The following is a 46609-nucleotide window of genomic DNA, read 5'->3' as shown; positions in this document are numbered from 1 at the left end:
ACCGCCGCCAAGCAAGGGCTTCGCCCTTGATCGCGGGACAAGCCCGCTCCCACAGGGTGTGGTTGGCGCTGCACCAGTGGGAGCCGGCTTGCCCACAACCATAGAATCTCCTACAGGCGCGCAAGCCTTGCGTATACCTGGGCTCTAGTTCGCGATTTCCGGGTCGCGCTTGCGCTTGTTGCCCATGCGCACGCCGATGTCCATGAGGAACTGGAAGAAGCCTTCCTGATCCTCCAGCACATTGCTCCAGAACGGCGAGTGATACAGCGCCACGGCGCCATGCACCAACGCCCAGGCGGCGCAATAGTGGAAGTAAGGCGGCACATCCTCGAGCTTGCCCTCGCTGATGCGGCCCTTGATCAACAGGGTGAGGCGATCGAAGTTGGAGGCGCGGATACGGTGCAGCTCCTCGACCATTTCCGGCACCTGGTTGCCCTTGACGACCTTTTCTTCCAGGCGGTCGAACAACCGGTAGCGCTGCGGGTCGCGCATGCGGAACTCGAAATAGGCGCGCGACAGGGCTTCCTTGTCGCGGTCGACGTCGTCCGAGTGCAACAGGGCGTTCAGGTCGCGTTCGTAGTCGAGCATCAGGCGCAGGTAAATCTCCGCCTTGGACTTGAAGTGCTTGTAGATCGTGCCTTTGCCGATACCCACGGCGTCGGCGATCATCTCGACGGTGACGGTGTCTTCACCTTGGTCGAGGAACAGCTTGAGCGCGGTATCGAGGATCTCTTGTTCGCGGCGGCGAAACTCACGGACCTTACGAGGTTCTTTCTGCATAGGAAGGACTGGATGGACAATCGAAGCGGTTTATTATGCCTAACTTGCAGGAAAATGCACGGATCATCCTCGCTTCTATGTATCACGATACGTGTAGAAGGCTTTCCAGGCGGGTAGAAAAACTGCCATTGACCCTGCGCACCATGCAGGGAAGACCCTATGGTTTCCAGGTGTATTCCAAATCTGTTTAAAAAACGACCAGTTGTCGCTGGCACTGTGCCAAACCTGACCGATACTTGGAGTGTTGGCGCGGCGCATCCCCCCAAGTGGCGCGTCAATAAAGGTGCCCAGGGACCGCGGTACCTTTGTTTTACTCCTAATGGTCTTAACCCGGATTCCCCCCCCAGAACCCGGGTTTTTTTTATGCGTGTGCCTTGCGAGGTGTCCGACGCGAAAGGCTCAGCGCCTGTAAGATCGAGCGCAGCTCGCGATGCGCCGCGCGGCCGGCGCGCGATTTACGCCCCAGCACCAGCCAGTCAGGCCACTCGCGCCAATGGGAACAACCGCTTGAAGTTGGCCGTGGTCTGCTCGGCCAACTGTGCATAGCTCACCCCACGCAACGAGGCGACGTATTCGGCCACTTCACGCACATACTGCGGCAGGTTCGGTTTGCCGCGGTACGGGATCGGCGCAAGATACGGCGAGTCGGTTTCCACCAGCAGGCGGTCGGCAGGGACCTGGCGAGCGACCTCGCGCAGGGCGTCGGCATTGCGGAAGGTGACGATGCCCGACAACGAAATGTAGTAGCCCAGGTCCAGCGCGGCCCGCGCCATCTCCCAGTCTTCGGTGAAGCAGTGCAGCACACCAGCTTGCGGCAGGCCGGCCTCGCGCAACAGCGCCAGGGTGTCGGCCCGCGCCGCGCGGGTGTGGACAATCACCGGCTTGCCGGTCTGGCGCGAGGCTTCCAGGTGCAGGCGGAAGGACGCCTGCTGCAGCTCGGCGGCCTCAGGCTCGTAGTGGTAGTCCAGGCCGGTCTCGCCGATGGCCACCACATGCGGGTGGGCCAGCTCGCGTAGCAGCCATTCCAGCGCTGGCGTTTCGCCGGGCGCCAAGTCCAGCGGGTGGATACCGACCGAACAGTCCACATCGGCGTAGCGCTCGCTCAGGGCCTTGACCGCCCCGGCGTTCTCGGCGCTCACGCCGATGCACAGGAAATGCCCCACGCCCCGCTCGCGGGCCGCCTGCAGGGCAGCATCGAGGGAACCGCCATGGGCGCCCAGGTCAAGTCGGTCGAGGTGGCAATGGGAATCTACGAGCATGGGATTTCGACACACATGAAGGAAACGAAAGAGGAATCAGCGTGAACCCGGCAGCTGGACCCAGTGGGCCAGCAAGGCTTCGAGCAGCAGGACACGATTGAGGTTGGCCTTGGCGAGTACCTTCTGACGCTGCTCGAGGATCCACGCCTGGACCTCCAGCACCCTGCCCTGCCGGCTTTTCTGTGCCAGGTACTGGACCACCTTGCGCATATCGCCCAAGCCTAGCCCCTCCTCGTCCTGGGTCAATTGGTAGCGCAGGATCAGGTGCGACCAGTCGCAGAACCAGTCGAACAGCAACAGCAATGGCACGTTGCTCCAGGCCTCGGCCAGCTGGCTGGGGGACTGTTGCTGCTTGAGCAGCTTCTTCACCCCATCGGTGACCAGGGCACGCTGTTCGCGCACGCCCTGGGCCTGCAAGCTCATGGCCATCAATGGCGAACCGGCAGCCAGGGCCAACAGTTCGTCGCGCTCCTCTGGCGCAACGTCGGGCAAGGCGCCGACCAGGAAGGCCTGGCTTTGGGCCAGGCTCGGCTGCGGACAGGCGACCTGCTGGCAGCGGCTCTTGATGGTCGGCAGCAGGCGGCTGGGCTGATGGCTGACCAGCAGCAGCACGGTATCGCCCGAAGGCTCCTCGAGGCTCTTGAGCAAGGCATTGGAGGCATTGACGTTCATCGCCTCGACCGGCTCGATCAACACCACCTTGCGCCCGCCCTGCTGCGCGGTCTGCACCACGAACGACACCAGCTCGCGCACCTGGTCGATCTTGATCGGCTTGTCGGCCTCCTCCGGCTCCAGCACGAAGTTGTCCGGATGGCTGCCGGCCTTGAGCAACAGGCACGCCTTGCACTGGCCACAGGCATCCAGGCCCTGGGGTTGCTGGCACAGTAGACGCGCCATCAGGCGCTCGGCCAGGGCCCGCTTGCCGATCCCCTGGGGCCCGTGCAACAGGTAGGCATGGGCGTGCTGGGCGCGCCCGGCCAACTGCTGCCAGAGCGCCTGTTGCCAGGGGTAGGCCTCAGCCACGGCAACGCTCCAAGATGCCCGGCAACAACGCGTCGATGGCGCGCTGTACAGCGGCCAACGGCTGCGCGGCATCCAGCAGGCTGTAACGCTGTGGCTCGCGCGCGGCGCGCTGCAGGTAGGCTTGGCGCACGGCCTCGAAGAATGCCTGGCCCTCCTGCTCGAAGCGGTCCAGGCGACCCCGGGCGGCGGCGCGGGCCAGGCCCACTTCCACCGGCAGGTCGAAGACCAGCGTCAGGTCGGGGCGCAAGGTGCCCTGGACGAAGGCCTCAAGGGTGGCGATGCGCGCCTGGGACAAGCCGCGACCACCGCCCTGGTAGGCGTAGGTGGCGTCGGTGAAACGATCGCAGAGCACCACCGCACCGCGGGCCAGTGCCGGGCGGATGACCTCGGCCAGATGTTGGGCACGGGCGGCGAACACCAACAGCAGCTCGGTGTCGGCAGCCATGGCCTCGTCGCTGGGCGCCAGAAGCAGCTCGCGGATCCGCTCGGCCAGCGGCGTACCGCCGGGCTCGCGCGTCAGAACCACGTCCAGGCCCTGTTCGCGCAGGCGCTCTGCCAGGTATTCGCGATTGGTGCTCTTGCCCGCGCCTTCGGGGCCTTCCAGGGTGATAAACAAACCGCTCACAGGCAGTCCTTACTGTTGTTCGTCGGGAGCCGGCGCATCGGCCGGTGCGGGTTCGCTGGCGGGCGCGTCATTCTCGGGCGCCAGGCTTTCGCCAGATGGCTCGTTGGAGGGAGGAGGCGCAGGTTCGCCCGGCGCCTGCTCGCCAGCACCAGGCACCTGGGGCGCGGGGCTTGAGCGGTAGTCGCTGCGGCGCTTGAGCTGGAACTCCCGCACGGCGCTGTTGTGGTCGTCCAGGTCGTCGGAGAACACATGGCTGCCGTCACCGCGAGCGACGAAGTACAGGCTGGAGCCGTCGGAGGGGTTCAGCGCGGCATGGATGGCCTCGCGGCCGACCATGGCGATCGGCGTAGGCGGCAACCCGGTCATGGTGTAGGTGTTGTAGGGCGTCGGCTCGCGCAGGTCGGCGCGGGTGATACGGCCGTTGTAGCGCTCGCCCATGCCGTAGATCACGGTCGGGTCGGTCTGCAGCATCATGCCCAGGCGCAGGCGGCGCACGAACACGCCGGCGATCTGCCCACGCTCCTGGGGAATACCGGTTTCCTTCTCCACCAACGACGCCATGATCAGCGCCTGGTACGGGTCGCGGTATGGCAGGTTGGTGGCACGCTCGGCCCATTCTTTGGCGAGCACTTCTTCCAGGCGCATGTAGGCCTGCTGCAGCAGCTCGACATCGCTCATGCCGCGCACGAAGCGGTAGGTGTCGGGGAAGAAGCGGCCCTCGGGAAATACCCCGGTATGGCCAAGCTTGTCCATTACCTGCGAGTCGGACAGCCCGTCGAGGGTGTGCTTGATCTTTTCATGCTTGGCCACGGCCGCACGCACCTGGCGGAAGGTCCAGCCTTCGACCAGGGTCAGGTTGTACTGCACCACGTCGGCACGGCGCCAGGCATCGAACAGCTCGGCCACGGTCATGCCGGGGGTGAGGCGGTATTCGCCGGTGTGCAGCGGGGTTCCCGCCATGTTGAAGCGCCAGTACAGGCGCAACCAGATGGCGTCGTCCAGCAGGCCCTCGTTCTGCATGCGGTAGAACATGCGGTTGGGCGTGGTGCCGGTGGGCACGTCGAGCAGTTGCTCCTGCGTCACGTGCAAGGGCTGCTCCAGGACCGAGTTGACCTTCCAGGCCGACCAGCCGAGGGCCAGGCCAGCGAGGATCAACCCCATTTCCAGCAGCAGCAGGAATTTGCGTCTCACGAATCAGGTTTCCAGTAACGTACGGGCAACGGCCTGCAGTTTACGGGTGAGTGGGCCTGGCGGCCAGTCGAGCTTTAAGGCAGAAAATGTACGCACCGGCCATACACCATAGACGCTGTTGCACAGGAACACTTCGTCGGCCAGTTCCAGGTCGGCGAGCTCGAGGTCGCGCACCCGAACCGCGATGCCCAACGTTGCAGCCTGCTCCAGCAAGGCTGCACGCATGACGCCCGCCACGCCGCAACGGCTGAGGTCGGCCGTCAGCAGTTCGCCGTCGCGGACCAGGAAGAGATTGCTGTACACACCTTCGATCAGCCGGCCGCGCATGTCACGCATCAGCCCTTCGGCGTATTCGCCACCTTGCCATTCGCTTCGCGCCAGTACCTGCTCCAGGCGGTTCAGGTGTTTGAGGCCGGCCAGCAGCGGTTGTTCCGCCAGGCGGGTCTGGCAATCGAACAGGCTCACGCCCAGCTCGGCGTTTTCCTTCGGGTAGGCGGGCAACGGGCTGCCCTGCAGCATGCGCCGGGGCGCGGCCCCCACCACAGGTGCATAGCCACGCTGGCTGTCGCCACGGGTAAGGATCAGCTTGGCCACGCCTTCGCCGAGTTGGCTGGCATAGGCGATGATTTCGTTGCGCACAAGAGACACGTCGGCTTCGATCGCCAGACGCTGGCAACCCAGCGCCAGGCGGTCGAGGTGCTGCGCAAGCAGGCTGGGCCTGCCGGCACGCACGGCGATGGTCTCGAATAGGCCATCGCCGTAGGCCAGGCCGCGGTTCTGCAGGTTGAGCGCAGTCGCGGGCTGGCCGTCGATCCAGCTGTGCATCAGCCGACGAACCGGCGGAATACCAGCGAACCGTTGGTTCCGCCAAAGCCGAAGGAGTTGGACAGCACCACGTCGATCGGCATGCTGCGGGCTTCGTGGGGTACGAAGTCCAGGTCGCAGCCTTCGTCCGGCTCGTCCAGGTTGATGGTCGGCGGCGCCATCTGGCTGTTGATCGCCAGCACGCTGAAGATCGCCTCTACCGCACCTGCAGCACCCAGCAGGTGGCCGGTCATCGATTTGGTCGAGCTGACCGCCAGCTTGTAGGCATGCTCACCGAACACCTTCTTGATCGCGGCCACTTCGGCGATGTCGCCGGCCGGGGTCGAGGTGCCGTGGGCGTTGATGTAGCTCACCGCTTCAGGCGCGATGCCGGCGTCACGCAAGGCATTGACCATGCAGCGTGCGGCGCCGTCACCGGTATCGGGTGGCGAAGTCATGTGGTACGCGTCGCCACTCATGCCGAAACCGACCAGTTCGGCATAGATGGTCGCGCCACGGGCCTTGGCGTGCTCGAACTCCTCCAGGACCAGGGCACCGGCACCATCGGACAGCACGAAGCCATCGCGGCCCTTGTCCCACGGACGGCTGGCGCGGGTCGGCTCGTCGTTGCGGGTCGACAGGGCGCGGGAGGCACCGAAGCCACCCATGCCCAGGCCACAGGCAGCCATTTCGGCGCCGCCAGCGATCATCACATCGGCCTCGCCATAGGCGATGTTGCGCGCGGCCATGCCGATGCAGTGGGTGCCGGTGGTGCAGGCCGTGGAAATGGCGTAGTTCGGGCCCTGCAACCCCAGGTGGATCGACAGGAAGCCGGAGATCATGTTGATGATCGAGCCGGGCACGAAGAACGGCGAGATCCGCCGCGGGCCCTGGTCATGCAGGGTCCGGCTGGTTTCCTCGATGTTGGTCAGGCCGCCGATGCCCGAGCCCATGGCCACGCCGATGCGCTCACGGTTGGCGTCGGTGACTTCCAGGCCGGCGTTGCGCACCGCCTGGAAACCGGCCGCCAGACCGTACTGGATGAACAGGTCGAGCTTACGGGCCTCTTTGGCCGACAGGTACTGCTCGACCTCGAAGCCCTTCACCGAGCCGCCAAAACGGGTGGTATAGGCAGACAGGTCCGTGTGTTCGATCGGCCCAATGCCACTGCGGCCAGCCAGAATGCCCTGCCAGGTGCTCGGTACATCGGTACCCAGTGGCGACAGCATACCCATACCGGTGACCACGACGCGTCTACGCGACACAGTACTCTCCTCTTTTAATCACAGAGTTTCTTGCCATTGCATTTCAAGGCAATGGAATGAAATGGCAACAAGCTCTCGGCGCTCAAAGAAAAAACCGCACGCCGGCAAAGGCAGTGCGGTTTTTCCCGACAAGAAGCGTCGACTACTGCGTCTTAGGCCTGGTGGCTTTTGACGTAGTCGATTGCAGCTTGAACGGTAGTGATCTTCTCGGCTTCTTCGTCAGGGATTTCGGTCTCGAATTCCTCTTCCAGAGCCATCACCAGCTCAACGGTGTCAAGCGAATCGGCACCCAGGTCATCGACGAAGGACTTCTCGGCAGTCACTTCTTCTTCCTTGACGCCCAGTTGCTCGGCGACGATTTTCTTGACGCGTTCTTCGATGGTGCTCATACCTAGTTTTCACTCCTAATGGACATATGTCAGGCAGCTGGCCGGTGACCAAGTTTATAGAAAGACGCCTGCTTTTCAAGCGCAACGCGCCGTTCACCCAGTCACCCCACCCTCTGCCTGGAATCTGGTTGCAGCTTTATAACGGATTTTAGGCTTCGTGTATGACTCTTTTTTGAAGCGATCCGTCACATTGCACTGCGTTTTTTACATGTACATACCGCCGTTGACCGGCACGGTGGCGCCGGTAACGTAGCCTGCACCTTCGGATGCCAGGAAGGAAACCACCTTGGCGATCTCCTCGGCCTGGCCCAGGCGGCCCAGCGGAATCTGGGTTTGCAGCGCTTCACGCTGCGCTTGCGGCAACTCGCGGGTCATGTCGGTGTCGATGAAGCCCGGGGTCACCGAGTTGACGGTGATACCGCGAGAACCCACTTCACGCGCCAGGGCGCGGCTGAACCCTTCCAGGCCGGCCTTGGCGGCAGCATAGTTGGCCTGGCCGGCGTTGCCCATGGCACCGACGACCGAGCCGATGCTGATGATACGACCCCAACGTGCCTTGGTCATGCCACGCAGCACACCCTTGGACAGACGGTAGAGGCTGTTCAGGTTGGTGTCGATCACATCGAACCACTCGTCGTCCTTCATGCGCAGCATGAGGTTGTCGCGGGTGATACCGGCGTTGTTGACCAAAATGGCCGGCGCGCCGAACTGCTCGCCGATGGCGGCCAGCACGGCGTCCACGGACTCGGCGCTGGTCACGTTCAGCTCCATGCCGGTACCAGTGATGCCGTGTTCCTTCAGGGTGGCGGCGATGCGTTCGGCGCCCGAAGCCGAGGTAGCGGTGCCGATCACGGTCGCGCCCTGGCGGCCCAGTTCGAGGGCGATGGCCTGGCCGATACCACGGCTGGCGCCGGTGACCAGTGCGACTTTACCTTGCAGGCTCATGCAAGCTTCTCCAATTTCAGGCCAGCGCCGCGCGGGTGGCGGCGACAGCGTCAGGGGTATTGAGGTTGTAGGTGGTCACGCCGTCGGCGCAACGCTTGTTCAGGCCAGCCAGGACCTTGCCCGGGCCACACTCGACCAGGTTGACCGCGCCATTGGCGGCCAGGGTCTGCACGCACTCGACCCAACGCACCGGCTGGTACAGCTGGGCCAGCAGGTCTTGCTTGAGGGCGGTGAGGTCGGCGGCGACCGCAGCGGTGACGTTCTGCACCACCGGAATTTGCGGGGCCTTCCATTCGATGGCGTTGACCGCTTCGGCGAAACGCTCGGCAGCCGGCTTCATCAATGCGCAGTGCGACGGCACGCTGACCGCCAGCGGCAGCGCGCGCTTGGCACCCTTGGCCTTGCACAGCTCGATGGCGCGGTCGACCGCAGCCTTGTTGCCGGCGATCACGACCTGGCCTGGCGAGTTGAAGTTGACCGCGCTGACCACTTCGTCTTCGGCGGCCTCGGCGCAGATGGCGACGACATCGGCGTCATCCAGGCCGAGGATCGCGGCCATGGCACCATGGCCTGCCGGTACGGCTTCCTGCATCAGTTGGCCACGGCGCTCGACCAGGCGCACGGCGTCCTTGAGGCTCAGGCTGCCAGCGGCGACCAGCGCACTGTACTCACCCAGGCTGTGGCCCGAAACGAAGGCCGGGCGGGCGCCGCCCTCCTCCAGCCACAGGCGCCACAAGGCGATGGAGGCGGTGAGGATCGCCGGCTGAGTTTTGTCGGTTTGGTTGAGTTGTTCTTCCGGACCTTCCTGGACCAACTTCCACAGGTCGTAGCCCAGAGCCTCGGAAGCTTCCTTGAAGGTCTCGACGATCACCGGCTTTTCTGCGCCGAGTTCGGCGAGCATGCCCAGCGACTGGGAGCCTTGACCGGGAAAGACGAATGCGAGGGATGCAGACATTGAACAAGCCCTTATGATCTTGTCGTCGGATAGGGTGCGCCAGCCCCAAGGCCGGACGCGGAAACTGAAAACTTGGATGGGAAAAGGGACCAAGCGGTCACATTTAAGCACTTCATAGCCGATATGCCTAAGGTCTTTGTTTGACTGTACCGCCCCTGTGGCAGCAGGCTCGTCCCGCGATCAAGGGCAAAGCCCTTGCCAGGCGACGGTGATATCGGGCCCGGCCAATCGCGAGGCAAGCCCGCCCCTACAGTAACAAGTCCTCCAGGCGACCATGCAGGCGCTGCGGCAGGTTCTCCTGGATCTCGATCAACGCCCGCTGGATAGCGCTCTGGAAGCCTTGCACGCCCGCCGAGCCATGGCTCTTGATGACGATGCCCTGCAGGCCAAGGAAACTTGCGCCATTGTGCCGGGCCGGGGCCAGGTCGGCCTGCAGGCGCTTGAGCAGCGGCATGGCCAGGGCACCGGCGGCGCGCGCCAGCACACCTGCGCGGAACAACGCCTCGATGCGCGCACCGATCATGGTCGCCAGACCCTCGCTGGACTTGAGCAGGATATTGCCGACGAAACCGTCGCACACCACCACATCGGCTTCACCCCGATACAGGCCATCGCCTTCGACGAAACCGATGTAGTTGAGCCCACGCGCGTTCTGCAGCAGGTTCGCCGCCAGCTTGACCTGCTGGTTGCCCTTGATGTCCTCGGTCCCCACATTCAGCAACGCCACGCGTGGCCGGGGGATACCCAGGGCCTGGGCCGCCACCGAGCCCATCACCGCGAACTGGTAGAGGTTCTCGGCACTGCAATCGACATTGGCGCCCAGGTCGAGCAATTGACAGTAGCCGGCCTGGGTCGGGATCGCTGCCACCATCGCCGGCCGGTCAATGCCCGGCAAGGTCTTGAGCACGAAGCGCGACAACGCCATCAGCGCGCCCGTGTTACCGGCACTCACGCAGGCCTGGGCCTTGCCGTCTCGCACCAATTCCAGGGCGACGCGCATCGACGAGTCAGGCTTGCCACGCAACGCCTGGGATGGCCGCTCGTCCATGCCCACCACCTCGCTAGCCGCAACGATCTGCAGGCGCGCGCGATCCGCAGCCGCAAGGCCACTGATGAGTTCTTCGAGGAGGGAGGGTTGACCGACGAGGGTCAGGTGCAGCGAGGGGGTAGCCGAGAGGCAAGCAATACTTGCCTGGACAATGCTGCGGGGACCGAAGTCCCCGCCCATTGCGTCGATCGCGATGATCTGAGCGGACAAGGATTACTCGTCAGCGCCCTTGTCGATCACTTTGCGACCACGGTATACGCCTTCTGGCGAAACGTGGTGGCGCAGGTGTACTTCACCGGTGCTCTTTTCTACGGACAGCGCGTTTTCCGACAGGGCGTCGTGGGAACGGCGCATGTCACGGGCAGAGCGGGATTTTTTGTTCTGCTGAACAGCCATAATTGATTAACTCCTAAACGTTTGGGTCACGCTTTAACTGCGCCAAAACACTGAACGGGTTGGACCGCGATACCTCGTCCTTGCTCGGTTCGGGCTCATCGGCGCCCGCCGGCTGCTGGCATTCTTCCGGATGATGAGCAGGTACGATCGGCAGGGCGAGCAACAGCTCTTCCTCGATCAGCGCCTGCAGATCCAAAGGATCTTCGCCCAGTTCCAGCACGTCATAGCCTTTCGGCAACGACTGGGTATTCGCACCCTCCTTCACCACGGCGTACGTACATTCGCTGTGGATCGGCAGGGTGACCAGCTCAAGACAACGCTGGCAAACCATCTTGACCTCGACGTCGAGTTCGCTGTGGATAACCACGGCGTTCTGTTCGTCTCGCTCAAAATCGAACTTCGCCTGCACCGTACCGACATCGTCGGAAAGCGGGTCGCAGAGTCTTTCCAAATCAGCGAGTTGCAGCGAACCTTGGATGGTTACGCCGCGATCAGCCAATTTGCGCGGGTCAACGTGAGGTGGAATCGGGTCATTCAACATAGGCGCAGCATTCTAGGGATGCCCCCCGCCCCTGTCAAAGGAAATTCGGCAGCATCACGCATGTTAGAATCGGGGTCATCTGCCCAGGAGTCTATCATGCTTCCCTTGTTACTGGCTTCCAGCTCCCCCTACCGGCGCGAACTGCTCGAGCGCCTGCACCTGCCCTTCACCTGGGCAAGCCCCGACATAGACGAGCGGCGCCTGGATGACGAGCCGGCCGTCGAACTGGTTCGCCGCCTGGCCCGACAAAAAGCCGAGGCCCTGGCGAGCAGCCACCCCGACCACCTGATCATCGGCTCCGACCAGGTGGCGGTCCTCGGCGAACAGGTCCTGGGCAAGCCGCACACCTTCGAACGCGCCTGCGAGCAATTGCTGGCCGCCAGTGGGCAGCAGGTCAGCTTCCTCACCGGCCTGGCCCTGTACAACAGCGCCACCGGCCAGTGCCAGGTGGACTGCGTGCCGTTCACCGTGCACCTGCGGGAGCTGGACCGTGAGCGTGTGGAGCGCTATGTGAGGGCGGAGCAGCCGCTGGACTGCGCAGGCAGCTTCAAGGCCGAAGGGCTGGGGGTGAGCCTGTTTCAAAGCACCCACGGCTGCGACGCCACCAGCCTCATCGGCCTACCGCTGATCCGCTTGGTGGACATGCTGACCCGGGAAGGCGTGGTCATTCCTTAGCCCGACACCTCTACCGCCTGTTAGATCGAGCGCCGCGCGGGCGGCGCTCGTTCGCACAGCCGCCGCAAAACATGCGACGGACTCAACGCAATTGCGGCCCCTGGAACCCCATCCACATGGCCAGGCGCTCGGCCACGCTAGCGCCCAGGCGCTTGGAGAAGCGATCGAACGGCGACTCCTCGACCGTGAAGTCCACCAACTCCTTCTCGCCCACGACCTCACGCGCCACGTAGCTGGCACTGCCCAGGCCATCCACCAGCCCCAGGGTCTTGGCCTGCTCGCCCGACCAGATCAGGCCGCTGAACAGCTCCGGGTGCTCCTTGTCCTTCAGACGATCGCCCCGCCCCTGCTTGACCATGGCAATGAACTGCTGGTGGGTGGTGTTCAACACGCCCTGCCAGAACTCGGTTTCCTCGGGCTTCTGCGGCGAAAACGGATCGAGGAAGGCCTTGTGTTCGCCGGCCGTGTAGGTACGCCGCTCCACACCCAGCTTCTCCATGGCGCCGACGAAGCCATAACCGGCTGCCGTCACGCCGATAGAGCCCACCAGGCTGGCCTTGTCGGCATAGATCTCGTCGGCGGCACTGGCAATGTAGTAGGCACCCGAAGCGCCCAGGTCGGCGATCACCGCATAGAGCTTGATCGCCGGGTACTCGGCGCGCAGGCGACGGATCTCGTCATAGACGTAGCCCGCCTGCACCGGACTGCCGCCCGGACTGTTGATGCGCATGACCACAGCCTTGGTCTTCGGGTCCTTGAACGCATCGCGCAGGCTCTTGACGATGTTGTCCGCGCTGGCCGGCTCCTGGTCGGCGATGATGCCGCGCACTTCGACCAATGCGGTATGGCTGGCGCTTCGCGAAGCCGCCTTGTCCATGTCCATCAACGGCGTGAACAGCAGCAAGATGCCGAACAGGTAGACGAAGGTCAGCAGCTTGAAGAAGATCCCCCAGCGCCGCGCCCGACGCTGCTCCTGCACACCTGCCAGCAGGGTCTTCTCCAGCAGTTTCCAACCCTTGCGCTCGTCGTTGCTCCCGGAGCCCTCGGGCTCGGGCGCCCGCCACTCGTCAGCCATGCTCACCTACCTTGGAATGAGTGCGCGACGCGGCCAGCCACTCGCGCAACTGTGAAAAATGATCGATGCACACCTGCGGGCCGAATTCGCTCAAGGCCGCCAGGGACATGGCACCATACCCCACCGCGACCGAATGCATGCCGGCATTGCTGGCCATCTGCAGGTCGAATGCCGAATCTCCGACCATTAGCGCACGCTGCGGTTCGACCCGGCAATGAGCCAGGATCTGCTCGAGCATCAGCGGGTGCGGCTTGCCTCGGGTTTCGTCGGCAGCACGGGTGATGTCGAAGTAACCCTCCCAACCATTGGCCTTGAGCACCCGGTCCAGGCCACGGCGCGCCTTGCCGGTGGCGACCGCCAGGCGGTAGCCCTCGGCCCGGAAGGCCTCCAGCGACTCCACCACACCCTCGAACAGCGGCGAAGGCTCCTGGTCCAAGGCCATGTAGATCTCGGCGTAGTACTGACGGAACACCTCGACCTGAGCGGTATCCAGGTGTGGATACAGCGTGGCGATCGCCTCGCCCAGGGCGAGACCGATGATGCCCTTGATCGCGTCATCGCTGCTGGGGGCCACGCCGGCACGCTCGGCGGCGCTGTTCATGGCCAGGACGATGCGCCCGATGGAGTCGGCCAGGGTGCCGTCCCAATCGAAGATCAACAGCTCATAGCGTTTGTTCATGAGAAGTCAGGTCGCACTCAGGCGCTCCACGGTCTTGGCCCACACCTCGTCCACCGGCGCCTCGACCTTCAGCTCGCCGCCGTCAGGCAGTGGCACGGTCAGGGCGTAGGCATGCAGGAACAGGCGCTTGCCGCCCAGGTCGCGGATCTCCTTGGAGAAATCCTCGTCGCCATACTTGCTGTCGCCGGCGATGCTGTGCCCGGCGTGCAGGGTGTGCACGCGGATCTGGTGGGTGCGGCCAGTCACCGGGCGCGCCTCGACCAGGGTGGCAAAGTCGCCAAAGCGGCGCAGCACGCGGAACAAGGTCAGCGCCTCCTTGCCTTCGTCGTTGACTTCGACCATGCGCTCGCCCGAACGCAGGTTGCTCTTCTGCAGCGGCGCACTGACCTGTTTCTTGGACGTCGGCCAATGACCGCGCACCAAGGCCATGTAGCGCTTGTCGACCCCATCGCCACGCAAGGCGGCGTGCAGGTGGCGCAACATGCTGCGCTTCTTGGCGATCATCAGCAGGCCGGAAGTGTCGCGATCGAGGCGATGGACCAGCTCCAGCTCCTTGGCATCCGGGCGCAGCTGGCGCAGCGCCTCGATCACCCCGAAGCTCAGGCCACTGCCGCCATGCACGGCGATGCCGGCTGGCTTGTTGAGCACGATCAGCGCCTTGTCTTCGTAGACGATGGCCGCCTCCAGGCGCTGCAGCAGCCCCTGGGCCACGGGGGCCGGCTCGTCGCGCTCGGGCAGGCGCACCGGCGGTACGCGCACGATATCGCCGGCCTGGAGCTTGTACTCGGGCTTGATCCGACCCTTGTTGACCCGCACCTCGCCTTTGCGCAGGATGCGGTAGACCAGGGTCTTGGGCACGCCCTTGAGGGCCGTGATGAGGAAATTGTCGATGCGCTGGCCGGCAAGCTCCGGCGCGACTTCGATCAGCTGTACGCCGGAAGTCGGGGGGGTATTGGTCGTCATGGAGGAATCATAACAATTTTTTATGGAATTGAAGCACTTAATCATTACTGCTATAGTCGCGAACGCCGCCAAAAGCGGCAGGCCAGCGGCAGCAGGCTCCAGGCCCGCCCCTGACCATCGCAATTCTCGAGGACGCGAGGCCGTCCTACGGGGTTTTCGCCAGTTTACCGAAATGCCTGGAATCGCCACCAGCGCTGTGTAGAGAAGACCGAAAAAAAACGACAAGTGCGGTATTTCACCTGCTTACCCGCTTCTTTTCGCCGTACCTCTGCCCGCTCCGGCGCTTGCACGCATCGCCCGGCGAATGCTTCGGAAATACCTGCCTTGGATATGAATGGCGCCAGCTCCCGAATCGGAGCTGGCGAAAAATGCAACCCGTTGCGGATTCAGCGCGCGGCAGCACCCGAATGATCAGGATACGTGCAGGGTGGAGATGCACAGCCCTCGGACCGTGTAGCACCGCGTCCGGCCAGCGGCCCCTAGTTTGGCCGATGAGCGGACCCGGTCCTGGACAGATGCCCCACGGGCGTCCACGGCCGATGGTTGATTCCTCCTCCTGACTGAGTGCACGGGGCCTGTATGGTTGATTCGGATACCACAGGTCTTTTTGGCATCGCAGCAAACAGGACGCGTCGTCGCGACCACGGCAGGCTGGGTAACCGGCTGGTGCCGAATGTCGCTGGACACGGGGGTGGCCCGCCACCCTTTGCGCACCTTGGCACCGACCATGAGCAGTCGTGTGTGCCGAACGCCGTTTCCGGCAGCCCGGAAACCGACGGTACAACATGAAAAGAATGCTGATTAACGCGACTCAACCCGAAGAGTTGCGTGTAGCCCTGGTGGATGGCCAACGCCTCTACGACCTGGATATCGAGTCCGGGGCGCGCGAGCAGAAGAAGGCCAACATCTACAAAGGCCGGATCACCCGGATCGAACCCAGCCTCGAAGCCGCCTTCGTCGACTTCGGCTCCGAACGCCACGGCTTCCTGCCGCTCAAGGAAATCTCCCGCGAATACTTCAAGAAGGCGCCCGAAGGCCGCGTCAACATCAAAGAAGTACTGAGCGAAGGCCAGGAAGTCATCGTCCAGGTCGAGAAGGAAGAGCGCGGCAACAAAGGCGCCGCCCTGACCACCTTCATCAGCCTGGCCGGCCGCTACCTGGTGCTGATGCCCAACAACCCGCGTGCCGGTGGCATTTCCCGCCGCATCGAAGGCGAGGAGCGCAACGAGCTGCGCGAAGCCCTCAACGGCCTGACCGTCCCAGGCGACATGGGCCTGATCGTGCGCACTGCCGGCCTTGGCCGCAGCAGCGAAGAAATGCAGTGGGACCTCGACTACCTGCTGCAACTGTGGACCGCCATCAAGGAAGCGTCCCAGGACCGCGCCGCGCCGTTCCTGATCTACCAGGAAAGCAACGTCATCATCCGCGCCATCCGCGACTACCTGCGCCAGGACATCGGCGAAGTGCTGATCGACAGCATCGACGCCCAGGAAGAAGCCCTGACCTTCATCCGCCAGGTGATGCCGCAGTACGCCAGCAAGGTCAAGCTGTACGAAGACAGCGTCCCGCTGTTCAACCGTTTCCAGATCGAAAGCCAGATCGAGACCGCCTTCCAGCGCGTCGTCGACCTGCCGTCGGGCGGCTCGATCGTCATCGACCCGACCGAGGCCCTGGTTTCCATCGACATCAACTCGGCGCGCGCCACCAAGGGTAGCGACATCGAGGAAACCGCCCTGCAGACCAACCTGGAAGCGGCCGAGGAAATCGCCCGCCAGCTGCGCCTGCGTGACATCGGCGGCCTGATCGTCATCGACTTCATCGACATGACCCCGGCGAAGAACCAGCGCGCCGTGGAAGAACGCGTACGCGAATGCCTCGAGGCCGACCGCGCCCGCGTCCAGGTCGGCCGCATCTCGCGCTTCGGCCTGCTGGAGATGTCCCGCCAGCGCCTGCGTCCGTCCCTGGGTGAAAGCAGCGGCATCGTCTGCCCACGCTGCTCCGGCACCGGCATCATCCGTGACGTCGAGTCGCTGTCCCTGGCGATCCTGCGCCTGATCGAGGAAGAAGCCCTCAAGGACCGTACCGCCGAGGTACGTGCCCAGGTACCGATCCCGGTGGCCGCCTTCCTGCTCAACGAGAAGCGCAACTCGATCACCAAGATCGAACTGCGCACCCGTGCGCGCATCATCATCCTGCCGAACGATCACCTGGAAACCCCGCACTTCGAAGTCCAGCGCCTGCGCGACGACAACCCGGACGTGCTCAACAGCCAGTCCAGCTACGAGATCGCCGCCGCCGAAACCGAAGAAGCGCCGCAGCCGACCGCCACCCGCACCCTGGTTCGCCAGGAAGCCGCGGTCAAGACCGCTCCGGCCCGTGCCAACGCCCCGGTACCGGCCACGCCCGAGCCACAACCGACCGCCCCCGCCGCGCCGGCGCCGAGCGCACCTGAGCCGAGCCTGTTCAAGGGCCTGGTCAAGTCGCTGGTCAGCCTGTTCGCCGGCAAGGAAGAGCCTGTCGCCGCTCCCGCCGCTGCTACCGAGAAGCCTGCCGCCGAGCGCGCACAGCGTAACGAAGAGCGTCGCAACGGTCGTCAGCAGAGCCGCAACCGTAACGGCCGCCGCGACGAGGAACGCAAGCCGCGCGAAGAGCGTAGCGAGCGCACCCCGCGTGAAGACCGCCAGCCACGCGAAGAGCGTGCACCGCGTGAAGAACGTGCACCACGCGAGGAGCGCGCACCCCGTGAAGAGCGCCAGCCGCGCCAGCCACGCGAAGACCGCCGCGGCAATCGCGAGGAACGTGTACGCGAACTGCGTGAGCCGCTGGACGCCGCACCGGCCGCCCGCGAGGAGCGCCAGCCGCGTGAAGAACGTGCACCACGTGAAGAGCGCGTAGCCCGCGAAGAACGCGCACCGCGTGAAGAACGAGCCCCTCGTGAGGAGCGTGCGCCTCGCGAAGAACGTGCGCCTCGTGAAGAGCGTGCACCTCGCGAAGAACGCGCTCCACGCGAAGAACGTGCCCCTCGTGAAGAGCGTGCACCGCGTGAAGAACGGGCTCCTCGCGAAGAACGCGCACCACGCGAAGAGCGTGCCGAACGTGAAGAGCGCCAGCCGCGTCCGCCACGTGAAGAACGCCAGCCGCGTGCCGCCGAGCAAGCTGCCGAGGCCGCCGAGGAGCAACTGCCCAACGAAGAGCTGCTTCAGGATGAGCAACAGGAAGGCACCGACGGCGAACGCCCACGTCGCCGCTCCCGTGGCCAGCGTCGTCGCAGCAACCGTCGCGAACGTCAGCGCAACGCCAACGGCGAGCTGATCGAAGGCGGTGACGAGGACGCCACCGGCGAAGAGCCGGCAGCACCGCAGCACCAGGCCACCGAGCTGGGTGCGGAACTGGCTGCCGGCCTGGCCGTGACCGCCGCCGTCGCCACCAGCAACATCAGCGCCGACGCCGAAGCCCAGGCCAACCAGCAGGCCGAACAGGCCACCGCCGTGGTTGCCGAAGGCGAAGTCATCGCCCTGCCGGCTGAACAGGTTGCCGCCGAGCCGACCACCCAGGTCGAGGAAGCCGCTATCGCCCCCGTGGTAGAGCAGCCTGCCAGTGAACCGGTTGCCGTGGTCGAGCCTGGTGCCGAGCCAGTTGTGGAAACGGCTGAGCAGCCTGCTGTCGAAGCCCCTGCCGTCGAAGCCGCCGAACAAGCACCGGCCGTTGAGTCTGGCGAAGCTGAGAAGGCCACTGCCATCGAGCAAGCGCCGGTTGTAGAGCCGGTTGTCGAAGTCGTCGAGACAACGCCTGACGTGGTCGAATCGGCTCCGGTCGCTGCCCAGGCCGCGCCTGCGGAAGCGGAGCCACAGGCACCGGCCCCGGTCGAGCCCGCCACGGTGATGCTGCCCAACGGCCGCGCCCCGAATGACCCACGTGAAGTGCGTCGCCGCAAGCGCGAAGCCGAAGCTGCCGCTGCTGCAGCCGCCCAAGCTGCCGCCGCTGCCCAGGAGCCCGAAGCCCTGGAAACCACCGACGAGCAGAAACCTAACCACGGTTGATGTCGTCGGTTGAATGAAAAAGCCCCGCCAGTGCGAACTGGCGGGGCTTTTTCATTTCAGCTGTATTGTGTTGCCCGCCCTGGCCAATCGCCGGCACGCCGGCGCCCCCCGGTCCCGCGGCCACCCCCCCCGGGGGGAGCCGGCTTGCCGGCGATGAAGACAACCCCTTATTCAAAGCCAGATCGCATCCCAGTGCCGGTAATCCCCCATGCACCCAAGCAGCCCTGCTCGCTCAGGGTTCATGTCACTAGTGCCCGCCCTGGCCAATCGCCGGCAAGCCGGCTCCCACCGGTACCGCGCCAACACACCCTGTGGGAGCCGGCTTGCCGGCGATGAGGCCCGCACAGCGCTCAGTACAGGTTCGGCTCCATCTCCAGCACCACACCAAAGCGCTTGAAGATGTCGGCCTGGATCCGGCGTGCCAGGTCATGCAACTGGGCTCCCGTCGCCTGGCCATAGTTCACCAGCACCAGTGACTGCAGGCGATGCACGCCAGCATCACCATCCCGATACCCCTTCCACCCGGCTTGCTCGATCAACCAGCCGGCGGCCAGTTTCACCTGGCCGTCAGGCTGTGGATAAGCCACCACGTTCGGGTAGTGCTCACGAATGCGCTCGGCCGATGCCGCCGGAACGACGGGGTTCTTGAAGAAGCTGCCGGCGTTGCCCAGCTCGGCCGGGTCTGGCAGTTTTTCCCGGCGAATGCTGCAGATCGCTTCGCTGATGGCCTTGGCGGTGGGCACTTCGACGCCCTGCTCGGCCAGGCGCTGACGTACCGGCCCGTAGTCCAGGTGGGCGTTCAAGGCTCGGCTGAGGACGAAACGCACCCGCAGGATCAACCAACGCCCGGGGTCACGCTTGAACAGGCTGTCGCGGTAGGCAAAGGCACATTCTTCCAGCGCGAAATCGCGCAGTTCACCGGTTTGCCGGTCCAGCGCGGTCAGCCCGGCGAACACGTCCTTGATTTCCACCCCATAGGCACCGACGTTCTGCATAGGCGCAGCGCCCACCGTGCCAGGAATCAGGCTGAGGTTCTCCAGGCCGCAGAGCCCCTGCTCCAGGGACCACTGCACGAAAGGATGCCAAGGCTCACCGGCCTCGGCCTCGACCACGACCCGCTCGCCCTCCTCCTGCATCACGCGGCGGCCACGGCTGGCCATGTGCAGCACCAGGGCGTCGATATCACCGGTCAGCAGCAGGTTGCTGCCGCCGCCGATCACCAGCACCGGCACCTGCCGCGCGGCAGCCTCGGCCAGGGCCTGGCGCACTTCGCCATCGTCATGGGCCTGGGTGAAGTAGCGTGCGCGCACGTCGATGCCGAAGGTGTTGTAGGGCTTGAGCGATACCTGCTCCTGCCAACTCGCCGTCATAGCCGCCCCTTGATTTCCACGACCAGCTCGCGACAGGCCGCCTCGATCAGGTCCAGGACCTGTTCGAAACCTTCGGTACCGCCGTAGTAAGGGTCTGGCACTTCATCCAGAGCCGCGCCATAGCGGCGCAGGAACAGGTCGAGCTCGCCGCTGGCCGCCTGCGGGCGCATGGCCTGCAGATGGCCGAGGTTGCGCTTGTCCATGGCCAGGATCAGGTCGTAGTCACCGAAATGCTCGACCTTGACCTGCTGGGCGCGCTGGCCCGACAGGTCGTAGCCGCGCGCCAGGGCCGCCTGGCAGGTCCGGCTGTCGGGCGCCTCGCCCACATGCCAGTCGCCGGTGCCGGCAGATGCCACATGCACCTGCTCGGCCAGCCCTGCGGCCTGCAATTGATGACGCAGCACGCCTTCGGCGGTCGGTGAACGACAGATATTGCCCAGGCAGACGAACAGGACGCGCATCAGGCCTCCAGCAAGCGCCGTACGCGCTCCAGATCTTCAGGGGTGTCCACGCCGACTGCCGGCGCCTCGATGGCGTCGGCGACATGGATACGCACGCCGTGCCATAGGGCACGCAGCTGTTCCAGCGCCTCGGTCTGCTCCAGCCAGCACGGGCCCCAGCCGACGAAGTCCTGGAGAAAGCCCACGCGGTAGGCGTACATGCCGATATGACGGCGATACGGCACGCCCGCGGGCACGCTGTCGCGCGTGTTGGCGAACGCATCCCGTGCCCAGGGCAGCGGTGCGCGGCTGAAGGTCAGGGCCAGGCCGTTCTTGTCGCTGACCACCTTCACCGCGTTGGGGTTGAAGACGGTTTCCGGCTCGGCGATCGGCTCGGCCAGGGTGGCGATGCCGGCCTCCGGATGGGCCGCGAGGTTGGCGGCCACCTGATCGATGATCACCGGAGGAATCAAGGGCTCGTCGCCCTGGACATTGACCACGATGGCATCGGCGGGCAATGCCAGCTGCGCGGCCACTTCGGCCAGGCGATCGGTGCCCGACTCATGGTCGGCACGGGTCAACAGGACTTCGGCGCCGAAGGCCTGGCAGGCCTCGACAATGCTGGCGTCATCGGTGGCGATGACCACGCGGTTGGCGCCGCTCTTGCGCGCCTGCTCCCAGACATGCTGGACCATCGGCTTGCCGGCGATCGGCAGCAACGGCTTGCCCGGCAAACGCGTGGAGCGCAGGCGAGCCGGAATCACCACGGTGAAGTTCAGGCTCATTTATCCAGGCGCTCGTCGTCGGTCAGGGTGCGCGCTTCGCTTTCCAGCATCACCGGGATGCCGTCGCGGATGGGGTAGGCCAGGCCTGCGCCCTTGCTGATCAGCTCGGTCTTGTCGGCGCTGAGCTTGAGCGGGCCCTTGGTGATCGGGCAGGCCAGGATATCGAGCAGTTTGGTGTCCATGGAGGCTTCCTTACGTGGCCAGAGGCCGGAAAATTAACAATCTTGAGGCGCGGGGCGCCCAGGCAGCAGCCGCTGCAACTGGCCGTCGAACCAGGCGACAAAAGCCTGCGACGGCACCGCATCCACGGCCAGGTACCACCAGTCGTCAACCGCGAAGGCCCGGCACTTCACCGCATCCTTCTCGGTCATCACCAGCGGCAGCGCCGGGCTGAATGCCAGGTTCTGCGCGTTGAACTGCGCGTGGTCGGCGAAGGGGTGCGGTACAGGCTGCCAGTTTAGCCCCTGCAAGGTATTGAAGAAACGCTGCGGGTTACCGATACCGGCCACGGCGTGCACGGCCTGGCCTGCCGGAAAATGTTCGAGGGGGCGGCGCTCGCCACTGCGCAGGTTGACCAGCGCTGTCGGCCGCAGGCCGAAGGCGAAACCGCCGTCTCGGTCGTGCTCGGCGCCGTTGTACAGCACGGCGTCCGCCTCGGCCAGGCGCTCGATCGGCTCGCGCAACGGCCCGGCCGGCAGGCAGCGGCCATTGCCCAGGCCACGGGCGGCATCGATCAGCACCAGCTCCAGGTCACGGGCCAGGCGGTAGTGCTGCATGCCGTCGTCGCACAAGATCAGGTCCAGCGGCTCGCTGGCCAACAGGGCCTGTACGGCGCGAGAGCGTTCGGGGTCGATCATCAGCGGCACACCGGTGCGCTGCACGATCAGCAAGGGCTCGTCCCCCGCCTCGCTCGCGTCCTGGTCGGGCTGGACCCGCCAGGGCACGCTGGGCGGCGTGGCGCCGTAGCCACGGCTGACCACGCCGACCTTCAGCCCCTGGCGTCGACAGTGCTCGATCAGCCAGAGGATCATGGGTGTCTTGCCGGTGCCGCCCACCGTGATGTTGCCCACCACGATTACCGGCACCGGTGCGCGGTAGCTGGCGCTTTGGCCATTGAGAAAACGCGCGCGCTTGCGCAGGACAACGCGCCGGTACAAGGCCTCGAGCGGTCGCAGCAGCGCTAGGGCCGGGTGCCCGGTGTACCAGGCAGCGAGCAGACGGTCGGCGAAGGCCATCAAGGGGTACCCTGCGCGGCCTCGACGGTGGTCATGCGCAGCTTGCTGAAGCCGAGCTTGCCGGCCGCATCCATCGCGGTGACCACGGCCTGATGGGGCGTCTTGCCATCGGCACTGATCGACAGCGGCAAGGTGATGTCGCCGCCCGACTCACGCTCCAGGGCTTCGGTCAGGGTCGCCAGGTCGCTCTTGGGCAGCAAGTGGTTGTTCACCGAATACACGCCGTCGGCGCTGATGGTGACCTCCACGCGCTTGCCCTCCTCCGCTGGCGGCTGGGTGGCACTGACGGCCTCCGGCAGCTCGACGCGCAGCTGGGTCTCGCGGGTGAAGGTGGTGGTGACCACGAAGAACAGCAGCAACACGAACACCACGTCGATCAGCGACGCCAGGTTGATGTCGACGTTCTCCCGTTGCCGGTTGCGTCGGAACTTCACGCCTTGCCTCCGGCCACTTCGACTTCACGGTCGCCCTGCAGGACCTCGACCAGCTTGATCGCCTCCTGCTCCATGCCGACCACCAGCTCATCGATGCGCCGCTGCAGGAAGCGGTGGAAGAATACCGCAGGAATGCCGACCATCAGGCCTGCCGCGGTGGTGACCAGGGCCTTGGAAATGCCCCCGGCGAGCACCGCCGGGTTGGCGGTCATCTGCGAGCCCATGAAGGCGCTGAAGATGTCGATCATGCCCAGCACCGTGCCCAGCAGGCCCAGCAGCGGTGCCATGGCGGCGATGGTGCCCAGGGTGCTGATGTAGCGCTCCAGCTCGTGGATGACCCGCGACGCGGCCTCCTCGATGCATTCCTTCATGATCTCCCGGCCATGGCGGGAGTTGGCCAGGCCCGCGGCGAGGATCTCGCCCAGCGGCGAGTCGGCACGCAGGGCCTTGAGCTTGTCACTGGTCAGTTGCTTGTCCTTGATCCATACCCACACCTGGCCCAGCAGGTGTGGCGGGGTCACGCGACTGGCGCGAAGGGTCCATAGGCGCTCGGCGACGATAGCCATGGCGGCGATGGAACTCAGAATGATCGGCAGCATCATCCAACCACCGGACTTGACCAATTCCCACACAGTAAACATCCCCTTGGAAAAGGCCAGCACTCTACCATAGGCGGGAAGGAGGCTCATCTGCCGAAGGTCAGGGAATGCCTCGTGTGTGGTGTTCGTCGCAGCACGGGCGGCGCCTGTAAGATCGAGCGCCGCGCGGGCGGCGCTCGACCAAACTGCTGCGGCGAACGCCATTACAACCAATGCCACCGACACACCTCACTGCACCTGCCGCCAGAACCGCCGCTGCTCCCGCATACCCTCCACCACCCCATGGCTCCCCAGCCGCACTCGCAACGCCCCCTCCAGCGCCGTGTCATGCACGCTCAGCCCGTGCCGCCGATAGCGTTCCAGTACCTGCGGATGCGGATGCCCGAACCCGTTGTACCGCCCGCGCGAGATCAACACGCCGCGCGGGGCCAAGGCCCGGATGAACGGCTCGGTGGACGAACTGCGGCTGCCATGGTGCGGTGACTGCAGCCAATCGACGCGCGGCGACTCGGTCGCGGCCAGCCAGGCCCGCTCGGCCCCCGCCTCCATGTCGCCCGCCAGCAGCAGGCGCTCGCCCTGCGCCTCGACCCGCAGGACACAGGAACGTTCGTTGCTTCCCGGCCCCTGGGGCCACTGCCAGAGCGCGAAGTCCACCCCATCCCACTGCCAACGCTCACCGCTGGCGCACGGCAGCGCCTGCAGTTCGGCCGGGAGTTGCCCGGGTTCGCCGGCGAGCACCTGGGCAATCGGCAGGCCGCGGCCGATGGCAGCGGCGCCGCCGGCATGGTCGGCATGGCCGTGGCTGATCAGCATCAGGTCCAGTTGGCTCACACCCAGCTTGCGCAGGGTCGGCAATACGACCTGCTCGCCCAGGTCGCGGGTACCCTTGGCGGGCCCGGCATCGTAGAGCAGGCTGTGGTGGCGGGTGCGCAACAGCACGGCCAGGCCCTGCCCAACGTCCAGCTGCAGCACCTCCACCTGCCCGTGGGGCACTTGATCCCGGGGCGTCCACAGCGCCAGCAACATCACGCCACCCAAGCCCCGCAGCGGGATCCCGCGAGGCAGCAACACCAGCACCGTCCCCAGGCATACCAGCAGCCACGCCCCCAACGGCAGGGCCGGGGGCAACCAGGCCGGACGCCAGCTCGCCACCCGGCCCAGCACGTCGAACAACCCCTGCAGCGAGCCCCCGGCGAGCCACAGCAGCCCTTCGCCCGGCGCGCCAAGCGCCAGCAGCGCACTGCCCAGCAAGGCCAACGGCAGTACCGCGAAGCTGATCCAGGGCACGGCTATCAGGTTCATCAACGGTGCCGTCAGGCTGATCGGCAGCCCCAACGCCAGCAAAGGCGGCAACAGGCCAACGGCAATCACCCACTGAGCCCGGCTCCAGGCCTGCCAGGGTCGCCACCCCCCCAGGCGCCCGGCGAAGCAGAAGGTCAGCACCGCGACTGCGCAGAACGACAGCCAGAACCCAGGCAGCAGGCTGGCCAGCGGCTCGACCAGCAACACACCGCACAAGGCCATGAGCAAGGGCGTGAACACGCCCAGGTGGCGAAAACGCAGGCGCCACAGCAGCACCACCGCGAGCATCAGGCAGGCCCGCTGTACCGGCACCCCGAAGCCTGCAAGCCAGCCGTAACCCAAGGCGGCGCCCAGGGCCAGCGCACACGCCCAGGGCAACCAGGGCAGGCGTGTCGGCCAGGCCCCCAGGCGCGCCAACAGCGCCACCAGGCCATAGACCAACCCGGCCACCAACCCGATATGTTGGCCGGAAATCACCATCAGGTGCACCGTGCCGGTGGCCTGCAGGGCCTGCCAGTCACCTTGGGAAAGCCCCGAACCGTCGCCCAGCACCAGCGCGACCAGGGCGGCTTGCCGCCCTTGGGCGTCGATCGCCAGCAAGCGTTGGCGCAACCCGTCCCGCCAACTGCCGGGTGCCACCTCCAGCCGCTCGCCAGCCTTGACCGAACCGACCGCCCCGATGCGCCGGGCCAGCAAGGCCGCCTCCCGGTCCGGGCCGTGGGGGTTGAGCAGGCCATGGGGCCGCTTGAGCGTGACGGCCAGGCGCCAGCGCTCGCCCGATCGGATGTCGGGGCCATCGAACCAGTTCAGTTGCAGGCGTCGTGGCAGCCCGGCACGGCGCGAGACCGCGTCCTCCAATTCGAAGCGCACCCCTTGCTGCGCCTGGATCGGCAACCCCACCACCCGCCCTTCGAGCCATAAGGTGCGGCCATCGAGTACCGGTGCCAGGCGGTCATCCAATGCCCCCTGCGCCGACCAGCAGGCCCACGAGACGCCAAGCAGAAACCAGCCCAGTGGCCATGCCCGGCTGCAAGCGCACACCAGGCCCAGCACCAGCAAAACCGCCCACCAACCGACCGATGGCAAGGCCGGCAGAAAACCCAGGCTCGACAACCCGACTGCGAGCGCGAACATCCCTGTGCGCATGAATTAGAGCCCCAGAAGCGAAACGACCTTCTGAGGCATAGCCGAAACGGCGGCGAACCTTGCTCAACAATTGTCACAAACTCTGAACAAGGCGGTCAGGGAAAAAAGGCATACTTCCCCCATCAACCCGCCGGGAGCCTACATGCCTCGCCGCCTGTTCAAACGCTACATGCCAGATCCGACCAGCATTCGGGAACACAAGTCCTTACGCTTTTTCGGCAAATTGCTGCATGACCCGAACCTCTGGCACCTGAACCGTCATTCGGTGGCGCGGGCCATGGGTGTCGGCCTGTTCGCGGCACTCATTCCCATGCCCATGCAGATGCTGCTGGCGGCGAGCCTGGCCATTCCCCTGCGCGGCAACCTGCCGATCGCGGTCAGCCTGGTCTGGTTGACCAACCCGCTGACCATGCCGCCGGTGTTCTTCGTCACCTACATGACCGGTGCCTGGCTGATGCAGGTGCCGCCGCGCAGCCTGCCCGACGAAATCACCGTACAGTGGGTCACCGACCAGTTGTCGACGATCTGGCAACCCTTCCTGCTCGGTTCGGTGGTCTGCGGCCTGGTGCTCGGTGCATTGGCCTACTTCGCCACCATGCTGTACTGGCGCTGGTGGGTGGGCCGACAGTGGCGCCGGCGCAAGGGGGAACGTGCCTCAGGCGCGCATGCCGCGGCCGCTGACCAGCAGGCGCACGCACAGCACGTAGAGCACCGCGGTGGCCACCAGCATGAAGGTGATCGCCGTGCCAATACGGATATCCGACACCCCTAGGATGCCGTAGCGGAACGAGTTGACCATGTGCAGCACCGGGTTGGCCAGCGACACGGTCTGCCAGAACGGCGGCAGCAGGTTGATCGAATAGAACACCCCGCCCAGGTAGGTCAGCGGTGTCAGCACGAACGTCGGGATGATCGAGATATCATCGAAGTTGCGTGCGAACACGGCGTTGACGAAGCCCAGCAGCGAGAAGATCGTCGCGGTCAACAGCACCACCACCACGGTCACGCCCAGGTGGTGCACCTGCAGTTGGGTAAAGAACAGCGACAGGATGGTCACGATCACCCCGACCGCCAGGCCACGCAGCACGCCGCCAAGCACATAGCCCACGAGGATCGTGTGCGGCGACACCGGCGAGACCATCAGCTCCTCGATCGAGCGCTGGAACTTGCTGCCGAAGAAGCTCGAGACCACGTTGCCGTAGGAGTTGGTGATCACCGACATCATGATCAACCCCGGCACGATGTACTCCATGTAGGTGAAGCCGCCCATGTCGCCGATCTGCCGGCCGATCAGGTTACCGAAGATCACGAAGTACAGGACCATGGTGATCGCCGGCGGCAGCAGGGTTTGCGGCCAGATACGCAGGAAGCGCCGCACTTCGCGGTAGACGATGGTATTCAAGGCCACCCAGTTGGTGCGCAGTTCCACACTCATACCGCCACCTTCGACAGGTTTTTTTCCACCAGGGACACGAACAGCTCCTCGAGTCGGTTGGTCTTGTTACGCAGGCTCTGCACCTCGATGTTCTGCAGGGCCAGCTGGCCGAACAGCGCGGTGATGCCCATGTCCTTGTCCACCTGCACCTCCAGGGTATGCGGAGTGATCAGGCGGCACGGGTAACCCTGCAGCACAGGCGCCTGGGGCAGGTCCTGCTTGAGGTCGAGCACGAAGGTCTCCACGTGCAGCTTGCCCAGCAGCTTGCGCATGCTGGTGTTCTCGACGATGGTGCCGTGGTCGATGATGCCGATGTTACGGCACAGCTGCTCGGCTTCCTCGAGGTAGTGGGTGGTCAGGATGATGGTGATGCCCTTCTGGTTCAGCTCGGTGAGGAAGCTCCACATCGAACGGCGCAGCTCGATGTCCACCCCGGCGGTGGGCTCGTCGAGGATCAGCAGGCGCGGCTCGTGGATCAGCGCCCGGGCGATCATCAGGCGGCGCTTCATGCCGCCGGACAACGAACGCGACGGCACGTCGCGCTTGTCCCACAGGCCCAGCTGGGTCAGGTACTGCTCGGCGCGCTCCTTGGCCTGCTTGGCCGGGATGCCGTAGTAGCCGGCCTGGGTGACGACGATGTCGAAGGTCTTCTCGAACTGGTTGAAGTTGAACTCCTGGGGCACCACGCCCAGGCAGCGCTTGAGCGCCGCAGGTTCGCGGTCCAGGTCGTGGCCGAACACGTTCACCGTGCCGCTGGTCTTGTTCACCAGGGTCGAGAGAATGCCGATGGTGGTGGACTTGCCGGCGCCATTGGGGCCGAGCAAGGCGAAGAAGTCACCTTCGCTAACGTCCAGGTCGATGCCCTTGAGGGCCTGGAAGCCGTTGCCGTAGGTCTTGGTCAGCTGTCGGATGGACAGGGCGGAACTCATAGCGGGTCAGGTACCGAAAAAGGGTTCAGGACACGCCAGGTCTAGTCACTGGCGCAGTGCGTGCGGCCAATGGTGCAAGGCCTGGCCGCACAAGTACAGTCATGTGTATCGATAATGACTATCGAAGTGGCCGAGGTGTTCAGGTCAATGCGGTCATCACCGCTGCCTGATACGCAGGGCGCTCGCGCAGACGTTCGTACCAGGCCCGCAGGTGGTGCATGTCCGGGCGCTCGATGGGCATCTCGAACCAGGCGTAGATGAAGCTGCCCAGGGGGATGTCGCCCATGCCGACCTGATCACCGGAAAGGTATGGCTGGTGCGACAGGGTCTCGTCGGCGATGGCCAGCAACTGGGCGCACTGCTTATGGGCGGCGTTGATGGCCACCCAGTCGCGCTGCGCCTCGGGTGTGCGCAGCAGGCCCCAGAACAGCGGGCGGAACGGCGTGGCGAAGGACGAAGTGGTCCAGTCCATCCATTTGTCCGCCAGGGCGCGCTGGCGTGGGTCGTCCAGGTACCAGCCCTGGTCGCGGCCGTATTGGGCGCAGAGGTAGCGCACGATGGCGTTGGACTCCCACAGCACCAGGTCGCCGTCCTCGAGCATCGGTACCAGGCCGTTGGGGTTGCGGGCGCGGTAATGGGGTTCGTCGACCACGCCGAAGGCGCCGCCGGCGTCGATCGACTCGAAATCAAGGCCCAGTTCATGGGCAATCCACAGTGCCTTGCGCACGTTGCTCGAATTCTTGCGGCCCCAGATCTTCAGCATGGTAAATGTCCTTATGAATGCGCAGGTGGCACAGTCTACTTCAAGATCGGGGAGTCGTTCGTCGCAATAGCTTCGGTGTCTGGGAGATCGCGCGCCGCGTGGGCGGCGCTCGATCTCCCAGGCACCCCCCACCTCAAGACCGACGCCCGCGATCCGACCTTGTCCGGCCATGCCTCACCGGCATCCAGGTAAGACATTTCCGAACCTGAAACCAAAAGCTTCAGGAAAGCGACCTGATCGCCGGCAGTTCGGCACGCATCCTCAGCGCCATGGCCAAGGCGCTGGTCGATGACATGGAATTGGGCATGGACCGACACACCAAGTGACATTCGCGCAATCCATAGTTGGCCTGCCGAGTATGGATTGCACCAGATTTCAAGACCAACCCAGCGCCTAGATCTTACACCGCATGTAAATACACCTACAGATATAACTCCCTCATTCGAATAACCCACACCCCTATACCTACATACCCCCTCCATCGCCTCTCTTAAGCTTGCCACCGTTCCGGGCGTTGGATTCCGGAATACCAAGTTCACGAAAACCAACACAACTCAATATATGTAGGTAAAACAAATGAAGAAAACACTCATGGCCCTGGCCTTGGGACTGGCCAGCACCAGTGCGTTTGCTGTAGATGGTAAAGGCGAAATCCGCTTCGAAGGCAAAATTCTAGACGGTGGCACTTGCCCGATCGATATTATTGGCGCCGGCCCCGGGGCGGGCGTTGTCAGCCTAGGCACTAACTTCCGGCCCACCGACTTCCCATCTGCTGGTACAGCCTCGGCAGCGACCGGATTCCGATTAGCCATTAATGACAGCGGCGCCGGTTGCTCTATCGGTACGGCGAAAGTCAAGTTCACCTTCGCATCAGAAGATGGCGACACCGGCGCAGGAGAGTACTACGCGATAAAACCCGGTTATGGCCGAGCCTCGAACATCGGTATAGAGATTCTGGACAGGGATAACGATCGAGTTAAACCTAGCATCCAATCCAAGGAATTCGATATTTCAGACACTAACAAGGTCATCGACTTCACCGCTCGCCTCGTATCGACGCAAAACACTGTCGAGCCTGGCCTGATCAATGCCAATGTCAGTATTGTCGCCGACATCAATTGATTAATATTTCCGGGCGCACGGCTGCGCCTGGAACTTCCACCCTTTCATAAGCTGACATTCTATGCAGTCGATAGCTCGCGCCCTGATTATAGGCTTGGTTGCACTTGCAACCGGCGTTCCCCACGCTTACGCCGCACTAACCATACACACCACCCGAATTGTCTTTGACAGCGCACAACGCAACGCGTCGGTCATCATTGGCAATCCAAGTAACCGTGTGTACGCCGCGCAAGCTTGGGTCAATACAGGGGCTGATGATGCCACTACCGCGGTTCCCCTCATCGCCTCGCCCTCATTATTCCGCCTGAACGCCGGCAGCGAGCGGGTAGTGCAATTGGCCAAGCTACCCAACGACCTGCCAAACGATCGCGAGTCCTTATTTTTTTTCAATTTGCAGGAGGTTCCCGAAGCCCTAGCGGCTGAGCAGAACTCGCTCAACATTGCTTTGCGCACGCGCATCAAAGTGTTCTATCGCCCTAGCCAGTTGTCGTCCACGCCCGAACAAACACTGAACGACCTACGTTTTTCCGTGAAAACGATTAACGGGCAAGCGCATCTGCATATCGTCAACCCCACCCCCTTCCACTACACCTTCAGCCGCCTGGAACTCAGCGCTGCAGACCAGAAACATACCGTCTCAGACGCCGACATGCTCGCGCCCATGAGCGAGGAGAGTTACCCCATGCCTGAGAATCTGCGCACTCTCGACTTACAGGTGGAACTCTCGGTGATCACCGATTACGGCAACAGCAGCGCTCCTATGGTCCTGCCTGTTCACTACGAGCCCTGACTGCCAGCTGCGACCTCCGAGGAGAACTTCCCATGACCCTTGCACACCACGGGCCTGCACGCTCGCGGCTGCACCGGTTTGGCTTGCTATTGCTCTGTGTACCCGGTAGCGAAGCACTGGCCAATGTCGCCCAGCAACCGCCTATTGAATTTCAGTCAGGCTTCCTATACCAGCCGGGTGGCGGGGATAGCGCTGTCGCCGCTCTGAAAGCATTGGCCAACGAGCATGAGCTCGGTCCTGGCCAATATCAGGTACACCTGACCGTCAACTGGAACGAGGCCGGCCAGCATCAACTCAATTTCACCCTGGATACGCTACATAATCGCCTGCAGCCTTGTCTCGCCCCCAAACTGCTGGCCGAACAGGGCCTACGCCTCGAAGCCCTACCCGACCCAACCCTGCTCGACCAGCCGTGCCTCGACCTGCCCGCCGTGGTCCCTGGTGCCCAGGTCGATTTCGACAGCGCGGCACTGCGCCTGGCCATATCGATCCCACAAATCGCCCTGCGCCGAGAGATCACCGGCTACATCGACCCGCAGCGCTGGGACAGCGGCATCAACGCGGCCTTCGTCAACTACCAGGCCTCGACCCAGCAGTTGGACCACCGTACCCAAGGCCGCTCCAGCAATTACGACTTGTACCTGAGAAGCGGCATCAACCTCGGCGACTGGCGCCTGCGCAGTACCCAGTCGTGGCGCCAGAACAGCGATGGCGCACGCAGCTGGGACCGCGCCTACACCTATGCCCAGCGCGACCTGCCCGGCACCCTGGGCACCTTCACCCTGGGCGAGACCTTCACCGGCAGCGAGGTGTTTCGCAGCGTGCCGCTCCTGGGCGCACGCGTGGCAACGGACTTCGACATGCTGCCCAACCTGATGCGCAGCTACGCGCCCATCATCAGCGGCGTGGCACAGACCCGGGCCAAGCTCGAAGTCTTGCAGAACGGTTACCCCATCTACTCCACCTACGTTAGCCCCGGCCCCTATGCCATCGATGACCTGAGCGTCGGCGCCGCGGGCGAACTGGAAGTGGTGCTGACCGAGGAAGATGGCCAGGTGCGCCGTTTCACCCAGCCCTACGCCAACATCGATAACCTGCTGCGCCCAGGCGTGTGGCGCTACACGGCTGCGTTGGGGCGCTACAACCCAGCTGGCGACGGGGAAGCCCCCATGCTCTGGCAAGGCACCCTGGCCTATGGCACGCCATGGCACACCACATTCTACGGTGGGCTGATGGCCAGCGACGGCTACCAGGCCCAGGCCATCGGCATCGCACGCGACCTGGGCAGCCTGGGCGCGGTGGCGTTCGACGTGACCCACGCCAGCAGCCAGTTCGACACCACCGCCGACGTGAAAGGCCAAAGCTATGCGATGAAATACAGCAAGGCGTTCAACAGCGGCACCCACCTGCGCTTTGCCGGCTACCGCTATTCCACCGAGGGCTACCGCGACTTCGATGAATGGGTGAGCCAACGCAGCCACGATTCGCGCTTCACCGGCAGCCGCCGCAGCCGGCTGGAAAGCTCGGTCATCCAGCGGCTAGGCGCCCGCAGTTCATTGAACCTGACGTTTTCCCAGCAGGACTACTGGGGGCGCCCGGACGTCGAGCGCCAGTTTCGCTTGAGCCTCAACACCTCCTACAACAAGGTCAACTATGGCTTGCATGCCTCGCAATCGTTGAGCAACAACCGACGCGGCAGTGATCGCATGGTAGGCCTGAGCATTTCCTTGCCCCTGGATTTCGGCCGCAGCGGCAATCTGAGCTTCGATACGCAGCACAGCGCCAATGGCAATCGCCAACGGGCGAGCTTGAGCGGCAGCGGCAGCGACTACCGGCTGAGCTACAACGCCAGCGTCAGCCGCGACGAGCAACAACGACAGGCCTTGGGTTTGAACATGGGCTACCAGACTGCGCTCGCCTCGGTGGGGGCCGGCGTAAGCGCCGCCCCTGACTACCGCAGCCTGTCGCTCAACGCCAGCGGCTCGCTACTGGCCCATGCCGGTGGCGTCGAGCTCGGTCCGTACCTGAGCGACACCATAGGATTGGTCGAAGTGCCCAATACGCCTGGCGTGGGCGTGCAGAGCGCCTCGAGCGTACGCACCAACGCGCGCGGCTTCGCCCTGGTGCCCAGCCTGAGCCCGTACAGGAGCAATCCATTGGTATTGCAAACCGATCAGCTGGGGCCGGAGGTCGAGATCGACAACGCAACCGCGCAAGTGGTGCCGCGCCGTGGCGCGGTGGTCAAGCACCGCTTCGACGTGCGCAACGTCAACCGTCTGGTCCTGACCCTGCGCAGCCCCGACGGCCAGCCCGTGCCATTCGGCGCCCAGGTGTCGGACAGTGCAGGCTCATCGCTGGGCGTCGTCGGCCAAGCCGGTGTGGTCATGCTGTCGACCGAACAGCCCTCCCAGCAGGTGAAGGTGCACTGGAGCGAGCAGGCGCAATGCCAGCTCGACCTGGACGTGGCCAACATGCCGCTGGATCAGGGCTACCGCATGCAAACACTGACCTGTGGATGACGATATCCGCATTCGATTCCGTGCCCACCGGGCACGGCCTGGAGCTTCCAATGAAACGATCACTCGCCGTGTTATTGCCTGGTCTGTTTATGACGCTCGGGCATTGCACGCTTGCCCAAGCCGCTGGCGACTGCGCCCTGGAAAGCGGGAGGCTCAGCTATGAATACCTTCTACCCGACATCCTCGACGTCAAGCCCGACCTCCTGCCCGGCGCCCCCCTTAGTGAGAGAAATCTCTTATCCATCTCTCCATCTTCAGGTACAAAATTCACGTGTAAGAACGACAACGACATCGTCCCCATAAAGCTGAGCTTCAATCCTTTGTATGGTGTTTCGCCCATCACCCCTGGAGGGGTCCGCTTGATGAAAACCAATGTGGAAGGCATTGGTGTCAGCGTTCGGCTCGGTGCCCCGCTCGTTGGCTCAGCAGACAACCAGTTCACCCCTGTCGACAACAGCTATGTCCCCTTCGAGGCCAATCTTGGAGACACGAAGGGCCACGAAATGCTTCTCAATAGTCCTCTACTGCATAATATTCAGCTGTTCAAAATCGGTGACATACCTGCCGGCGTCCATAACATCGATACACCTTTGTTCACGGCCAGCACCGATGCCGGCGGCGAATTCATGGATTTCCGCTTGCGTAGCCGCGTCGTCAGCAATCCGTGCACCATACCCGGCACCTCCACCCCAGCCGATGTGCAGTTGAAAAGCTGGCCAAAATCGGACTTCAAATACAGCGGCTATACCACGACGCCCGTGGATTTTTTCATTGACTTGACCAATTGCGAGGCAGATTCGGCCAGCAAGACGAAGGTCGTCATCAAACTAGAAGGTAGCGCTGGATCTTCCGCTATCTATCCCGAGAAAGGCGTGTTCAGCCTCACCGCCGCGGATGACGTAGCCAAAGGCGTCGGCATCCAGGTGCTCGCGGCGGATGGCACACCCATGCCGTTGGACCAGGAAAAGGAAATGACCAGCTTGAGCGCAGGCACACTTCGGTTGGGCTTCAAAGCCCGCTATTACCAGATCGACCCAGCCGATCAGATGCAAGCAGGCAATGCAAATGGTGCCTTGAAGTTCACGATTAGCTACAAATGATCTTGAAACATCAGGGCCGCGCAGCGGCCCCAGGGCTTATGCGAAAAATCGCACTCAAGCCACCAATGTCAGGACGAGTGTAGGAAATGCCTTGAACGAGCGCCCCCCATCGAAACTGACCGCCACGCGGACCCGTAACGCTTCATCGAGCGCCAGACTTTCCAGGAAATGCCTAGGCAAGAACGCTTCCACTTTATAGGCCCTGAGCTCCCCGTCGCTCAACGGAACATCGTCACGCAGCTTCTCGCCGCGCAATTGGCCGCCCTCTTTGGCCTTGCCAACTGCGTCGATGCGCACGGGTTGATCGACAGCGATGAATTGCCACCCCGGCAACTCGAGCCTCGCCCCCTGCTCCGTGATCCCTCCCAGGGATAGACGCCCACCGGCAGCCTCCGGGCAGGCGATGGTCTTGAAATGATTCGGGTCTACTACGTTTTCGATCCCAAGGTCATATGCTTTGGAATACTCGATCGATCCATCGCCCTGGGTGCTTGAGTAAAAAATTTCAACACGTTGCCCCAGGTTGGCACTTACCATCTCCATCGGAAACTGGAACCGCTTGTCGCTGGTCTTGAGCGCCTCGTAGCGTATTCCGAGCTGGTTGATGGCGAACATCTTGGCCGCCGAGACTTTCACCTCGGCCGCAATAGCGACATCGAAAGCCCTCCTCGGCGTCAAGCGCCCCTTCCCATCACCCTCGGGCAACGCAGCGGTGATGGACACGAAGGGCAGAAGCGGCTCCTGGCCAACGACCAGAGACAGCGACTCGGAGATACCCGAGGCATTCGGCCGGCTCCATTGATAGCCAAGCGTAACCCGCCCACCCGCATTGGCTTTCAGCCAGCCATGGGGCAAACCGAAGCGGATCTTCCCACTTTGCAAGATGCTTACATCGACGCGCACCGCTTGGGTTACCCACTCGCGCCCTCGCGCATGCAACAGGATCTCGTCATCCAGTTGCATGCCATAGTTCTCGATCCGTAGAACGGCGCCGTCGGGATAGTCGTCCGGCTCCAACAGGTCTCCGCTCAAGCCCTCGATGCTTGGCTTGGCCAACCTGGGGGCCTCAGGCACACCGTGGGCGATACGTAGCGGTTGCCTAGGCGACTCGCTGCGGGCCAGCGAATCGGCATATTCGATGCTGTAGTACAGCGCACCCTGGCCATTGTCGGCCAAGCGCAGTTCATTACCGTCCAAGGACCAGCTCAGCGGCTTGCCGATGTCCTCGTGACCGATCTCTCGCTGCAGGCTCACGGGGCCAAGTGGCTCGCCATGTTCGGTCACACCTTGCCAGGTCAGGGTGACTTGGTCACCCGACGCCATGGCGGGATAAGGTCCAGTCTGGATGACCACATCGCCGAATGTCCGCCCCAGATCGATAGTCAGGTCATGGCCGATGAATTGGGCAGGCGGGAGCTCCCTGACCTTCGCCACTGCCTTGTCCACATAGAAGAACTGCAGACCTGACTCCAATTTGATTTCGCCAAAACCGGTATCTTGGCCGATCGATACGAACGCCCAACCGCCCGAGCATTGCGACAGTATTTTGGTCGAGATCGTGGTCCTGGCATAGTTACGCTCATCCAGTCGTTCGATCTGTTCGCTTATCTTTACGTCAACGGTCTGCTCCCCCGCCGTGCGAGCGTGAAACCTGACCTGGTAATAATCGCCCACCCTGATCTGGGCATAGGTGAATAGCACCTCGAGATCCTTACCCTCCAACGCCTCCAGGTCGAGCGATTCGCCACCTTCCAGCGCGGGAATCACGGGGGCTACGAAATCATTGTCTTTGAACATGGAACATCCTTCTGACTGGCATGTAGACACTGCCCGGATGGCAGCGATGAGGTCGTTGTTCTACACCCCACCCCAATGCCGAAACAGCTGGTAAACCTGTCAGTAGGCGAGCGCCAAGTGCGCCCCGTGCGCAACCCTCGGGCCGAATGCAGGCCTTGTCGAGAACGCCCCCGCGATGCATGGCTAAGCTGTAAGGGTGTTCAAATCCAAGTTTCCATGGAGGAAGGCCTATGTGGCTGTTGTGGTTGGCGATACTGGTGGTCGGTACGGCGTACCTCGTGCACAGGCGCCTGGCGCCCTTGCGAATCCTCGGGGTTGTCGCGCTCTACGTATTGGCGATGGGTATCTGGAGTGATGCACCAGGGTGGCTGCTGGCCGCCCTTTGGCTGGCCCTGGCCTGCAAGACCGCCTTTCTGGTCCTGCACGACTGGCGCCGCAAACTGTTCACGCAGCCGCTGTTCCGATGGTTCCAGCGCACCCTGCCACCGATGTCGCAAACCGAACGCGAGGCGATCGATGCAGGCACCGTCTGGTGGGACGGCGAGTTGTTCAGCGGCCGTCCGGCCTGGCACACCTTGCTCGACTACCCATCGCCAACGCTCACCGACGAAGAGCAAGCCTTCATCGACGGCCCTACCGAGACCCTCTGCGCGATGGTCAGCGATTGGCAGATCGGTCAGGACCTGGACCTGCCGCCGCAGGCCTGGGCGTACATCAAGGAACAGGGTTTCTTCGCCCTGATCATCCCCAAGGAATACGGCGGCAAGGGTTTCTCGGCCTACGCCCATTCCCAAGTGGCCATGAAGCTGGCCACCCGCAGCGGCGACCTGGCCTCCACAGTCATGGTGCCCAACTCCCTCGGCCCGGCCGAACTGTTGCTGCACTACGGCACCGAGGCGCAACGCAACCATTACCTGCCACGGTTGGCACGTGGCGAGGAGATACCCTGCTTCGCCCTCACCGGCCCGCTGGCTGGCTCCGACGCGGGCGCCATGCCGGACACCGGAGTGGTGTGCAAAGGCCAATGGCAAGGCGAGGATGTCATCGGCCTGCGCCTGAACTGGGAAAAGCGCTACATCACCCTCGGCCCGGTGGCGACCTTGCTCGGCCTGGCCTTCAAGGCCCATGACCCAGACCATTTGCTGGGCGAAGAAGAAGACCTGGGCATCAGCCTGGCGCTGATCCCCACTGACCTCCCCGGCGTCCAGATCGGCAAACGCCACCTGCCACTGGGCGCTGCCTTCATGAACGGGCCGAACAGCGGCAAGGACGTGTTCATCCCCCTGGACCTGCTCATCGGCGGCCAGGCCATGCTCGGCAAGGGCTGGATGATGCTGATGAACTGCCTGTCGGTAGGCCGCTCCATCTCGCTGCCGGCGGTGGGCACCGGGGCGGCCAAGTACACCAGCCTCGTGACTGGCCAATACGCCAGCATCCGCGAGCAGTTCAACGTGCCCCTGGCGGCCTTCGAGGGCATCCAGGAGTCCCTGGCACGCATTGGCGGCAACGCCTGGCTGATGGACAGCGCGCGCCTGCTCACGGCCGTGGCCGTGGACCTGGGCGAGAAGCCTTCGGTGTTGTCGGCCATCCTCAAGTACCACCTCACCGAGCGCGGACGTGAATGCATCCAGCACGCCATGGATGTGCACGGCGGCAAAGGCATCATCATGGGCCCGAACAACTACCTGGCGCGCAATTGGCTGGGGGCGCCGATCTTCATCACCGTCGAAGGGGCCAACATTCTTTCGCGCAACCTGATGATCTTTGGCCAGGGCGCCATTCGTTGTCATCCGTTCGTGCTGGATGAAATGGCGCTCGCCGGCCGTCAGGATCAGGACCAGGCCTTGCGTGAGTTCGACGACCTATTGATGAAGCACATCCTGTTCGCTACGGGCAACGCCGCCAGCACCTGGGTACTCGGGCTGGGCCTGGGCCACTTCGAGAAGGTGCCGGGGGATGCGTTGAGCCAAGGTTATTTCCGGGCATTGAATCGCCAGGCCGCCGCTTTCGCCCTGTTGGCCGACCTGTCGATGATGCTGCTCGGCGGGTCGCTCAAGCGTCGTGAACGGCTCAGTGCACGGCTGGGCGACGTGCTGAGTCATCTGTACCTGGGTTCGGCGGCGCTCAAGCGCTACCACGACCTGGGCTCGCCGGAGCACATGCAACCACTGCTGCGCTGGGCCCTGGAGGAAAGCCTGGGCAAGGCCGAGCATGCATTGGATCGGCTGCTCGAGAATTTTCCCAACCGTTTCGTCGGCTGTGCCCTACGCGTGCTGGTATTTCCCTTCGGCCGCCGCCATAGCGGCCCGAGCGACGCGCTGGATGCAGAGGTGGCGGCGTTGATCGGCCGCCATGAGGGTGACCCGGCACTGGAGGAGCTGTTGGCCGGGTGCATGCGTCCACAGGCCGAGGGCGACCCGGTGGCGGCCTTGCAGACGGCTCACGACCTGCTCGCCGAATGCGCCCCGCTGCACCAGGCACTGCATGAGGCGCTCAAGGCAGGCAAGGTACACCCCACCCCCGGGCAGTCGGCCATCGATGCAGCAGTCGAGGCCGGCGTGCTGCAGGCCGACGAAGGCCAACGGTTGCATCAGGCCGAGGCGGCACGGCGGCGGGTCATCGATGTGGATGCGTTCGAGAAGCAGGCCCTGCTAGCGGTACCAGGCAAAGTGCGCTGATGTCCGTCACCGTCGTTTCGGTGCCAGTGAGATCGCGATGCGCCGCGCGGGCGGCGCTCGATCTTACAGACACCACCCGCTCAAGGCCTTCTCCCGAGGCACAAACCGAATAACCGGCGTATACTCCGCCCCCGTTTCAGCCATACCGAGGACTTTTCCATGGCCAACCCGTACCTGGAATACCACCTGCAACTGCTCCAGCACCTGCGCACCATCCTGGTAGCCCTGGGTGAAGCCGAGCAGGTACCGGAAGAGAGCCACGCGCTGTTCCTCGAACGCTTCGACGAGCTGCTCACGCTGCTGCCCCAGGACCCGCTGCAAAGCCAGTATCTGGGCCAGGACCTGATCTGCCAGGTGATCCAGCGCTACCCGCAGATCGCCCACCTGGTGCCACGGGACCTTTTGTGGTTCTTCGGCGGCGACTGCCTGCACTTCATGCCGGACGAGGAACTGAACCTTTACCAACAACTCGAAGAGCTGCGCTTCGAAGCCGAACAGAACGGCGAGCCCTTCGACTGGCACCAACAGAAGCAGTTGCTGAGCCTGCCGGAAGAAACCCCGAAGCACTGACGAAAAAACCCGCATCCACGGCGTGTGGATGCGGGTCAGCGATGCGACAGCCTCGCCCGGGTTTCGCTACAGCCTGCCGACCTGCAGCACGTTGTAACCGGTCGCCAGCACCACGCCGTGTTGCTCGATCTCACAGGTCACCACGGAAAACGCCGGGGCTCCGCTCGACGGCGCGGTGAAGCACCCATCCTCGCTCAGCGTGCCGACGCCAAACAGCCGCCAACGCCGCGTGGCCTCAGGCATGAAGCTGACATCCTGTTCCTCCAGGCGCAGCGACTCGCGATAATCGACCTTTCTAAACACTTCGGGCCGGACCGACAACAATTGCGACCCATTGGCCAGGACGATCGAAAACCGAGGACCGTGCTCACTGCAGATTCGAACCTGCTGGACGGCCAGGCCTTTCCTGCCGACGATGGCGTCCGGTACGAAGGTCGCCTGCGTGTCATTGTGCCGATCCAGTCGACCATGACGTTCATCCAGCACATCCCATGGCAGGCTTGTCCCCGCGCCGGAGAGGTGCAGATCGATTGGCGCCGTTGGGGTCGTGATCGCGACTTCCGGCTGCAGTTCGAACACATCGACCGCCACCCGCGCGCGCCTCGAGGCCTGATAGAACATGCCATCACGATACAGCCTGGCGGTCACCACGATGACGGGGTCTTCACGTTTGAGTCGTTCGAGCGACACCGCCTGATAAACACCCTCCTGATCGAAACCGCCATACTCGCCTGATTGCCCTTCCAGGCCACTGACGGACCAGCGCGTGGCCTCGACAGGTTGGCCCTGTTGGTCACGCATGATGAAGCGATGGGAGGAGCCTGCCAGCACTGGGTGCTCAGGCGCGTCCACGGTGAACACCGGCCCCTGTGCAACCAGGCCGCCGAACAGCGCTGTATCGAATGGCTCGTGCCGTGCCTGCTCGGCGAATGCCGATGGCACCGGAGGGAAGGATAGCTTGTCCAGCAAGTTACCCGAGAGATGACTCAGCCCTCGATCGAGGACCAGGGTCAGCGGATAGTGCTGGCCTTGCGTTTCATCCACCACAAGGAATGGAAAGTCGGCGGTCGGCGCCAGGCCATCGCGCGTCCTGCCCTTGACCTTGAAGAACATCAGCAACGCCCCATCGCCATGGTTGTGCGCCTCGGATGCTTCTGCGCCCGGGGCAGCCTGGGTGTAGACACGAACCTCGGTCGGCGTCCAGTAATCGCCACCCTGGCTTTCGGCCTCCGCCAGGACGAATTGGCTCTGGAAGTCCATCAGGTTGCCGAACCAGCGCAGCAGCTCAGCAGCCAGATGCGCGTCATTCATACCGCCTGGGCCCAGGTTGCAACGCGTTTCGACCGCCTTGCACAAGTCCAGCATGAGCAGTTGTCGCCCACGGCCGGCGACGACATCGAAGCTGACGTCGACGTCCACGGCCAAGCCCATGGACTCATCGATGACGAAATACTGCAGTTTTTCGTCGGCCGATGGCGACTCATGCCGGTACACCCCCGACAGGATCGGCAGGGTTACCTGCACGCGCCTGTCCTGGGTCGTGGCACTGGCGAACGACAACGTCGGCACACCGAATTCGATGGCCTGTAGCTGGGTACGGCTCCCATCTTCGCGACGGATGTTCGCCGCGAAGCGCGGCAGGCTGTTCCAATCGCCCAGGCGTTGCAGATAATGATGTTCGAGCACTTCGTTCAAACACCCGCGGCTGTACACCGCCAACGCGCCCCAGCCGAGGGTCACGTTGATTGTTTCCATTGTTTCGAGCACATGCTCGAGGGAATTGGCGGACATGTTCCTTGTCTCCGAAGGGGTGTTCACGATGGTTGAGCCAGCAGCTTCTGACAGAGCTCCGGGAAGTCGGTCAACGGCCAAGGCAGGATCTGGTAGCCGTGAAACCGGAGCGATGCTAAATCTCCTTCAGCGACAACCAGGACGAACCCCGGCTCATCGCCACGCGAATACGTCCCATCGACAATGGAGTTATCGGGTTCTAGCGGTAGCGACCATTGAACGTTCCCCAGCTCACTGCCATTGACAGTGAATGCCAACTCGATGGCCTGGCCTTCTTCGGGCAGTGTCTTTAACGTCAGCCGACCAGTGGCATTCCCGTTAGGCTGAACCAGTACATGAACCTTGCAGGTTTCATTGGTTAGCGGATCCTCGACCAGAATGCTATCGATGAAGTAATCGTCAATGTCTGCTTTGGAGGCTGTGTACACACACCGCCTGCCATCGTCTTTCAGAACCAGCGAACCGCTCTTGCCCTCGACGGCATTTTCGATCTCCCATTTCAGGTCCCCCCCCCTCAGTGAGCCCGCCGCGAAGCTCAGCGTCTCTCCTGGCCTGCAAGACTGGATCATTGGATTCACCGTGACGGCTCGGGTCACGGTCGTCACCAGTGTGGAAGCCAGTAGCTCCTTGCTCACGATGTCCTGGGCAATCACCTGTACCGTGCTCGGTTTGCCGCTCAACGCAGCGAGTGCGGCGGCCTGATAGGTGCCTTCCGGATCGGTATCCACAACCATGCGCCCTATATCATCAGCGCTGACCGGCAGGCTGGCAGCGAACCATTTGACGTTTTCCCGTCGCGGGACAAGCTGCAGGTGACAGGTTTCGCCAGCCAGTACCACGGCGTCACTTGGCTCGATAACGTATGCCGTGGGCGAGGTGATCATGGCCACGTCATGCTCCTGCGTCACGGCAGAAGCCTGCAGTTGCATGCCCATGTCCGTGCCGACCTGCAGCCCTTCCAGCCAGGATTCCGGCGCCTTGGAACGCAATTCTTTCGCCAGCCCGGAAACGATGGCACGCTTGACGACATGGCCGATGAATTCCTCGATCTGTGCACGTTCGGAGTCAGGCATCTCGGGCACGCCATCGCCAGCGCGGACCTCATCCTTCTTCCAGCACGAATACACCTGCCCCTGCAAGATTTCCGCCTGGTTTGACGGCGCTTCGAGCAGGTTGAACCGGTGCTCCAGGCTGAGCTGGAACGTGGCTTTGAACGTTTTCTGCTCGCCGCCCAGATGAGGCTTGTAGCGAAAATCGACGGTGCAAGACGATGCCCAGGTCTGCTCGACCCTATCGTTTTCAAAGGCAATCGTCAGGCCCTTGTCTGCCGGAACCGTGAAGCCTTCACACTCGAAGGTATAGGCGGCGCTTTGGTACTTGCCGCTTGGAACAGTCAGATAACCGGCCGTGGCATCCAGGCCGACCAACATGTTCTCGCTGTCGCGCCGCTCTGTGAAGACGCCGCCCTCGAGCAGCTTCGCCAGGCCTCGACCATAGCTGACGCGATGCATCAGCCGCGCACTGTTGAGCACTGTAGTGACGCCAGGATCGATGCCCAGCACGTGCGCGTTCGAAGGAATCTGACCGACCTTGCCCTGTTTGGTCGCCGCCCAGAGCAACAGATCATGGCGTTCGCCTTGAGCGTTCTTTTGCACCCGGACATCGACCTGCTTCATGGCCAAGTCGCTATCGGCGCCCGCACCCATGCTCACCAATACGTAGGGTTCGTTGAGCGCTTCATTAGCTTGTATGACGTTCTGGATGAACTCGCCACCTTGCTTGCACTGCAGCTCGCTTTCATCCACGCCAAGCTCCATGCCCTCGCCCTGCGCCACATCCAGCGGCAGGAGCGATTGAGCGATCATCGGCCCCAACGGCAGGGTGCACTTCAGCGACATCGCATTCAGCGCATCGTGTTGCGATACCGCTTGCACTTCGGAAGCATTCGTTACCTTGACATGCAGGCCGCGGTCCAGCTGAGCGGTAACGTTGAATCGGGTATCGCTGGGCATATCCAGCGAGGGTTTCGACATCTGGTAGCCTGCCAGATAGTGGTCAATAAACGTATCGTCGACGCGGAAAGATCCACGGATATCCGTAAGTACCGCGTGGTCGGCCAGACGTTGTAGATGCTGATCGTGCAAGGCGCTATTGAGCTGATCGATGGGAACGATGGTCAACCCATCATAGCCATATAGGCCTGCGTTAGTATTCAGCCAATTTATAAGTTCTGGGTTAATCGGGTAACTCATGTTCAGCAACTCCATTTGCAAAGCGCCGCAAGCGCAAGATTATCTGATGTCAGTGGCAGGGGGACAACAATTACACCGTTAAGTGGCAGCACACCTGCAAACACGCCCTCCGCAAAAATAACTGCAAACGATTCATCATGTGCATCACCAATGGTATATAGACCTTTTTCTTCTTCAGAAATGCTGCCCGGACCGTAGATCAGCGTCCAATCTACATCAAGCAGAGTACCGTTTAGACTAGCCTCCAACTGTAGGGTGCCTGCCTCCACATCCGAATCGATTATTTCAATAACAAGCCCCATAGCTGTTGTCTTTGTAACAATAACACTCGTACACGTTTCATTCGTTACAGTATTCTCAATCTCGACCGTATCGATTAGGTACGCTTTTGCAATATCATTCTCACCTGCGACATAGAAGACCTCGGGCGATGTGGCGTCCGGGTCCTTGAAGCGACCATGTGGGTTTTCATTCTTGAAACGCCACACAAGCTCGCCTGCCGAGCCCAGCACCCCCGCTTCCAGCTTGACCTCATCGCCAGGCATGGCCGTCACTAGCAACGGGTTCAGCATCAAGCCTTGACGTACGACGGTGACCAATGCCGAACTCTCGGCGCTCTTCGTCTTGGCGATGACACGCGCTCGAACGAATGGGCCATCGATGTCTCCGACCGCAGGCGCCGTGTAGACTCCTGTTTTCGGATCGACATGCCCGCAGCCTTTGGGCTCCACACTCCATTGCACGTCCTCCCTGATAGGGATGGTCGAGAACTTTTTCGTGCTGCTTGCCACGAGCACCGGTTCCAGGTCGTCGACGACGAAGCTGGTGAGGGCCGGGTTGACCTTGCCGAAGGCAATGACGTCTCGGAGAAGCCGGGTTTTGTCGCGAACGATGGCATGATGGAAGTTTAACTTTATAGTCTCATCAATCAGCTGATCGACCGGGGCAGAAACCGCGAAACTTTTATCTAGAGCATCTTCAATAAAGCTACTTAAACTGAGATCAGCGCCATGGATCGCCGCACTGACATCATAGAATATCTGAGCATACAGCCGAGCAATAGCGACCCCGAGGAACACAATAACTTCTTCGAAGTTTTCAAACCCCGGAAATTCTGGTGGCTTTGGCCATTGATCGGGAGGCGGAAAATCGTAAGGAGGAAGCTCCGGCTCGACTTCAGGAATAATTTCTAAACTTAAACTTTCTAGATTACCACTATCATCATCAAAAACATAAACTGACTTGAATGTATATCTATAAGGCAACGCAGATATAAAATACAACCTTGCGACAATAGAGCTCAACAAAACAGTAGCAAAAGCTGCTTCTTCTGGATCACCGGAATGGACCGAAGCACGTATAAACCTGAAAGGCACCTTTCCCTCAAGCACCCCTTCGACAACAATACCCCTTCCCTCTGGAAGAATGCTTATTGCCAAATTCCTCCCGAGCTCACACACGATATCGCCAATAAAATATTCAGCGAACATTCCTGCGAGGTTCCCATCAAACTCTATGGTTTTCTTACCCGCTCCTGAAACCTCTAACTTACCTTCTACAAGCTCCGCCCCAACAACTTTTCTCCTGCCAGGTTCTCCTTTGTACTTATTTTCGAAACGTGCACCCTCGATAACTTCTTGCAAAGAGCGAGTCAATTGCACCAACGCAACGCGACCACCATTCACCGCAACCGCAGCGGAGTAATCCTTTTTAGAATCGTTGGGAATCAAATACTTGAAGGTTTCGCTGGAAGGTGGGAACGAACCATTAATGTCGCCTTCCATTCGGATAAAACTGATCACGGCCCCATCACCGTCTTTGCTCTGTGGGTCACGCGCCTGCGTACGCAAATAAAAGTGATCAGGGCGTAGCAACTCATTGCCCCCCTGTTGAATGCACCCTAGATGAAAGATGCGCTTACTTTCCTCCAATTCATCGAACTTATTCTTGAAGAACGCCCCCATATCGCGCTGTTCACTTTCCGACCCGGAAAAGCCGAACGAAAAGTCCGAACAATTCTTGAGGTCCAAGAAAAGCTCTCCACCTTCCTTCACACCCCCCGGCACATCAGAAAGGTTGAGGTCCATGACCAGTTCAGGGCGCAGTTGGGGGGTATACTGATCAATACGCCGTATCTGCCAATCCCCGCTTTTTTCCAGACGGACCCGGTTACCGCTCACCATCGCCATACGCAGGCGTGCCTTGGAGTTTTGCAGGTTGGAGTTTTCGAACGACAGCCGAGGCACATCCAGTACCGCATTCGCTATGGTGTTCTTCCATTTACTGTCAGTGTCCACCTCACCGGATTGCGGCGGCAGGTAGGAGTCCTCGGCGAAATGCCTGATATATTCCTGCGTCAGCAGACGATTGGCCTTCGCGCGATCCATGACCGCGATCATGCCCCAATCGAACATCCTGCTGCCTTCTTTCAACCATTCTACGAGTTCATTTTCCGAATAACCGCTCATACAGCCCTCTCCATACATTAAGTATCTTTGACTTTTCGAAACCGGCCGCGAGCAGTGGCGTTCGTTCGAAGCCACTGTTCGCACGACTATTTCGTCACAAGACACAGGTCACGGAGAACTGGTTGAGTTACTAGGTCAATCAAACCCAGTGGGCGGGATGTCGCGGGGAATATCGTTGAAATACGAGCTTGACGTGAGCAAAAGCGAGCATGCGGGAGCAGAAGATACCGGCCTTGGGTTTGGGGTGATGCGTGAATCACGCGCCGTGCGCGATCAATCAGGCGCTGCCTCTTCACGACGCGCACGTCGAAAAAAAACAAGCATCGAGTAGGAGGCGGGCTCTGACCCGCCGTCCTCTCACACCACCGTGCGTACGGTTCCGTACACGGCGGTTCAGGTTATGCGACTAAGCCGGTTGATCGTATCCAGTA

At 62.8% G+C, this 46609-nt stretch carries 40 protein-coding genes; 9 read left to right on the top strand and 31 right to left on the bottom strand.

Features of this window, described 5'->3' with window-relative positions; genetic code table 11:
• Window positions 1-144: 144 nt before the first annotated feature.
• The 13 genes from ACNFG0_RS18585 to ACNFG0_RS18525 form a co-directional block, all read right to left on the bottom strand.
• Complete coding sequence (locus ACNFG0_RS18585) at window positions 145-780, bottom strand: TetR/AcrR family transcriptional regulator (protein WP_196145012.1); 636 nt, start codon at window positions 778-780, stop codon at window positions 145-147.
• Between the two features lie 476 nt (window positions 781-1256).
• Window positions 1257-2039, bottom strand: coding sequence for a TatD family hydrolase (locus tag ACNFG0_RS18580; RefSeq protein ID WP_196145011.1), 783 nt, complete (start codon window positions 2037-2039; stop codon window positions 1257-1259).
• A gap of 36 nt (window positions 2040-2075) precedes the next feature.
• Entirely contained in the window at window positions 2076-3062 is a 987-nt protein-coding gene (locus ACNFG0_RS18575; protein ID WP_416765957.1) for a DNA polymerase III subunit delta', read from the bottom strand.
• Window positions 3055-3687: a dTMP kinase gene (gene tmk, locus ACNFG0_RS18570; RefSeq protein ID WP_196156618.1), complete on the bottom strand. Its 633-nt coding sequence runs from the start codon at window positions 3685-3687 to the stop codon at window positions 3055-3057. The genes ACNFG0_RS18575 and tmk overlap by 8 nt, the downstream gene beginning before the upstream one ends.
• Before the next feature lie 9 nt (window positions 3688-3696).
• The gene (gene mltG / locus ACNFG0_RS18565; protein ID WP_196156619.1) at window positions 3697-4878 is read right to left on the bottom strand and encodes an endolytic transglycosylase MltG; all 1182 of its coding nucleotides are present in this window, start codon (window positions 4876-4878) and stop codon (window positions 3697-3699) included.
• 3 nt (window positions 4879-4881) lie between these two features.
• The gene (gene pabC, locus ACNFG0_RS18560; RefSeq protein WP_416765954.1) at window positions 4882-5703 is read right to left on the bottom strand and encodes an aminodeoxychorismate lyase; all 822 of its coding nucleotides are present in this window, start codon (window positions 5701-5703) and stop codon (window positions 4882-4884) included.
• Window positions 5703-6947: a beta-ketoacyl-ACP synthase II gene (fabF, locus tag ACNFG0_RS18555; protein WP_416765952.1), complete on the bottom strand. Its 1245-nt coding sequence runs from the start codon at window positions 6945-6947 to the stop codon at window positions 5703-5705. Before fabF ends, pabC begins: the two co-directional genes overlap by 1 nt.
• Window positions 6948-7099: 152 nt before the next feature.
• Window positions 7100-7336: an acyl carrier protein gene (acpP, locus tag ACNFG0_RS18550; protein WP_043214413.1), complete on the bottom strand. Its 237-nt coding sequence runs from the start codon at window positions 7334-7336 to the stop codon at window positions 7100-7102.
• 204 nt (window positions 7337-7540) lie between these two features.
• Window positions 7541-8281, bottom strand: coding sequence for a 3-oxoacyl-ACP reductase FabG (fabG, locus tag ACNFG0_RS18545; RefSeq protein WP_196145005.1), 741 nt, complete (start codon window positions 8279-8281; stop codon window positions 7541-7543).
• 16 nt (window positions 8282-8297) lie between these two features.
• Complete coding sequence (fabD, locus tag ACNFG0_RS18540; RefSeq protein ID WP_196145004.1) at window positions 8298-9236, bottom strand: ACP S-malonyltransferase; 939 nt, start codon at window positions 9234-9236, stop codon at window positions 8298-8300.
• A 247-nt stretch (window positions 9237-9483) separates the two neighbouring features.
• Window positions 9484-10494 carry a phosphate acyltransferase PlsX gene (gene plsX, locus ACNFG0_RS18535; protein ID WP_196156622.1) on the bottom strand — a complete coding sequence of 337 codons (1011 nt, stop codon included), beginning with the start codon at window positions 10492-10494 and terminating at the stop codon, window positions 9484-9486.
• 3 nt (window positions 10495-10497) lie between these two features.
• Window positions 10498-10680 carry a 50S ribosomal protein L32 gene (gene rpmF / locus ACNFG0_RS18530; RefSeq protein WP_008096416.1) on the bottom strand — a complete coding sequence of 61 codons (183 nt, stop codon included), beginning with the start codon at window positions 10678-10680 and terminating at the stop codon, window positions 10498-10500.
• 13 nt (window positions 10681-10693) lie between these two features.
• Window positions 10694-11221: a YceD family protein gene (locus tag ACNFG0_RS18525; protein ID WP_084855024.1), complete on the bottom strand. Its 528-nt coding sequence runs from the start codon at window positions 11219-11221 to the stop codon at window positions 10694-10696.
• Between the two features lie 96 nt (window positions 11222-11317).
• On the opposite strand from ACNFG0_RS18525, the gene ACNFG0_RS18520 reads away from it, so the two are divergent.
• Complete coding sequence (locus ACNFG0_RS18520) at window positions 11318-11896, top strand: Maf family protein (RefSeq protein ID WP_196145002.1); 579 nt, start codon at window positions 11318-11320, stop codon at window positions 11894-11896.
• A gap of 82 nt (window positions 11897-11978) precedes the next feature.
• Here the strand turns inward: ACNFG0_RS18520 and ACNFG0_RS18515 are convergent, their stop codons facing one another.
• From ACNFG0_RS18515 to rluC, 3 genes are read right to left on the bottom strand one after another with little or no spacing between them, the layout of a single operon-like run.
• Window positions 11979-12971 carry a S49 family peptidase gene (locus ACNFG0_RS18515; RefSeq protein WP_416765950.1) on the bottom strand — a complete coding sequence of 331 codons (993 nt, stop codon included), beginning with the start codon at window positions 12969-12971 and terminating at the stop codon, window positions 11979-11981.
• Window positions 12964-13650 (bottom strand): HAD family hydrolase, encoded by a 687-nt coding sequence (locus ACNFG0_RS18510; protein WP_196145000.1) that lies wholly within the window; start codon window positions 13648-13650, stop codon window positions 12964-12966. Before ACNFG0_RS18510 ends, ACNFG0_RS18515 begins: the two co-directional genes overlap by 8 nt.
• Window positions 13651-13656: 6 nt before the next feature.
• A complete protein-coding gene (gene rluC, locus ACNFG0_RS18505; RefSeq protein WP_196144999.1) occupies window positions 13657-14613 on the bottom strand; it encodes a 23S rRNA pseudouridine(955/2504/2580) synthase RluC in 957 nt (318 codons plus the stop codon).
• Between the two features lie 785 nt (window positions 14614-15398).
• Between rluC and rne the strand changes: the two genes are divergently transcribed.
• Window positions 15399-18653 (top strand): ribonuclease E, encoded by a 3255-nt coding sequence (gene rne / locus ACNFG0_RS18500; RefSeq protein ID WP_416765949.1) that lies wholly within the window; start codon window positions 15399-15401, stop codon window positions 18651-18653.
• Window positions 18654-19003: 350 nt separating this feature from the next.
• Here rne and murB read toward each other — a convergent pair whose 3' ends face one another.
• From murB to ACNFG0_RS18460, 8 genes are all read right to left on the bottom strand, one after another.
• The gene (gene murB / locus ACNFG0_RS18495; protein WP_196144997.1) at window positions 19004-20023 is read right to left on the bottom strand and encodes a UDP-N-acetylmuramate dehydrogenase; all 1020 of its coding nucleotides are present in this window, start codon (window positions 20021-20023) and stop codon (window positions 19004-19006) included.
• Complete coding sequence (locus tag ACNFG0_RS18490; RefSeq protein WP_196156249.1) at window positions 20020-20484, bottom strand: low molecular weight protein-tyrosine-phosphatase; 465 nt, start codon at window positions 20482-20484, stop codon at window positions 20020-20022. The genes murB and ACNFG0_RS18490 overlap by 4 nt, the downstream gene beginning before the upstream one ends.
• Window positions 20484-21248: a 3-deoxy-manno-octulosonate cytidylyltransferase gene (kdsB, locus tag ACNFG0_RS18485; protein WP_196144995.1), complete on the bottom strand. Its 765-nt coding sequence runs from the start codon at window positions 21246-21248 to the stop codon at window positions 20484-20486. Before kdsB ends, ACNFG0_RS18490 begins: the two co-directional genes overlap by 1 nt.
• Window positions 21245-21430, bottom strand: a complete 186-nt coding sequence (locus tag ACNFG0_RS18480) for a Trm112 family protein (RefSeq protein WP_003247142.1) — start codon at window positions 21428-21430, stop codon at window positions 21245-21247. The genes kdsB and ACNFG0_RS18480 overlap by 4 nt, the downstream gene beginning before the upstream one ends.
• Before the next feature lie 33 nt (window positions 21431-21463).
• Window positions 21464-22483, bottom strand: a complete 1020-nt coding sequence (gene lpxK, locus ACNFG0_RS18475; protein ID WP_416765946.1) for a tetraacyldisaccharide 4'-kinase — start codon at window positions 22481-22483, stop codon at window positions 21464-21466.
• The gene (locus ACNFG0_RS18470; RefSeq protein ID WP_196144993.1) at window positions 22483-22917 is read right to left on the bottom strand and encodes an ExbD/TolR family protein; all 435 of its coding nucleotides are present in this window, start codon (window positions 22915-22917) and stop codon (window positions 22483-22485) included. The genes lpxK and ACNFG0_RS18470 overlap by 1 nt, the downstream gene beginning before the upstream one ends.
• Window positions 22914-23549, bottom strand: coding sequence for a MotA/TolQ/ExbB proton channel family protein (locus ACNFG0_RS18465; RefSeq protein WP_196144992.1), 636 nt, complete (start codon window positions 23547-23549; stop codon window positions 22914-22916). The genes ACNFG0_RS18470 and ACNFG0_RS18465 overlap by 4 nt, the downstream gene beginning before the upstream one ends.
• 195 nt (window positions 23550-23744) lie before the next feature.
• Entirely contained in the window at window positions 23745-25964 is a 2220-nt protein-coding gene (locus tag ACNFG0_RS18460; RefSeq protein ID WP_416765944.1) for a DNA internalization-related competence protein ComEC/Rec2, read from the bottom strand.
• A 142-nt stretch (window positions 25965-26106) separates the two neighbouring features.
• Between ACNFG0_RS18460 and ACNFG0_RS18455 the strand changes: the two genes are divergently transcribed.
• Window positions 26107-26736, top strand: a complete 630-nt coding sequence (locus ACNFG0_RS18455) for a DUF2062 domain-containing protein (protein ID WP_143515168.1) — start codon at window positions 26107-26109, stop codon at window positions 26734-26736.
• On the opposite strand, the gene ACNFG0_RS18450 is transcribed toward ACNFG0_RS18455, so the two are convergent.
• From ACNFG0_RS18450 to ACNFG0_RS18440, 3 genes are all read right to left on the bottom strand, one after another.
• Window positions 26620-27399, bottom strand: coding sequence for an ABC transporter permease (locus ACNFG0_RS18450; protein ID WP_196144989.1), 780 nt, complete (start codon window positions 27397-27399; stop codon window positions 26620-26622). The genes ACNFG0_RS18455 and ACNFG0_RS18450 overlap by 117 nt on opposite strands.
• A complete protein-coding gene (locus tag ACNFG0_RS18445) occupies window positions 27396-28328 on the bottom strand; it encodes an ABC transporter ATP-binding protein (RefSeq protein ID WP_196144988.1) in 933 nt (310 codons plus the stop codon). Before ACNFG0_RS18445 ends, ACNFG0_RS18450 begins: the two co-directional genes overlap by 4 nt.
• A 139-nt stretch (window positions 28329-28467) precedes the next feature.
• Window positions 28468-29091, bottom strand: coding sequence for a glutathione S-transferase (locus ACNFG0_RS18440; RefSeq protein ID WP_196156252.1), 624 nt, complete (start codon window positions 29089-29091; stop codon window positions 28468-28470).
• 576 nt (window positions 29092-29667) lie between these two features.
• On the opposite strand from ACNFG0_RS18440, the gene ACNFG0_RS18435 reads away from it, so the two are divergent.
• The 4 genes from ACNFG0_RS18435 to ACNFG0_RS18420 all read left to right on the top strand — a co-directional run bounded on the left by ACNFG0_RS18435 (window position 29668) and on the right by ACNFG0_RS18420 (window position 34622).
• Window positions 29668-30213, top strand: a complete 546-nt coding sequence (locus tag ACNFG0_RS18435; RefSeq protein ID WP_416765942.1) for a fimbrial protein — start codon at window positions 29668-29670, stop codon at window positions 30211-30213.
• A 61-nt stretch (window positions 30214-30274) separates the two neighbouring features.
• On the top strand, window positions 30275-31003 hold the full coding sequence (locus tag ACNFG0_RS18430; RefSeq protein ID WP_416765940.1) for a molecular chaperone: 729 nt from the start codon (window positions 30275-30277) through the stop codon (window positions 31001-31003).
• 32 nt (window positions 31004-31035) lie between these two features.
• Window positions 31036-33522, top strand: a complete 2487-nt coding sequence (locus ACNFG0_RS18425; RefSeq protein ID WP_416765938.1) for a fimbria/pilus outer membrane usher protein — start codon at window positions 31036-31038, stop codon at window positions 33520-33522.
• 50 nt (window positions 33523-33572) lie between these two features.
• Window positions 33573-34622 (top strand): fimbrial protein, encoded by a 1050-nt coding sequence (locus ACNFG0_RS18420; protein ID WP_416765937.1) that lies wholly within the window; start codon window positions 33573-33575, stop codon window positions 34620-34622.
• A 54-nt stretch (window positions 34623-34676) separates the two neighbouring features.
• Here the strand turns inward: ACNFG0_RS18420 and ACNFG0_RS18415 are convergent, their stop codons facing one another.
• The gene (locus tag ACNFG0_RS18415; RefSeq protein WP_416765935.1) at window positions 34677-36419 is read right to left on the bottom strand and encodes a hypothetical protein; all 1743 of its coding nucleotides are present in this window, start codon (window positions 36417-36419) and stop codon (window positions 34677-34679) included.
• A gap of 230 nt (window positions 36420-36649) precedes the next feature.
• On the opposite strand from ACNFG0_RS18415, the gene ACNFG0_RS18410 reads away from it, so the two are divergent.
• Both ACNFG0_RS18410 and ACNFG0_RS18405 read left to right on the top strand, forming a co-directional pair.
• The gene (locus ACNFG0_RS18410) at window positions 36650-39097 is read left to right on the top strand and encodes an acyl-CoA dehydrogenase (protein ID WP_416765933.1); all 2448 of its coding nucleotides are present in this window, start codon (window positions 36650-36652) and stop codon (window positions 39095-39097) included.
• 159 nt (window positions 39098-39256) lie between these two features.
• The gene (locus tag ACNFG0_RS18405) at window positions 39257-39667 is read left to right on the top strand and encodes a PA2817 family protein (RefSeq protein ID WP_416765932.1); all 411 of its coding nucleotides are present in this window, start codon (window positions 39257-39259) and stop codon (window positions 39665-39667) included.
• A 66-nt stretch (window positions 39668-39733) separates the two neighbouring features.
• On the opposite strand, the gene ACNFG0_RS18400 is transcribed toward ACNFG0_RS18405, so the two are convergent.
• From ACNFG0_RS18400 to ACNFG0_RS18390, 3 genes are read right to left on the bottom strand one after another with little or no spacing between them, the layout of a single operon-like run.
• The gene (locus ACNFG0_RS18400) at window positions 39734-41458 is read right to left on the bottom strand and encodes a hypothetical protein (protein ID WP_416765931.1); all 1725 of its coding nucleotides are present in this window, start codon (window positions 41456-41458) and stop codon (window positions 39734-39736) included.
• Between the two features lie 23 nt (window positions 41459-41481).
• Window positions 41482-43710, bottom strand: a complete 2229-nt coding sequence (locus ACNFG0_RS18395) for a hypothetical protein (RefSeq protein ID WP_416765929.1) — start codon at window positions 43708-43710, stop codon at window positions 41482-41484.
• Window positions 43711-43712: 2 nt separating this feature from the next.
• Window positions 43713-46178, bottom strand: a complete 2466-nt coding sequence (locus ACNFG0_RS18390; RefSeq protein WP_416765928.1) for a hypothetical protein — start codon at window positions 46176-46178, stop codon at window positions 43713-43715.
• Window positions 46179-46609: the final 431 nt, after the last annotated feature.

It is taken from the genome of Pseudomonas sp. NY15372 (assembly GCF_048068215.1).
In the GTDB taxonomy this organism is placed as follows: Bacteria; Pseudomonadota; Gammaproteobacteria; order Pseudomonadales; family Pseudomonadaceae; genus Aquipseudomonas; species Aquipseudomonas guariconensis_A.
Note: the sequence above shows the minus strand (reverse complement) of the source record. Positions and strands in the feature narration are given on the sequence as shown.

What these genes read in the sequence shown, in the direction of transcription:
- ACNFG0_RS18585 (WP_196145012.1), bottom strand. Translation starts at nt 780, where the DNA reads ATGCAGAAAGAACCTCGTAAGGTCCGTGAGTTTCGCCGCCGCGAACAA.
- ACNFG0_RS18580 (WP_196145011.1), bottom strand. Translation starts at nt 2,039, where the DNA reads ATGCTCGTAGATTCCCATTGCCACCTCGACCGACTTGACCTGGGCGCC.
- pabC (WP_416765954.1), bottom strand. Translation starts at nt 5,703, where the DNA reads ATGCACAGCTGGATCGACGGCCAGCCCGCGACTGCGCTCAACCTGCAG.
- acpP (WP_043214413.1), bottom strand. Translation starts at nt 7,336, where the DNA reads ATGAGCACCATCGAAGAACGCGTCAAGAAAATCGTCGCCGAGCAACTG.
- fabG (WP_196145005.1), bottom strand. Translation starts at nt 8,281, where the DNA reads ATGAGCCTGCAAGGTAAAGTCGCACTGGTCACCGGCGCCAGCCGTGGT.
- fabD (WP_196145004.1), bottom strand. Translation starts at nt 9,236, where the DNA reads ATGTCTGCATCCCTCGCATTCGTCTTTCCCGGTCAAGGCTCCCAGTCG.
- rpmF (WP_008096416.1), bottom strand. Translation starts at nt 10,680, where the DNA reads ATGGCTGTTCAGCAGAACAAAAAATCCCGCTCTGCCCGTGACATGCGC.
- ACNFG0_RS18525 (WP_084855024.1), bottom strand. Translation starts at nt 11,221, where the DNA reads ATGTTGAATGACCCGATTCCACCTCACGTTGACCCGCGCAAATTGGCT.
- ACNFG0_RS18520 (WP_196145002.1), top strand. Translation starts at nt 11,318, where the DNA reads ATGCTTCCCTTGTTACTGGCTTCCAGCTCCCCCTACCGGCGCGAACTG.
- ACNFG0_RS18515 (WP_416765950.1), bottom strand. Translation starts at nt 12,971, where the DNA reads ATGGCTGACGAGTGGCGGGCGCCCGAGCCCGAGGGCTCCGGGAGCAAC.
- ACNFG0_RS18510 (WP_196145000.1), bottom strand. Translation starts at nt 13,650, where the DNA reads ATGAACAAACGCTATGAGCTGTTGATCTTCGATTGGGACGGCACCCTG.
- rluC (WP_196144999.1), bottom strand. Translation starts at nt 14,613, where the DNA reads ATGACGACCAATACCCCCCCGACTTCCGGCGTACAGCTGATCGAAGTC.
- rne (WP_416765949.1), top strand. Translation starts at nt 15,399, where the DNA reads ATGAAAAGAATGCTGATTAACGCGACTCAACCCGAAGAGTTGCGTGTA.
- murB (WP_196144997.1), bottom strand. Translation starts at nt 20,023, where the DNA reads ATGACGGCGAGTTGGCAGGAGCAGGTATCGCTCAAGCCCTACAACACC.
- ACNFG0_RS18490 (WP_196156249.1), bottom strand. Translation starts at nt 20,484, where the DNA reads ATGCGCGTCCTGTTCGTCTGCCTGGGCAATATCTGTCGTTCACCGACC.
- kdsB (WP_196144995.1), bottom strand. Translation starts at nt 21,248, where the DNA reads ATGAGCCTGAACTTCACCGTGGTGATTCCGGCTCGCCTGCGCTCCACG.
- ACNFG0_RS18480 (WP_003247142.1), bottom strand. Translation starts at nt 21,430, where the DNA reads ATGGACACCAAACTGCTCGATATCCTGGCCTGCCCGATCACCAAGGGC.
- lpxK (WP_416765946.1), bottom strand. Translation starts at nt 22,483, where the DNA reads ATGGCCTTCGCCGACCGTCTGCTCGCTGCCTGGTACACCGGGCACCCG.
- ACNFG0_RS18460 (WP_416765944.1), bottom strand. Translation starts at nt 25,964, where the DNA reads ATGCGCACAGGGATGTTCGCGCTCGCAGTCGGGTTGTCGAGCCTGGGT.
- ACNFG0_RS18455 (WP_143515168.1), top strand. Translation starts at nt 26,107, where the DNA reads ATGCCTCGCCGCCTGTTCAAACGCTACATGCCAGATCCGACCAGCATT.
- ACNFG0_RS18450 (WP_196144989.1), bottom strand. Translation starts at nt 27,399, where the DNA reads ATGAGTGTGGAACTGCGCACCAACTGGGTGGCCTTGAATACCATCGTC.
- ACNFG0_RS18445 (WP_196144988.1), bottom strand. Translation starts at nt 28,328, where the DNA reads ATGAGTTCCGCCCTGTCCATCCGACAGCTGACCAAGACCTACGGCAAC.
- ACNFG0_RS18440 (WP_196156252.1), bottom strand. Translation starts at nt 29,091, where the DNA reads ATGCTGAAGATCTGGGGCCGCAAGAATTCGAGCAACGTGCGCAAGGCA.
- ACNFG0_RS18435 (WP_416765942.1), top strand. Translation starts at nt 29,668, where the DNA reads ATGAAGAAAACACTCATGGCCCTGGCCTTGGGACTGGCCAGCACCAGT.
- ACNFG0_RS18430 (WP_416765940.1), top strand. Translation starts at nt 30,275, where the DNA reads ATGCAGTCGATAGCTCGCGCCCTGATTATAGGCTTGGTTGCACTTGCA.
- ACNFG0_RS18425 (WP_416765938.1), top strand. Translation starts at nt 31,036, where the DNA reads ATGACCCTTGCACACCACGGGCCTGCACGCTCGCGGCTGCACCGGTTT.
- ACNFG0_RS18420 (WP_416765937.1), top strand. Translation starts at nt 33,573, where the DNA reads ATGAAACGATCACTCGCCGTGTTATTGCCTGGTCTGTTTATGACGCTC.
- ACNFG0_RS18415 (WP_416765935.1), bottom strand. Translation starts at nt 36,419, where the DNA reads ATGTTCAAAGACAATGATTTCGTAGCCCCCGTGATTCCCGCGCTGGAA.
- ACNFG0_RS18410 (WP_416765933.1), top strand. Translation starts at nt 36,650, where the DNA reads ATGTGGCTGTTGTGGTTGGCGATACTGGTGGTCGGTACGGCGTACCTC.
- ACNFG0_RS18405 (WP_416765932.1), top strand. Translation starts at nt 39,257, where the DNA reads ATGGCCAACCCGTACCTGGAATACCACCTGCAACTGCTCCAGCACCTG.
- ACNFG0_RS18400 (WP_416765931.1), bottom strand. Translation starts at nt 41,458, where the DNA reads ATGTCCGCCAATTCCCTCGAGCATGTGCTCGAAACAATGGAAACAATC.
- ACNFG0_RS18395 (WP_416765929.1), bottom strand. Translation starts at nt 43,710, where the DNA reads ATGAGTTACCCGATTAACCCAGAACTTATAAATTGGCTGAATACTAAC.
- ACNFG0_RS18390 (WP_416765928.1), bottom strand. Translation starts at nt 46,178, where the DNA reads ATGAGCGGTTATTCGGAAAATGAACTCGTAGAATGGTTGAAAGAAGGC.